The sequence below is a fragment of the Nostoc sp. CCY0012 genome (assembly GCF_963920855.1).
GTDB lineage: Bacteria > Cyanobacteriota > Cyanobacteriia > Cyanobacteriales > Nostocaceae > Cyanocohniella.
This window is the reverse complement of record NZ_CAWUDM010000022.1, coordinates 1-57,671: the sequence shown is the minus strand read 5'-3', so window position 1 is coordinate 57,671 and position 57,671 is coordinate 1. Positions and strand designations below refer to the sequence as shown.

Here is a 57,671-nt window from a genome sequence, read left to right as displayed (position 1 = left end):
ATGTGATTTCAGATTTTGGATTGGGAGTTTATTTATGGATGTCTAGATTTGACAACTAACAATAGTATGCCTAATTTGATGGATGATCTTTGGTGTTAATACCTATTTCCCGATCCAGAATTTTCAGATGTTTCCTTAATGCAAAAGCTTTAAAGTCTCAAATTATACAAGTTTTCAATTCAATAATACATAGATGCTAGTTATGATCTCAATCTGTAGCCATAACTTTAATGTCTAATGTAGATTAACTGACCGAGGTAGCTTAACGTGTTAACTGCCTCGGTAGTTTTTCAGAGAATATTTCCCTGAGATTTGTTTCACACGTAAACAATACTGACATTTACTTGTGCCAAAACAATGTATCATCAATGACTAAATTTGTGACATCAAATCTCAGTAAAGAATAAATTTCCCATCCCCAATTACCCTACTTGTTCTAAATACTGGTTGACATCTTCAATCATTCGGGTGAGTTCAGCTTCTGTCGTTAAGCGAATGTTAACATCGCGGATAGTCAGTAGGACTTTAGCGGCAAAGGGAGTAGGCCAAATATTGGGATTACAGAATACTTCTAAAAAAACGTCACCAGTGTAACGATACTCTAGAGGGGGTTGGGGGGTAGCTTTACCGCTGGGAGTCTGTTTAGTAGCAACTGCTTTAAGCCGCACTATTAATTGATCGGTTGCTGCCTTTAATTCCCGTGCTGCCTGGGGTGAAAAACTGAAGGAGACAGAACCTTCAACCAGATTCAGTGTCAGAGGAGTTGAAGACATGAGTTATTTGTGAAGACTGATTGATAATTACCTATGTTACCGGAATAGAGGACTCCTATTCGATTTGTAAAGTATCTAGGTTTCCTACATGACTGAAATTTTTTGACCTGGTGGTGTGAACTTACTAGAAAAACTTCATACCGAAATTTACTGTCATTAATGATAATAATATGCTGTGATTGATATGGCGATTGGTATGGCGATCGCCTACCTGATATTAGGGTTAGAGAAAATTTTAATTATAAATAATCTCACTAGAGCAGGAAAAAATTAGAGCCTACAGAGAGATATAATCCCGACTGCGTAAGACTTTGATACACTTATTCTGAGTTTTAAGTTTTACATTAGAAGTCATAGAAACTAATGTTAAATGCTCTATGACTTATGACAACCGTACTGAAGTCCGAAAAGTTTTAATAATCACCCTATTCCTTAACTTGTTGGTGATCGCATTGAAAGGATTTTTGGGGTATGTGACAGGTTCTTTAAGCTTGTTAGCTGATGCCTTGCATAGTGTGACCGATGGCGCTAACAACGTTTTAGGGTTAATTGCCAGTAAATATTCTTCCCCCCACCCAGATCGTGAACATCCTTATGGACACCAAAAATTTGAAGCTGTGGGAGCTTTGGGAATTGCTGCCTTTTTAGCGATCGCCTGCTGGCAAATTTTCCAAGGTGCCATTGAGCGGATTATTCAGGGTAGTGAACCTGTGAACATATCCCCAGTGGAGTTGTGGTTATTGCTGATTGTCTTGGGTGTAAATATTTTTGTAGCGTTTTATGAACGTCGAGTAGGAAAGCGTGTAGGTAGCGCCATTTTGTTGGCCGATGCTACACACACCATGAGCGATGTTTGGGTAACCATCACTGTAATTGGCGGTTTGATAGGGGTTTGGCTAGGTTATCAATGGCTGGATGTAGTGTTAGCTTTTCCTGTGGCTTTGTTAGTATTTTGGAGTGGTTGGTCGGTGTTAAAAAGCAATTTACCTTGGCTTGTAGATCAAATGGCCATCGCACCAGAAACGATTCATGCCATCGCTACTGCTGTTCCTGGTGTGATTAATTGTCATGACATCGCCTCCAGGGGTGTTGTGGGCCGCCAAGTTTTCATTGAAATGCATTTAATCGTTAATGCACCAGATGTAGAAACTGCCCATAGTATTACAGAAGAAGTAGAAAGCCAACTAAAACAACGTTTCAGCCCTGCCAGGATTTTAATTCATGTCGAGCCACCAACATATCAGTCCGAGAAAATTAGCTTTGAGTCTGGTGCAAATTAGCAGCACCATCACGATTTGCGGTCATGAGGATTGCTAGTGTCCATCAAGTGAGCGATAGTCTCAACTAATGTTCCTGGGTCAATGGGTTTAGCCACATGAATCTGAAAGCCAGCCTCTAAGGCACGGATGCGATCCTCACTATCGGCATAGGCAGTTAAAGCAACTGCTAAAACTTGTCCAACGTGGTCTGGCTTTAACGCGCGCACTTTGCGAATCAGACTATAGCCATCTTCCCCAGGCATCGCAATATCACAGATAAAAACATCTGGTTGCCATTCAGGTAGCAGGTCTAGAGCCTCGGTTGCTGATGTCACTGTATTCACTATAGCTCCATCGCCTTCTAAGACAGTGGTGATGTAAAAGCGGCTATCTTCATCATCATCTGCTATGAGAATGCGTAAGCCAGCCAGAAGTAAAGGATCTTGTGTAACTTCTTCCATTTTGGTTGGGAAAGTAATCATTGTTGCTAACGATCAGCTGGTTTTGTCATCCACACCTTGCCAATGGCAATTTTACTGCGATCGCGTGTTTTTTTTACCATCAATGATTTCTTGGAATCAGCCCAATAACAGATATTGGGGGAACTTGCTCACGCAAATATGCCCAAATCAATTTTTCTGTATTAGAAGCTACTTTTAATAAATTTTGTGAAATCGTTACTTAGCTTAACTTTTTGTTAAATTTTTTCATACTACTGTAAATAGATATTTACGCGAAAATACAGCAATTTCAAATCAATTGTGAACCATGCAAGTAGGCACTCACGAATCAATAGTATAGATGTGATTAATTATGTTTGTACTATAGTTATGCTGGAATGGGAGACTATGCGATCATAAGGGGAATTGGGAATTTCAAAAATTAAACCCGACAGCTAAATCAACACATTAGAGCCAATGTCAAGGCTACTGGTAATTTATAGGACTTAACTATGAGTAGTAATGATATTACCATCCCTTTCCAAGTTGATCTGAGCAACTGTAATAGAGAGCCAATTCATATTCCTGGTTCTATTCAGCCTCATGGAGTTCTGTTAGCACTACAAGAAGCAGATTTAACTATTTTACAAATTAGTAACAATACAGGAGAATTATTTGGGTTAAACCCCGAAGATTTACTCAATAAAAATTTAAGCTGTTTGCTGGAAGCCGACCAAATTAATTTATTAAAAGATTCTTTATCTCAAGATGATTTACCAATTGCCAACCCTATTGAGTTTACCATAAATCACAATCATAAATTAGTACATTGTGATGGTATTCTTCACCGTTCTGCCGAGACTTTGATTTTAGAATTAGAACCAACAAACTCAGAAAAAAGTAATACTTTTTTTAAGTTTTACCATTTAATAAAAATGGCCATGTCCAAGCTACAGTCTGCATCTAATTTAGCCGAAATTAGTCAGATACTTGTGAAAGAAGTGCAGAAAATTACTGGCTTTGACCGGGTAATGCTGTATCGCTTTGATGAAAATTGGCATGGGACAGTGATTGCCGAAGAAAAGCCAGAATATCTCACAGCTTATTTAGGGTTACATTACCCTGCGTCCGATATTCCCACACAAGCGAGAAAACTCTATAGCCAAAACTGGCTCAGACTGATACCAAATGCTCACTATCAGCCTGCGGCAATTGTCCCCACAAATAATCCTTTGACTGACCAACCCCTGGATTTAAGCAGGTCAGTCTTGCGGAGTGTGTCACCGTTGCATATTGAGTATATGCACAATATGGGCGTGACGGCATCCATGTCAATTTCCATTATGAAAGACAGAAAACTGTGGGGATTAATTGCTTGTCATCATCAAACACCTAAATATATTCCTTATGAAATTCGTAATGCCTGTGAATTTTTAGGTCACATGACATCTTTAGAAATGGCGGCAAAAGAAGATAGTGAAGATGTGGAAGCAAAAATACAAGTCAAATCTGATCATTCCAAATTAGTGGAGTATATGTCATTAGAAAATAACTTCATTGACGGTTTAATTAACAACCAACCAAATATACTAAATCTGGTGAATGCTCAAGGAGCAGCGATTTGTTTTAATGGCAACTATTTTACAATTGGTATTACTCCTGAACAACAGGATATTCAAGATTTAGTGGAATGGATTAATCAAAACCTACATGAAGAGATTTTCTGCACTGATTCACTATCACAAATTTACCCAGAGGCAGAAAAATTGCGAGATGTTGCTAGCGGTTTGATGGCACTTTCCATCTCCAAAAGTCAAAAAAACTATGTTTTGTGGTTTCGACCAGAAGTAGTACGAACTGTCGATTGGGGCGGAAATCCCCATAAACCTGTAGAAGTAAAATCTAATGGTAGTGTGCGTTTATCGCCCCGCAAATCCTTTGAATTATGGAAAGAAACAGTACTATTAAAATCACTGCCCTGGAAACCTTATGAACTGAATGCAGCCCTAGAATTAAGAAGCGCAATTATTGGCATAGTGTTGCGAAAAGCAGATGAACTAGCACAGCTAAATATCGAACTAGAACGCAGTAACCACGAATTAGATGCTTTTGCCTACATTGCTTCTCATGACTTGAAAGAACCACTGCGCGGGATTCATAATTACTCTAACTTCCTGATTGAAGATTACGGCGAGACTCTCAACGCAGAAGGTAAGACCAAATTACAAACATTGATTCGTCTTACTCAACGCATGGAAGATTTAATCGATTCGTTGCTGCATTTTTCCCGCTTAGGTAGGGTAGACCTTTCCATGCAGCAAACAGACCTGAATTATCTAGTCAATCGCAGTTTAGACTTATTGAGCGCCCGCATTGAACAGATGCAAGTAGAGATTCGGATTCCGCGATCGCTACCAACAGTGTATTGCGATCGCGTCCAGGTGGGCGAAGTCTTTAACAATTTGATTGCTAACTCCATTAAATACAATGATAAAGCCGAGAAAATCATTGAAATTGGCTATATTGATGAGTCATTAGCACCAATCACATTCTACGTGCGAGATAATGGCATTGGTATTAAAGAAAAGCATTTTGACTCAATTTTTCGAATCTTCAAACGACTGCATGGGCCCAGCAAATATGGTGGTGGTACTGGGGCAGGATTAACCATCACCAAAAAAATTGTGGAACGACATGGCGGTAAAATTTGGGTAGAGTCAACCTACGGCGAAGGTAGTACTTTCTATTTCACGTTACAGGGAGTGGACTGAGTTAATGATTGGTAATCCTACCCGAACTTTACTGGTAATTGAAGATAGTGACGAAGACTTTGAAGCGTTATGCCGAGTGATGAAAAAACAAGCGGTTGTCAATCCCATTTTTCGTTGCACCGATGGCGATGAAGCACTGGACTTCCTTTACCATAACGGGTCTTACAAAGATAGGCAAAAATCTCCTCGTCCCTCAATTATTTTACTCGATTTGAATTTACCAGGAACCGATGGCAGAGAAATTTTAGAACAAATCAAGCAAGATGAAGATTTACAACATATCCCCGTAGTTGTCTTTACTACTTCTTCTAACCCTAAGGATATCGAAATTTGTTACCGATATTGCGTTGCTAGTTATATGCTTAAACCAATTGATATTAATAGATTAGTCGAAACTATTCAAAGCTTCATTACTTATTGGTTAGATATAGTAATACTCCCTGATGGTGTTAGCAAGTAGTTATGGCGCAACCGCTGACTGTTTTAATCGTCGATGATTGTCCTGAAGACCGCCAGGTTTATCGTCGCTATCTGCTGCAAGACCAGGAACACAGCTACACAATTCTCGAAGAAGAATCGGGAGAAGGCGCTTTGACATTGTGTCAGCAATTTCCGCCCGATGCCATTTTATTAGATTTTTTGTTGCCAGACTTGGATGGTTTGGAATTTTTAGCAGAATTAAAACAGCAGTTAAAAAAAGCCATGCCAGCAGTGATTATGTTAACTGGCTATGGTAACGAAGCCTTGGCTGTACAGGCGATGAAAAGTGGTGTGCAAGATTATTTAGTTAAAGGACAAACTACTGGTAAACATTTGCGTTCAACGCTGCATTCAGCCATTAAAAATGCTCAGTTAAGTCAGGAATTGCAACGCAGTGAGGAACGTTTTCGTACCTCTGTGGAGAATATGCTAGACTGCTTCGGTATTTTCTCAGCGGTGCGTGATCATACAGGTCAAATCTTGCACTTTCGTGTGGATTATATGAATGCCGCCGCTTGTGAATTTTGTCAGACGAGTTATGAGGAACTACAGGGTAAATACCTGTGTAATGTTTTACCTAATTTACATGAAAGTGGCTTGTTTGCTCAGTGTTGCCAAGTAGTAGCAACAAGTCAGCCTTTAGTTAAAGAATCACTAATTTACACTGCCTTGAATAGTCAGCAGCAATCAGCTAGAGCCATTGATATTCGCATCACTAAAATGGCAGATGGTTTCGTTGCTTCCTGGCGAGATGTAACTGCAAAAAAACGAGCAGAAGCAGAATTATACAAAAGTGAAAATAAGTTCCGCCGCATTGTGGAATCCAATATAGTAGGTGTCTATTTTGGTAACTTTAGCGGTCAGATTTATGAAGCCAACGATGCTTTTTTAGATATGTTTGGCTACACCCGCACAGAACTAGAAGCAGGAAACATCCACTGGGATGGCATGACACCGCCAGAATACTATGACCTTGACCAGCAAAAAATGCAAGAACTGCAAATATCTGGCGTTTGTACCCCCTTTGAAAAGGAGTATTTTCGCAAAGATGGGACTCTTGTACCGATTTTATTAGGAATTGCATTAATTGATGGCAGACAAGAGGATGGTTATAGCGTCTGCTTTGTTCTCGACTTGACTCAACGCAAATGTGCGGAAACAGCTTTACGCCAAAGTGAAGAACGCTATCGTTATTTATCAGATTTGATACCGCAACTTGTTTGGACTTGTAATTCTCAAGGAGAATATGAACATGTCAATCAACAATGGTATGAATTAACTGGGCAAACAGTTGAGGAAACAAAAGGGTTTGGTTGGACAAAAGTTATCCATCCAGAAGAATTGCCGTCAGTCATGGAGCAATGGACACAAGCCTTGTCGGCAGGAAAAACTTATACACAAGAAATACGCTATAAAAAACATGATGGCAGTTATTGTTGGCATTTAGTTAGAAGTGTACCCATCAAAGATGAACAGGGAAAAATCATTAAATGGTTTGGCACCGGCACAGATATAAACGATCGCAAGCAACTAGAAGCCGAACGGGATCGACTATTGCAACTCGAACAAGTTGCCCGTGCTACCGCTGAAAAAGCCAACCAAACCAAAGATGAATTTGTGGCCATGGTATCTCATGATCTGCGATCGCCTCTGAATGCGATTCTGGGTTGGGCCCAAATGTTGCGGACTCGACAATTAGATCCAGATACCATAAACGTTGCCCTCGAAACCATCGAACGCAATGCCCAGTCTCAGGCAAAACTCTTAGAAGACTTGTTGAATATGTCCCGGATTCTGCGGGGCAAGTTACAGTTAGAACTCACCTCAGTCAACTTGGTGAGTCTTGTCAAAGCAGCGGTAGAAACTGCTTACCCCTGCGCCAAGGCTCAAAACATTCAATTAGAGTCTGTAATTGATGAATTTATTCCACCCATTATGGGTGACGTCAATCGCTTGCTACAAGTTTTAGGTAATTTACTTGCCAACGCTATTAAATTCACGCCCTCTGGGGGACGGGTGACAATTTGCTTATCAATCATTAATGTCCCCCAAAACCCCTTGACAACTAACACATATGCTCAAATCACCGTGAGTGACACAGGTATCGGCATCAGTCCTGAGTTTCTGCCTTATATTTTTGAACGGTATCATCAAGCAGATTGTACATACAGACAAGGTGGATTAGGACTAGGTTTAGCGATCGCCCGTCATTTAGTAGAACTGCATGGGGGGACAATTCAGGCCGTCAGCAAAGGCGAAAAACAAGGATCTACATTTACCATCAAATTGCCTCTGTACATTATTTAATATGACCCGAAAACCTCACGATCAATTCGCCAAGCAATTTTTAGAAGAATTATTATCACCCTTGGGTAAGGTAGAAGCCAACAAGGAAGTCATTGATGAAGCGCGACAAGTTGATGTGTTATTTTCGCCTGCACCCACATCTTAGATGGCGAATCAACGTCATGACTCAGCAAGAATTAACTGAAGATGATCAGGAGCTAATTATGAATTTAACTCAAGCTTATCAAGAAGCCAGAGCGCAGGCTGTGCAAGAAGGAGTACAGCAAGGAGTACAACAAGGAGTACAGCAAGGACAACGTTTAGTTGTGGAAAATTTGTTGAGATACAGGTTTGGTTCTATGGATGAAGAACTTTCACAAGTTATTGACAGTTTATTACAGTTATCACCAGAAGAGTTTACTCCTTTGTGTTTGCAATTATCTCGTGCAGAATTATTGACAAGATTCAGCCCATAATTTTGACTTCTTATTCCCTATTCCCTGGATACAGTTTTAAAATTCTCCACCGCACCCAAAGAATAATCTTGCAACTTAAAATCTGCAAAGGGTTTATTTTCTAACCTATCTCGTAGGGCTTCATCAAGAATTACATTATTTGATTGTGGTTTCGCACCAATAATAATTACACTGTTTTGGTATGCAGTTAAATTTTGATTTGGTTGACAATTATGCCGCTGAAATTGACCAAGATTTAATAAACGATATCCTTGAACACTGGGTGTATTGCTAAATAAAGTTTTTGCTAAACGTTGAATTTGCTGAGAACGTTCTAAAGCTTTCCGTTCTTGAACTTCTCGGTTGCCTCCACAAGCAGCAATCCCTATGGCAATAATTTCACTAGGCTCTTCCATAATTGTTTGTATACCTGCTTGTTCTAATGTCAACCTTAAAACATCAACACTAATAATTTGATCGTTATATATAACTTGAAAATTACTCCCTGGTAGCCATTTATATTCAACAGACAAAACAGCTATATTAAATAAGGCAGTTTTTCCTTGACTATCCATGCCTTCCTCATAAGGAAAGTAATCAACTGTACTTCTTCTCTGGGGAGATTGGGTTGATGTTGCCAAAAAAGCAAACTGTGGGGCAAGAGTGGCTAAAGCTGTTAAACTAAGTAATCCTAAGGAAACTAATAAAGCTGCCACCAGGGTTAGTAGAGGTACCTTATCTGAATGCTTGACTGGTGGTTTGGGTAAAGTTGCTGGAGATTGAGAACTAGTGACTACATTTGCTGTACTAGTTTTCATCTGTTGCTGTATCAATTGTTTTAACGAATCCACACATTGTGCTTGGGAAATGTAACTATTTTGCTGCTTTAACCACTCCTCTAATTTGGGTTGGTCAATTTTTTCCAAGACAATGCAGTGTAAAACTAAATTATTGCGCGTTTGATACTGAAAATAACCCGCAAATTGGGGAATATCTGGATGATGTAAATGTTCTAAAAGTGATGCTTCTTGGCAAAACAATTCTACTGCTTGAGAATCATTTGATAAATTCTCATTGAGTACCTTAATAATTTTTGGTGTGCCTTGTTCGTCTGCCTCATAAACCTTACTAAAACCATTTTTATCACTCAACCAACGCATCACCCGATAGCGTCCTAGCAATTCTAGTTGAGAGCCACATCTTTTACAAAAATGGTCTTGATTATCTGGGTGATAGGGTTGAGGACAAACTGGATTTATACAAAGGCTCATGATTGAATATAAAAGTCAAAATCAGACTTGTTCTACTTACATTCTGCTAAGAATGTAGCTACAGTCCGGTTAAATGCCTCAGGTTCCGTCAAAAATGGCCAATGGTTTCCGGGAACTTGGCAGAGGCGAAGATTTTTGAGATAAGTTTTGTAGGGTTTAATTTGCCAATCTTGTCGATTTAGTCCTTTTTGTGGTTGTACAAACATAGCAGGGATATCCAGAGGAACAATAAAACCCGGTACACACATCACATCGGCAAAAATTCCGTCACGGGCCGCAATAGTAAACTTACTACCCCAACTGCCATCAAGTTTTTGTTCAATTCCGGCTTGAAATACTTGTTGTTGTGAGCTAGTCCATCCTTGATATTGGTTTAACTGACGCGCTTGTGCTTCGGCTTCCTCGTAACTAGCAAAGGGGCCCATACCTTTGAGGAAAGATAAGAAACGGTACAACAAGGGGAAGGTTAACTTCAGTAAACTAGGCATCTTCCAAATAAAAATCGGGTCAACCAAAACCATACTGCGTAATCTTTTTGGATTTTCTCTAGCCCAAATAGCAGCTAATTTACCCGTCCATGAATGACTGACAACATGAGCCGAAGACCATCCTAGATGATCCATGAGTGCTTCTAGGTCGGCGATCGCACTGGCAAAGGTATAATCATTCTCTGGCTTGCTGCTTTCACCATGACCCCGCATATCTGGCGCCACTATGTGATAATCTGCCGCTAGGTCATTTCCCAAGCTAGACCAAACCAGGGCATGGTCAGCTAAACCATGTAACAGCAGTAAGGGTTTTGTACCTTGCTTCCACTCTAAATAAGAAAGTTGAATATCAGGTTTTGATAAGGTTTGACGTAAAGGCATCGTCATATATCCACCATTGGAGAGATAGTTGGCGCTTATATGGTACTGCGAAACACTTGTTGCTCTCCAGCTGCGCCTGAGAAGGGTTTGTTAATCCCAAATTCGGTACCGTATGTTCAAAATCCCAAATCTACAGCTATGCGATGGGCGCAAGCAAAACCAGAAAAGGCTACTGCATTTAATCCCTGACCAGGAAAAGTGCTATCTCCCACACAATAAAGTCCCGGAATTGCTGTGCGATTAAATGGCATCTCCAACAACCCCCGTAACTTGCGCCGGGGAATGGGCCCATAAGTACCATCTTTACGCCCTAAAAAGCGGCGATGGGTGCGGGGTGTCCCTACTTCTAAATAATCTAAGCCAGCGTCTAAGCCGGGGAAAAATTTTTCTAGTCGGTCAATGATTTGCCCAGCAGCTGTTTCTTTCTTCGCCTCGTACTCACTAGCAGACAGTCCTTGCCATTCATTCATCCACTCAGGTGTAAAAGCATGGATGATGTGATATCCTTCTGGAGCTAAATCAGGGTCAAGCAATGTGGGAATGGAAACAAACAGTGTGCCAGATGGTGCTGTCATTTGCTGCCAATCTGACAAAATTATATGATGGCACTCTGTCCCTTCAGGCAACACTGAACTTTTTACTCCCATATGCAGACTCAGAAAACTTGGCGATTTTTCATAGCTTTGTTGCCATTTTCTCTCATTAGAGGGTATTTTCTCTACAGGTAGTAATTTTTCAAAAGTATCCCAACGTGTAGCATTAGAAACTATTCGTTGACCACGATAAATTTTACCATTAGCTAGTTGCACTCCAACGGCACGCCCTTGTTCTGTGATAATTTTTGTGACTCTAGCTTGGTACTGAATCTTACCTCCAGCTTTTTCTAAACCCTCTACCAATTTTTGGGCAATTTGTCCTACTCCGCCTTTAGGATAGTTAACTCCGCCATAGTGCCTATCAGAAAAAACCATCCCCGCGTTAATCATTGGCGTCATGTCAGCTGTCACCACTGACCAGCAATAACACTCCATATCAATAAATTTTAATAATTCTGGATCTTTAATATGGCGTCGGGCGACATCGCCAACATTTTGGGGGAGATATTTGACCAAACCAAGACACGCTAAGGGATGCTGTAAGAAAGTTCGCAGCAAATACCGAGGTTCTTCTAGCGACAGTAAATCCATGCTATTAAGGCAATTGAAAACCTGCCAACACTCGTCATAAAAGCGACGAATACCTTTTTCTTCATGGCGAAAATAAGCAATAAGATTTTGCAAGAATTTATCATAAACCCGTTCAACTTTCAGGTCTAATTTATTGGGTAAGTGATAGTGAATCTGTACGGGATCAGTGATTGTTTCTTGGCTAACATTTACAGCATCAAGGGCGCGGGTGAGTAAATTAGTAGTACCATTTTGTCCAAATCCAAAAATCATGGATGCGCCCACATCAAATCGATAACCCTGGCGTTCAAAAGTACCAGAACTACCACCTGGAATTAAATAACTTTCTAGTACCAGCACCTTAGCTTTTTTGGCTGCTAACTGGGTTGCTGTCACTAAACCGCCAATACCAGAACCAATAACAATTACGTCAAAAGAAGAATCAACAGATGAAGTTGCTGTGCTGAAAGTTGAGGATATGCGGTCAGCCATTACATGAAATTATTTAAGGAAATCGTATTTTATATTACTTTTTTTAGAGGTATTATACGCACTTTATCTTAATATCTGCTGCCAAGGGCTGCTAAACCTTGAATATATTGGGATTCAGCCCTTTAAAACTTGTAGAAATAAGATTTTGCTCAGTTAAATTTTCACAAAAAAGAGGGACAAGCCTGCTACCGCTGGCCAATCCCGTCTGCCGATCCTTAAAGAGAGGAGAACACTGATTAACAATATAGCCTTGGTTGAGAATAGATGTCAACTATTAATGCAAAAAGTTTGCATTAAATTGGAGAATGCTGATTTTAGCGGTTAGCAGTACGCCGGAAAGAGTATGATGATGTTTCAGTTCTTAGAAAATGTAAGCGCCCATTTTTGGCTATGACGGTACAACTGCGTGTTTATGTTCCACCCCATCCTTTAATCAAGCACTGGCTGGCAGTTGCCCGTGATGCTGCTACGCCCTCGGTCTTATTTCGTAGTGCCATGACAGAGTTGGGCAGATGGCTGACTTACGAAGCGGCACGAGAGTGGTTGCCAACTTTAGAAACAATGGTGCAGAGTCCTTTAGATGCATGTCCAGCAACTTTGATTAATCCAGAAGTGCCTATGGCAGTTGTGCCTATTTTACGGGCAGGGCTAGGATTATTAGAAGGAGCGCAGACCTTGCTACCGTTGGCTTCGATTTACCACTTAGGCTTGGTGCGAAATGAAGAGACACTGGAGCCTAGCTGCTACTTGAACAAATTACCAGAAAAATTTGACCCCCAAACTAGGGTGTTAATTACCGACCCCATGTTAGCAACCGGCGGGTCAATTATGACGGCCATGACAGAATTAACACAACGGGGTGTTGACCCAGCGTTGACAAGAATTGTCTGTGTAGTAGCTGCTCCACCAGCGTTACAAAAACTGAGTGCGGCGTATCCAGGTTTAATAGTTTACACTGCGACCATTGATGAAATAGTCAATGAGCAGGGATACATTGTACCGGGATTAGGAGATGCAGGCGATCGCATCTTTGGGACTTAGGGAAATCCCAAAAATAACTCACTCTCCCTGGTTTTTTGCTTACACAACGATTGGTTATTTTTTGATTTTGAAGCTAGTATGCAGCTATGAACGAAAAATAGCTGAACTACATCTAGAAGTTGCAAGATTTGTTCAAGGCGGTAAAGTATGAGTCAGCGTGATGGTTTTGCCAGTGGTTTTTTCGCAGGAGCAATTTTTGGTAGCGTAGTTGGTGGCGTTCTCGGTGCTGTGATTGCTTCTCGTCGGGATGGGGAATTGATCGCCGAAGAAGAAACCGAACTAATTAATGGCCAAAAAGGAACCAAAAAAGTATCAGCGAAACGGCGGCAAATAATCGCCTCAGATGATGAAGATATGGAAATGGCCAGGCGATCGCTCGAAGATAAAATAGCTCAGTTGAATGCCACAATTGATGAAGTGCGCCAACAACTAGGAAATGTTAACGGTAGTTCCACTCAGTCGGTGAATGACCGCTCTCTTACCCAAGATTCATGAGGGTGGGTGGTGGACAAGGGGACAAGGAGACAAGGAGACAAGGGGACAAGGGGGCAAGGGACAAGGGGAGAAAGATCAAGAAGATGTTGTGCTGGATGTAGAAATTAAAAAATTTGTTTCTGGTTTCTGGGAAATCTCTAGACAAAGTGCTAATACTGTTTAATGCGGCAATCCGCACACTTCATGTCGTGGACTAAATTAAAATCAATAATAAGACCACTTTTGACACTTAGCAGGAAAGTAACTTATCCATGAATTTACTGTTTACCACTTTGGCTACCTTTGTCACCTTCTATAGCTATTTGCTAATTATTCGGGTTTTATTGACATGGTTCCCCACCATCAACTGGTATAACCAGCCCTTTGCTGCTTTAAGCCAGATAACCGACCCTTATCTTAATCTGTTTCGCTCAATTATTCCCCCATTGGGTGGTATAGATTTATCCCCCATTTTGGCATTTTTGGCACTTAATTTAGTTGGTGGCTTACTGAGAACCTTAACTAGCCTGACATTTGTACAGGGATTTTAGTTGTAGCAGAAAACTGGCAATGGGAACATGGGGGAGGTGAAGAAGATGAAAAACAAAGATGTTAGTACTAATCGAAAGTATTTCCCCCTGCCCCCTGCTCCCCTGCCTTCTTCCCCCCTTGCCTCTTTTACCTGCGGACTTGTCCACTAAAGCCGGCGGCTTTAAACTGCTTCAACTGTAAAGGTTCCGGTTGGTTTGCAGCTACGGATATTCTTAATTCAAAATCACTGACGCCTGGAGGAACTTCGGCTATAGAACCAAGACGGGTGCGGTTTTGCATTACTGGGTTATTGTTAGCATCATAGACCCGTCCGAAGATATCTGCGTCGTATACAGTTTTATAAGTGCCATTTTCTGCTTTGCCAGTAACAATAAAGCAGTTAGCTGCTGCACTACCACTACTGATCACAGCGCCTTCTGCCAGTTCTGGTGGACAATCTTGATAGGAAAGATCAAATAATTTAATTTGTGTCAGCGCTACAGCTGAGGGAGTATGCACCCACGATAGAAATGTGATTACACAGGCAATCAAGACGACTGATGTTAATTTTGCATACTGAGTTATGATTTTTGAATATTTCTGCATAGCTAAAATTGGTGAATTTGTTGATGTCTTCGATATTTAAATATGTTGACACACTCCCTACCCTTCTAGAGTAGGGATTCTAGGCTCAAACAGCAATTGCAGGCGTCATTGGTCATTAGCGACTCTCCCCCAGTCCATGCAATTTAACTTTTTTGTAATAATTAGGGAAATACACCCTTCAGTTGCCATTAACTTATGACTCCAGATGAGATTGAAACAGCCATGCAAGCAGCATTTAATAGTTGTGATGCAGCTAGTTGCCCTCTCTCTGATAGGCAGAAACAGATATTATTGCAAGTAATCGAGCAAATTCAGGGAAACTCGAAATCTAGGATGTCAGATGTAGCCAATCCCTTAGACGAACTTACTTCAGAAGAATTAGAAGTGTTTTTACAGTTCGTCAAGATGGAGGAACAACAAAACCGCACTTGGAAGGTGCAATTACTCAACGACTGGCTACATGACAACGATTCTGGCAATGTACAATTCATTCGCCAACGCTACGGTTTGCAATGGCTAAATCGTGTAGAATCATATCATTTTGATAAGTATTCTTACTTTGAAGATGCACTCAAACTGAGAGTAGGCGATCGCATCGAAGTTTCCAATGCACTATGGGAATGGGTACAAAACGATGGCCCTTGCATACGGGAATGGTTTTCTTGCATAGTGCTGCAAGTTGATGAAATTGACGATGGCGATGATTGTCCTACTAATTGCGTGGTGCGTTTCTACGACGGTTCTGAGTACGAAATTCAAGGTATTTATGAATGGAATCGTTACAATTGGCGCTGGCCCCAGAGGTAGGGATTAGGCAATGGGGAGATCAGGAAATTAATTCTATCTGTATTTACCTCAAAGTAAATAAATTATCAGGTAATATTTGTATCATTTATTTTTAAAATTCTTTATTGCGTACAGCCTAGCGGCATCCTTGGGCTGCTATTGCGTTAGCGTAGCTCCTCTGAAAGAGGCATTGCGAATTGCGTACAGCCCTAGCGGGCATAGCTTCGCTTACCGCGGAGCGTGCCGTAGGCTCTATTGCGAATTGCGAATTATTTCCTATTCCCCATTTCTGCCCTGAAGGGGCTGAGTCAATTATATGGATAATCCTGAATCAGTTTATACGAAAGCTTTAGAGCAAGAACGCAGCAAAGCCAATCATTTTCAGGAAATTCTGAATAGCGCGATCGCAACTGCTATTGTTAGTTTTCGTGTCTACCCTAACTACGATTGGAAATGTGATTACCTTTCTCCTGGTTGTGAAGCTATTTTTGGCTATACTGCCCAGGAAATTATCACTAATCAAGATTTGTGGATGTTGGGAGTGTATCTCCAGGATAGAGAAGAAATCATCATACCGATGTTTGCAGATGTCTTTGCTGAACGCACTGTAACAGTAGAATACCGATTTCATCACACAGATGGTTCCCTACGATGGATATCAGCTACCTATAGCTCCCGTTATGTTGAAGATGCACAATGCTGGATTGTTACAGGTACTAATTTCGATATTAGCGAACGCAAACAGATAGAAAAATCACTCCGGCAAAGTGAAGCGCGATTTCAGCACTTAGCAGCCAACTTACCGGGGAATATTTACACCCTTGTCCAGTCTCCAGATGGCTGTGTTCATTTTGAGTATATAAATTCTGCTGTTGAGAAAATTTATGAAGTCACAGCGGAGCAAGTACTAGAGAATGCCATGCTGTGTTTGGGACAAATGCATCCCGATGATGTTCAAGGCTATAACGATGCAGTTAACCAAAGCTACCAGAACTTAGAACCATTTACCCATGAATGGCGAATCATTACCCCTTCTGGAAAACTCAAATGGTTGCAAGGTAATTCTATGCCAGAACGCCGGAGTAATGGCGATGTAGCTTGGCATGGTGTAGTCCAAGATGTGAGCGATCGCAAACAAAACGAAGCTCGTTTGGAAGAATCACAGCAAGTCGCTCGTCTGGGCAATTGGGACTATGATTTGGCTACTGGTAAAATTAGCTGGTCTAAAGGGCTATTTGACCTTTTTCACCGCGATTTAGGACAACTGGAGCCGACCTATGCAGAAAATTTACAACTATATCACCCAGAAGATGCTGCAAAACTTCACCAAGCCGTAGAAAAGGCCATCGCCACTGGTGAGTCCTACAAATTAATTTTGCGTGTAGTTCAACCTGATACCTCTTATCGCTATTTTGAGGGAATTGGACATGCTGGATTCAATCGGGAGGGGCTGGTAGTTCGTCTTTATGGCACAGCCCAAGACGTAACCGAACAGTACATTGCACTACGCGATCGCCAACGAGCAGAAGCAGCCTTAGCTAAAAGTGAAGAACAACTCAGACTAACGTTGGAATTTACCCATATCGGTAATTGGGATTGGAATATTCCCACTGGTGAAGTGATGTGGAACAACAATCATTATCGCTTATTAGGGTTAGACCCACAAACAACAGCAGCAAAATATCAGCTATGGAACGATGCTATTCATCCAGAAGATCAAGAACGAGTAACCCAGGCTGTATTCAATGCATTAGCACAACATACTAATTACGAAGCTGAATATCGGGTAATTTATCCTGATGGCACAGTTCACTGGTTGAGTGGGAAAGGGCGGGGGATTTATAACGCAGCAGGTGATCCTATCCGAATGCTGGGTGTGATCATTGATATCAGTGAGCGCAAACAAGCAGAAATAGCACTACAAGACAGTGAAACACGGTTTCAGGCATTTATGGACAATAGCCCTGCATTGGCTTGGATTACAGATGCAAATGGGTGCATAGTTTACTTAAACCATGCTTGTACCGCTACATTTGAAATCCTACCCGAAGACAGGATTGGACAATCGATTTTTGATATTCATCCACCGGAGATTGCTCAAAACCATCTGGATAACACTCGCATAGTTGCTGAAACTAACCAAGTAATTGAACTAATTGAGTTTGCTCCTCGACCAGACGGTAGCCTGAGTGAGTTTTTGGTGTATAAATTTCCGATTCCCGGAGTATCTGAACACAAATTAGTGGGTGGAGTTGCCATCGACATTACAGAACGCAAAATTCTAGAACGACAACTGGCTCACAAGCAACAGTTATTAGATGCCTTCATTTCCAGCGCCCCCGTAGGGATAACCGTCCTCGATCAGCAGCTACGTTACTCGTTAATTAATGAAGCATTAGCCGAAATCAACGGCATTCCCGTAGCAGAGCATATTGGTAAGACACCGTGGGAAATTGTCCCTGATCTCGCACCGAAGCAGGAACAAGTTTTTCAACACATATTAACCACAGGTGAAGCAGTTTTAGATGCAGAAATAAGTGGCGAAACACCAAAACTCCCTGGTGTGATGAGGACGTGGTTGGCTTCTTACTTTCCAATTTTGTCTGCAACTACTCAACTAATTGGTGTGGGTATTGTGGTTCTGGAAATCAGCGATCGCAAACGTGCAGAACAGATGTTAGAACTGCAAGCTGTAATCACCCGCAACATGGCAGAAGGCATTTGTTTAATTAGAGCCTCTGATGGCATCATTGTCTATGCCAATCCTAAGTTTGAGCAGATGTTTGGTTATGAATCTGGTGAATTAGTAGATCAGCATGTGTCGATTGTCAACTATGAAGATGAACATACTACAGCCCAAGCAGCTCATCAGGCGATCGCCGCAGCTATCAACCAATGGGGTGAAGTCACCTATCAAATCCACAATGTAAAGAAAGATGGTACACCGTTTTGGTGTCGTGCAACCACATCAGTTTTTGGGCATCCTGAATATGGCAATGTCTTTGTTGCTATTCAACAAGATATCACTGAGCAAAAGCAAGCTGATGAAAAAATCAAAGCATCTTTGAAGGAAAAGGAGGTATTACTTCAAGAAATTCATCATCGTGTCAAGAACAATTTAGGAATTGTCAGTGGTTTACTGCAAATGCAATGCCGACGCACACAAGATGTTCAGGCAACGGCAATTTTAAGGGATAGCCAAAACCGCATTGCCTCCATAGCTTTAGTGCATGAAAAACTATACCGTTCTGAAGAACTTGCCGATATTGATTTTGCCCAATATATTCCCGATTTAACAACTCACTTATTTGATTCTTATAACGTCAGTTCCCAACAAATTCAACTAAATATTCAAGTTGATGATGCTAGCTTGGACATCGAAACAGCGATTCCTTGTGGCTTGATTATTAATGAACTAGTTTCTAATGCTTTAAAATATGCTTTTCCTGATCATCGTCCAGGCGAAATTCAGGTCAAATTTTATCAAGAAAGTGAGCGACAATTAACACTCATTATTAGAGATAATGGTATTGGACTACCTCCAGACTTTGATAGCAAAAAGCTGAACACACTGGGATTAACCTTGGTTCAAGGATTAGTTAAACAGTTGAGGGGAAATCTGGAAATTAATTGCCAACAGGGAACAGAGTTCAAAATTACTTTTATAAACAACAGGATATTAACATGATCAGTATGACAGCAAATAACCAGATAACAAAAATAGTTCGGGTTCTTGTTGTTGAAGATGAATATATCCTAGCTATCAACTTACAAGAAAGTTTAGAATCTCTGGGATACAGTGTTATAGATATTGCCGACAACGCAGAAGATGCTATTGCCAAAGCCCATGAACTGCGCCCAAACTTGATTTTAATGGATATTCGCCTGCGGGGGGACATGGATGGTATCCAAGCAGCAGAGCATATCTGGAATCGATTGCAAATTCCTGTGATTTACGTTACTGGACATTCCGATAAAAGCACCGTAGAGCGAGCAACTTTGACGTCTCCCTTTGGGTATATTCTCAAACCCATTAAAGAACAAGAACTTTATGTTGCCATTCAAACAGCACTCAATCGCTATGAACGCGAGCAATTTTTGAGTTCTGTTCTGCGGGGTATGGGGGATGGGGTGATTGTGGTTGATCCGCAATTGCATATCAAGTACATCAATCAAGTAGCTGAAGTACTCACAGGATGGCGATGGGATCAAGCAAAAGGACAGTTATTAACCACAGTTTTTCAACTCATTGATGAACAAACTCAAAAACCCACAGCAAATCCTATCGTTTCAGCTCTGCAAAAAGAAACTACTATTTATCTAGAAAGTCGTGTGCTACTGATTGCTAAAGATGGCAAAACTATTCCCATAGCTGATAGTGCTACACCTTTGAGAGACAATAACGGTGTGATTACAGGCGCTGTCTTAGTCTTTCGAGATGACACCCAACGTCGGCTGATGGAAGAACGCAATCTTGCCGATGAACGTGCCAGACAACTAGAAATTCAAGTGGTAGAACTGCAAAGATTAAACCAGTTGAAAGAGGATTTTCTCGCAACCACATCTCATGAAATGCGAACGCCATTATCAAACATGAAAATGGCTATCTGCATGTTAGAACATATTTTGGATCAACAAGGAATTTTGCAGTCAGAACCGCCTGCTGCATCTTGGTCAGTCAACCGTTACTTAAGTATTTTACGTGAGCAGTGTGAACAAGAGTTAGACTTAGTTGATAACCTGCTCTACATGCGGATTATTGATGCCGATTTTTATACTTTAGAATTAACTTCTATTAACATTCAAGATTGGCTACCTCATGTTATTGATGCTTTTCAAGAACGTGCTGAAGCTAGGCAACAAACTTTACAAGTTAGTGTTTCCCCAGATTTACCGCCTGTGATTTCAGATACGTCTCTTCTTACCAGAATTATTTCAGAGTTACTCAATAATGCTTGCGAGTATACTCCTGTTGAGGAAACGATTACCGTTAATGCCCAACTTGTAACCAGCACAGATGCTCAAATGCCCTTGTGGGAAATCATAGTCAGTAATTCTGGGGTAATCATCCCTAGAGAAGAACAATCACGGATTTTTGATGTATTTTACCGGATTCCGCAAAGCGATCGCTGGCAACATGAAGGTACAGGATTAGGTTTGGCCGTGGTGAAAAAGTTAGTGCAATATCTCCAAGGCAATATTTCAGTTACTAGCACTGAGGGGTGGACAAGGTTCACTGTGCAATTACTGTTACGACTGGAATAGGGGACAAGGGGACAAGGGGACAAGGGGACAAGAACAAAAATACTTCTTTCTCTTCTTCATCTCTCCAATCCTTACTGTCCACTCTCCATTCTCGACTACAATCTCAGGTGATTTCGCAAAGCTTGGCGCATCACATCTACAGGAATAGTTTCCAACTGTAACCAGATTTTTAATGCTGCTACTCCTTGTTGGACTAACATTTCTAAGCCATCAATGGCGATCGCCTGCTGTTTTTGGGCTTGTTGGAGAAATTGTGTAGGGTTAGGAGTATAGATTAAATCGTAGGCGATCGCACCTGGGCAAATTTTCTCTACTTCCTCGGCACTCAAAGGTGACTCATTCACATGGGGATACATACCCACAGGGGTTGTATTAACTAGTAAATTGGCATGAGGTATCAGTTTTGCTAGTTTGTCCCATGTATGTACTTGTAATTTCTCAGCTAAGGGTGAATTTCCCCAACTATGACGAAATTCCTCTAACTTTTCCAGATTACGCCCCACAACATGAATTTGGGCAAACCCTAATTGATGACATCCGGCGACAACCGCCCTCGCTGCACCACCATTGCCTAAAATCACCGCTACCTGCTGACTCCAGTTTTGCTGATATGTTGTTTGTAAAGGGGCAATAAATCCCTCGATATCGGTGTTTGTGCCTACCCATTGATCATGTTGACGGTAAACAGTATTTACTGCTCCAATAGCTTGGGCAATGGGCGTAATTTCCGCTAATAAAGGCATAATTGCCTGTTTATGAGGAATAGTCACACTAAAACCCACAACCCCCATAGCGGCAAAGCCTGCGATCGCCACCTCTAAATTCTGTGGTTCGATAGGAAAAGGCAGATAAATATAATCTAATCCCAATTGAGCGATCGCCGCATTGTGCATCACAGGTGACAGCGAATGTTCCACCGGATAACCAATTACGCCCAAAAGTTGAGTTTTACCTGTAATTAATAATTTAGTCATTAGTCAGCTGATAATTTTTTTGACTTCTGCCCAGCGGCGCTGGTCTACAATTATTAGAAGTTACTTAACATTTCTTTATATCATGCAGGTAACCACAGCCTCTTCGACAACGCCCATTCCTGGACAATATTGGCAGTGGCGCGGACATAACATTTACTATGTCCATGCAGGAGAAAAACAACCACAACGTCCACCATTACTATTGGTGCATGGGTTTGGTGCTTCCACAGACCACTGGCGCAAGAATATCACAGGACTGTGTGCAGATTTTGAAGTATTTGCCATTGACCTTTTGGGATTTGGCCGTTCAGCAAAACCTAAATTGCAGTATGGTGGCGATCTCTGGCGTGATCAACTCTCTGATTTTATCAGTGAAGTGATTGGTCAAAAAGCAGTATTGGCGGGCAATTCACTAGGTGGGTATGCTTGTTTGTGTGTTGCGGCCCAGTGTCCTGATGCTGCGGCTGGCTTAGTGTTGCTCAATAGCGCTGGCCCTTTTAGCCAAAACCAAACTAGTTCTGAACCGGAAGCATTACAGTCACAAATTCAGCCACCCAAGCAACCTTCTCCCTTACAGAAACTTTTAGGTGATTCTGTGAAGTGGATGTTTCAACAACAATTCGCCCAGTTTTTGTTATTTCAATACATACGCCAACATTGGGTAATTCGCCAAACTTTAGAGAAAGTTTATTTCGATAAAAGTGCAATTACAGACCAATTAATCGCAGAAATTCGCCGTCCTGCTGATGATCCTGGTGCTTTAGATGTATTTGTTTCCGTGTTTAGTACTCCCCAAGGAGAGAAAGTTGATGTTTTATTAAAGCAATTAACTTGTTCTCTATTGCTATTGTGGGGAGAAGCTGATCCTTGGATGAATGCGCGGGAACGTTCCCAAAAGTTTCGTCAATATTATCCTGAACTCACAGAGCATTTTCTGGTAGCTGGTCATTGTCCCCACGATGAAGTCCCAGAACAAGTAAACCCACTGTTACGAGATTGGGTTTTGTCGATTCCACATTAATGGCGAGTAGGGAGTGGGATTCTTGTTGAATACAACTGAGTATGAGAAAGTGTTTTCCCACTCACTGCCAGTTTTTTTTAGTTAATTATCCAGGATTATGTCTACCTTAAGAATTATTTTTTCTTCTTAAAATTAGAATTATGTATATTAAAAATCAAATATAAATAATTAGCTAGTATTACTATTTATCTTGGATATTTTTGTCATTTTGGCATAACCTGAAAAACAAAAACTGCTATAAATAAGCCACCGTAATTTATGGCAGTTCACCTAAAAATGAAGCCTCAACCATATCCTGGAAAATGGAAAAAAATTCAGGAAAGCTTAATACTTAATTGCTTAAGAGGAATACCTACAAGTTTAGGTAGCAAATTAAGAAATTCAATGTATCGCCATATTTTTTCCAGTAAGGGCAGAATAGTAAGTATTCAATATGGTGTAGAGTTTATTGAACCTAGTTGTATTAAACTTGGCACTGATGTGAGGATTTGTCGAGGTGTTAATATTGATGCTAGTGGACATTCAAATAATCTTATTTACATAGCAAATGACGTGATTTTTAGCTATGGTGTTGACATTCAAGCCTTAATAAATACGTCTATTCATATCGGTAAAGGTACTTTTATCGGGCCTTATGTTACTATTGCTGGGCCAGGCAATGTATCAATTGGTAATAACTGTTTAATTGCGGCACACTCTGGCATTTTTGCTAATAATCATATTTATGCAGATACCACCAAGCCAATTGGTTCCCAAGGTGTAACTTGCCGGGGAATTACCATTGAGGATGACTGTTGGCTTGGTTCCGGAGTCAAAGTATTAGATAGAGTTACTATTGGTCATGGCAGTGTCATTGGCGCTGGTTCCGTCGTCACCAAAAATATTCCCCCATTTTCCATAGCTGTGGGTGTACCTGCAAAAGTAATTAAAAGCCGTAATCAGAAAGAACTTGTTAACTCTACGGAATAAAAAATGTTGGCTCGTAGTCAGGACTTTAGTCCTGTCCTGGCTTTCGGAACTGTAGACGCGTCAGTTCCCATACAAACTGTTTCTTATGGCTGATTTGGCAGACATCATATAAGTCAGAATATAACAACTATAGGAGCAAAAATGTCAGACAATCATGAAGATAAACAACCTTTAGTCAGTGTTATTATTCCCTCATATAACCGACCACATTATCTTAAGCAAGCAATTGCTAGTGCAGTTAAACAAACTTATCAAAATCTTGAGATCATTGTTTGTGATAACTGTAGTGATGAAGATTTTCAACCAATAATTGATAGTTTCCAAGATACACGAATTCGCTTTTGGCGACATTCTCGTAACATCGGAATGTTAGGTAATATTAAACATGGTTTAAAAATGGCAAAGGGAAAGTATGTTGCCAGTTTACACGACGATGATATGTGGGAAGCAGAATTTTTAGAAAAGCTGGTACCAACCTTAGAAGCTAATCCTAACTTAGCTGTAGCTTTTTGCGATTTTCACATAATCAATACAGATAGCATCATAGATGAGGTTCTCACAAAAAATAATTCGCAGATATGGAATCGGGATACCTTAAAAGAAGGTATTTATCAACCTTTTTATGACATTGGCATAGTCAAGATGTCTATAGCCAGTGCCTGTGCTGCTGTTATTCGTAAGAATGTTGTCGATTGGGATGCAATTCCTGAAGAAGTTGGTGGTTGCTACGATTTATATATAAACTATCTTTGTTGTCGTTCTGGTTTAGGAGCGTATTATTGTCCAGAAAAACTCACTAGATATAGACAACATGAGCAAAGCGATACATTGACTAGCAATTCACAAATTAACATTCGCAAAGCCAAAAATCAAATATTCTGTTATGAACGATTTATGGAAGATGCTAGGCTAAATGCTTTCAAACCATATTTTCAGCGCCGATTATTAGAAGCTAATTATGTTTTAGGAATTAGTTTAATGCAAGCTAGGGAAACAAAAGCAGCACGTCCTCATTTTTGGTATGTCATTAAGAGAAAAAAGCTGAGTGCCAAACCTCTGCTGGCATTATTGTTAGCTATTTTTTAAGTAGGTAAGTCAATACTTTTCAGTTAAGGCTAAAAACTACAATTAGTAGTAGGTTGGGTTGACTTCAGGAAACCCAACATCCTCAAGACTTTGTTGGGTTGCGCTATCGCTTAACCCAACCTACTTTTTCTCTTAAGTGAACCGTATTGGTAGATAAGTGCCAATATTCAAAGGCTTTTAGTGAGGACTTAATTCCTCACTATTTCCTATGGTCGCCGTACTGCTAAAGCAGCAATTTGTTGATAGATAAACAAAGCTTGAGCCACACATTGATCCATGTTGTAATACTTATAGGTTGCTAAACGTCCCACAAAATACACTTTTGGTGTTGCATCTGCCAGCGCTTTGTATTTCTTATAAATTTCGTTATTCTCAGAACGCGGTACAGGGTAATAAGGGTCTCCTTCAGCTTGAGGAAATTCATAGACAATGCTAGTTTTTGTGTGTTCTTGTCCAGTCAAGTATTTGAACTCTGTGACACGGGTATACAGGTGTTCATTGGGATAGTTAATGACTGGCGCGGGTTGAAATACAGGGGTGTTGTGGGTTTCATGTTGAAAATTAATGGAACGATAAGGAAGTTTGCCATAGCGATAATCAAAAAATTCATCAATTGGCCCGGTGTAGACTATTTCCCGACAAGGAATCACCTGCTTGATTTCTCGATAATCAGTATTTAGCATCACCTTGATGTTGGGGTGGTCTAACATCTTCGCAAACATGCGCGTAAAACCATGCAATGGCATTGCCTGATAGATATCGGTAAAATATCGGTTATCGCGGTTGGTACGAGTAGGGACTCTGGCTATTACTGATTTATCGAGTTCTGAGGGGTCGAGTCCCCATTGTTTGCGGGTATAGCCTTGGAAGAATTTTGTATATAGTTCTTTACCAACTTTACTCACTACTACATCTTCTGATGTGCGGATATATTCTTTCGGTTCGGCTATGGACTGGAAGAAATCTGCTACCTCAAATGAATTGAGGTTCATACCATAAAGTTGGTTGATGGTGTCAAGATTGATGGGTATGGGAAGTAGTTGTCCATCGACGCTGGTGAGGACGCGGTGTTCGTAAGGTCGCCACTGAGTAAACTGTGAGAGGTATTCAAAGACTTCACGGGAGTTGGTATGAAAGATGTGGGGGCCATATTTATGAATGAGAATACCATGATCGTCATAATGATCGTAGGCATTACCGCCGATATGATGGCGCTTATCGACAACTAGCACTTTTTTACCAGATTGACTCGCCAGCCGTTCTGCAATCACGCTACCAGAAAATCCCGCGCCTACAATCAAGTAATCAAATACCATATCTGTATTTACGGTGTCTGAGACTTGATAACCCAGCATTGCAGGATGGGAATCAGGGGTATCTTCATCCTGGCGGGCGGTAACGGCAAAATCTATCAGTTTCATCATTGATATACAGGTGCGTTCCCAATCAACGCTACTAGGGAACGCATAGATGTTAGGGTGCTGGTGTGCTTGAATGGCGTGAGTACTTTGTTCACTGATAAATACTACGTCTGCAATAGCAAATAATTCTGTTTTGTAGTCCGCAAATGTCGGTAACTCATCTATACAGTCATATACGACGACCTGGGGTTGCAAGTCGCGTGTAAAGGCGATCGCCTGCGATGTACAATACCAGCAAATGTATTGACAGATATTATTTGCGCTCAATAAATTATTGATTAATGTCTGTAAGTTGGCATTTATCGCCTCCTTACTCAGATGTTTGGGCAGATATGGCACCACAATCATGACGCCACTTTTGTCTTGATTGACACCTAAGTGCGCCAATGATTCATCATTAAATACTACTTCTTCGATGAAGAATACCCGCTTTTCAGAAGTGCAGCGGCTGAGAATATGTTGTAGTCTGGGATGAATACAAGTCCAATTTAAATTAGATAGGCAAAGTATATCGGGTATCTCTGGGGTGAAGGTAGTAATATTACAATTATTGCTCATCTTTTGTACAATAAATTTTTGTTTTTAACGCAAAGGAATGTCTAAAAGAAAACGAAAGCTGCTACTATGAGGAGTATTTATTAATTTCTAAATAGCTTTCCCAAAAATTTCTATTGGTAAGTTCTGGTAAGGTGTCTCTATATTTGCGTTTGATTTGGGAAAATTTAAAGAATATTTGTATAGATAAAAAGATAATTTTAATGGCAATTTTAAAAAATTCTTCTCTAGAAAAATCAACAGCAAACCCTTCTGCATTATGTAAGTTATAGTACAAAGCTGTTTTCGACCTAAAGACGTTAATAGGTCTGTAGTTTTGCATGGAAATAATTTTGTATGTTTGCTGGGTCAATTTATTATTTTTATAAAAAAATATAGAAGGTAATAAATGACCATTTAATGTAATAAGTCTGAACCAACGATAAAATGTATTTTCTGTTTCACTCAAACTTTCTTGATATTTTCCGTAAATAAAAGGTAATTGATGATTTTTTACGGCTTTCTCACCCATACTTCTAATTTCTAAATTTTTTTCTTCTGGGTCGAGTGTTTTCAAATATTCAGGCCCTTTTAAAAAATCAGTCACCGCTTGAAAAACTACATTGGCACTTTTATATTTATAACAAAATGCCTCTCTCATACTAAATTTTACAAAATATTTGATTGCATCTAGCTTGCTAAAATTATCAGTAGCAATTACATTTAAAATTAATTCATTCTTTTTTAAATAATAATTCATCATGGCAGAGTATTTTTTTTCTAGTGCTTCATGCCATACGCACACACCATTTAGAGTAATGATTTTGTGATTTAATCTGCGGGGAAATTCCATATCATCCATTTTAATAAAAAATGGATAAGGTAATTTAGAATTATCTATCAGTTTTGTAGGAAAACAAAATAACCACCAACCGCTATAGTTAATGTATTCTTCTATTTCGTTAAATAATACATTATTGATACTCATCAAATCTAAATCTGGTTTAATTCGTACAACTTCCTGATCCCAAATTGCCCCGTTTTCGTGTTGCATGTATTGATTATCTAGGCGTAACATACTACCGCCAACGCAAAAATTTGCATCAATAGCAACATTTTGAAAGTTATATATTCTCTCAAATACTTCTGGGGCTATCACGACATCATCATCCATTAAAATAATATGAGAAAAATCAGATTTACGGTCTAAGACTTCCAGCATTCCTCTGGTATATCCACCGCTACCACCTGCATTTTTGTTATGGATTACATGTATTTGTGAGCCATATATATTTTTAAGAGTTCTACCATTATCTATAATGAAGATTTCAAATTTATTTCCTATGTTTGACTGTTTGAATAAATAATTATCTATTAATTCAATATTTTTATTAATATAATATTCTCTTTTATATGTACAAATAACAATGGCTATTTTTTGATCTAAGCTTTGTGTCTGAATAGTGTTTGCATAAAAATATCCATTTTGAAAAATGCAGTTATTTGCTAATGCTTCAATCTCTACATAAAGTAACCCTTTGTATAAATTAATATCTATATTATTAAAAACGTTACGGTCTGCTAACTCATGACTATTAATTACTTTTTGGTTCACTAATTTTTTCACTTGTGCAGCGTAATCTATATTGAACAAGCTAATTTTAAATTTACCCTGCAAAGTTAGATTTAAACCTATGTTTTTTACCCTAGTATAATCTAGCCACTTTTGCACTGAAAAAGCATTGAAATAAGTATCAAAGCTGATAACACCCGAATTTTTTAGTTCAATATGACTGTATTCATAGTTCAATACAGATTTAGTATTTAACCTTAAAAAAAGTTCTTCTGTCGTGCAAATATCTAAATTCGGCAAAATAATGTTTTGCAGTTTAACAGTAGTTTGAGTAAATGGTTTGTTAACTATGGGATTTAAAAGAATATCTGACATGGTATTTTACCCTGGTTGAAAATATTTTGCCTAAATTTCAGAGAGAAGTACTACAAGTATCAATAATCATCGTGGATTGTAAATACTCTTGAACAACTTGTTTAGCATCACCAATTAATTTGATTTTTCCTTTATCTAACCAAATTACCCACTCACAGGAGTGTTTGATAAACTCCAAATCATGAGACACGACTAACACCGTCGCATCCGCATTCCAAAAGTTAGCAATTCGCTGCTTGCACTTATTTCTAAAACTTTCGTCGCCCACTGATAATACTTCATCCAAGATTAAAATATCAGGTTGGACATCAGTTGCGATCGCAAAGCCTAATCTCGCAGCCATTCCAGATGATAAAACCTTTACTGGGACTAAAGAGTAATCTTGTAATTGGGCAAATTCTAAAATTGATGGTACTCTAGAAATCATTTCTTGGCGCGAGAAACCTAACATTACTCCATAAAAAATAATGTTATCAATTACCGAAATTTCACCATCAAATCCTGCACCCAATTCAATTAAAGGCGCAATTTTTCCAGCTACCCTGACAACTCCTGATGTTGGTTGTAAAATTCCACAAATAATTTTTAGAAGTGTAGATTTACCTGCTCCATTAGCGCCTATAATACCTATTTTTTCACCTGTTCTCACCACAAAATTAATTTTATCTAAAACTAATTTTTTTGTGGGTTGACGATACTTTCCTTCGATAAACGACAAGATTGTTTTCTTCAAATCATAAGAAAACTCCTCTTGGGTTCTTCTCCACAAAGAAACTCGATTGAGACGTATTACTTCCATTTACAATAAATCCATAAAAGAATGACGCCAGCAGTGAAAGCAACTTAGTCCTATCCCAAAAATAATTACTCCACTAGATAATGCATGGACAATTAAGTAAATATCAGGTGTTGTTCCTGATAAAGAAATCTGACGGATACTTTCAATAACTGGTAACAAAGGATTTAGTAAAAGAAACGACTGCACCGATTTTGGAACAATGGCGGCGGGGTAGAATATAGGACTACTCAACCACAGCATGAATACCACCAATTCATAGAAGTAAGGTAAATCCCTAAAAAAGACAAACAAAGAACTGACTAACAAACTCATCCCGCTACATACTAAAACTAACCCCAGTAAAGGTAATAGCAGTGCTAGCACATTTAACAAGCTTCTAGAGTTAACCAAGGTCATAATTGCCAGTAATGGCAACACCCCAATGACAAATTGAAATATATTGGCAGCAATTAGCGATATTGGAAAAATACTCACCGGTAAAGAAATTTTATTTAATAATCCCCCATTACCGACGACACTCCATAATGCTTGGGTTGTCGATGCGGAAAAGAAATTAATCACTACTAAACCCGTAAATACTGCCAACACATAATTAACAATAGAGTTGTCATAATATGCAGCAAAAGCAGTACCAAAAATTGCTGTGTATACTCCTGTCATTAAAAGTGGATTAATTAGCGACCAATAAACCCCTAAAAAAGATCCTCGGTAACGTACCTTTAAATTTCGGCTGACTAAAACTTGTAATAATTCCCAGTAATGCTGCAATTCTGATTTATTAAAACTCACTTTCAATGTGGGAAACATAGTGTTATTTGCAATTTAGCTATTTTGATAATTCAGCCTTTTCAAACATTAATTTATGATTTTGAAATCCGCTTTGCCAACCAACACACATACCATGAAAAGCTTGTTTGATGTAATTAAATAAAACAGTATTAGGTAAATTATGGGTAAATTTTAGCCGAATTATTCTTAACAGACAGCGATAGATAAGTAGTGATGTTAAGCGAATAATTAAAACAGGTAAAACTACTTTTCTCAATCCATGCTTGACAGCAAAATAAGTGGTATTTTTGGCTAAAGAATACCAGCAAGTCAGATGTGTTTGGTCAATGCGGTTATGACTAGGTTGAGGATAATGGTCTACAGCTACATCAGCATAATGAACTTCATATCCTGCTTGAATTAAGCGCAAACAAACATCTGTTTCATCGAGATAATAATCAAAAAATTCGTCATATCCATTTATTTTTTCCAGCAAGTCTTTACGAAAAGATGAATTAGTTCCCATTAACCCGTTAAACCAAAAGCCATTAGCTTGGTTATAATTTGCAGCATCATCACGACGGATGGCGATTGTTTCGCTGAAAACATTGGTAATTCCCCGATGGAATTGTAAAGGATATCCAGGACGAGTTAAGTCCCTCACGGTACCGCCAACCGCTGCACATTTTTCTCCATGTTGCGAATAAATATTTAACAATTGTTCTAGCCATTCGGATGGGGGAATAGCATCATCATCAAAAAAAGCAACAATAGAACCTGTCGCTAGCTTAATTCCCATATTGCGGGAGTAACTAATATTTTTCGGTTCAACTCTCAGAAAATTAATTTTAAAGCTATGTTTACTAGCTACTTTACTAACTATTTCTTTTGTCTCAGTTGTGGATGAAGCGTCAACAACAATTACCTCAAATTTTTGGTAGTTAATCAGTGCTAGGGCTTGCAATGCCTTTTCTAAAAAAATCGGGCGATCGCTTGTACAAATTATGATAGAAACTAGGGTATCTAATGGCGTAGACTTTGGTTTGGGCATTTGCGATAACTTCAGCTTGTGAATTTGCCAATATATCTGCCACATCTGCTTCGCAGTCTTGACAACTGCTTGCATGAGAACTAAAGGATTCATGGAAATCGGCACATAGCCATTACCCGTAAAGTAGTAAACTTGTTTTGCCAAATGGAGGGCGAAAAATTCTGGATGTTGATAAGTAACTAATGCGATATCAACTGGTTTTTTAAACCAAGCAGCCAACCAGAAGCAAAAGTGAATCCCAAACTTATCAGGTAAACACCAGGGAATGAGTTTTTGCTCAGACTCCATCTGCTTTAAAAGCTGACTTTGCCCATCATCTTGATATATAAAAGATTGCACTAAAACTTTAGCTGGTACCTGAATAATCTCTGCCAAAGATAATTCAGTGTAATTAAGATTTCTTGGCATCTTTCCTTGAATACCATTGATGAAATCTTGAAACCCTGCAATAGTCAATTCAGCTAGAAAATAACGTCCTGTAGCGGCGTAATAAACTAGCCGTGGTACATTGACAATTACCCGTTTTAATAAAAGATGTGGACGGTGTTTTTGCCAACAATAACAAAGATTACGCTCATCGTAATAATTAATCCAGGGACGGCATTTAAAATCAGATGAATCATGCCAAATAATTGAATAAGGATTAACAGCAACAATCCAACCAGCTTTTTGAGCGCGCAAGCACCATTCTACATCGTCAAAGTGGAGAAAATAATTTTCAAATACGCCAATTTGTTGTACTAATTGACGGCGTAATAATAGTGATGCAGCAGCACAAACATCTACACTAATGTAAGGTTTGCCTTGAAGAATATCTTGATAAGAAATATTACTTTGGTTTTGCCAATTAATTGTTAAATGTGCTTTAGCATCATTGACAAAGCTGCCAAGCTCTTGAATAGTATTAGGTGCTTTGAGCTTACAAATTTGAGAACCCACTACGCCCACTTCAGGATGCTTTTGTAAGGTAGTAATTAAGGCACTGAGGGCTAACGGATCAAGACGCACATCATCATCAAGTAGCCAGATGTAATCATATTTAAGTTGACTAACAACCTGTAAACCATAAGAAAAACCACCAGAACCACCTAAATTTTTACCAGTTTGTAAAACCCTAACATTAGCAAAGTAAAATTTTTCTAGATAAGCTTGTGTACCATCACTAGAATTGTTATCTACAACATAAATATCAATTTTTGTTTGGGACAATTTGAGTTTACAAATATCTTCTAAAAGTAAGCAAATAGAATTAATTTTATTACAAGTGACAATAATAATAGCTATTGTGCTATTACTTACATGAGCAATACTGGATAGTGACTTTGGTTGGGATAAAAATCCCATAAAGTAATTTTCCACTTTAACAATTCCCCAAAACGCCTATTTCGTTCAAAACGATTTATGGTCGCATCATGAACTCAAAATATGCATTTTTTTATGCACAATTAAAGATCACATAGCTCAAAAATTTAACTGTTTTGAATTTTGAACTCGTCTGTCTAAAGGGTGATCAGTTGGCATCAATTAAGGTGGCTAAAGTAAATTACACTACACCTGATAAATTCTGGGTAGATTATGGAAAAATATATATATTTATTGTCAGATTGCCTATAAAATTAATTACTGTTATTTTTAGGCAGGAGACAGCAATATCAAGTGATAAAATTGAGTAATTTAGTGATAAGTCGTCCATGAGGACGTGATGAAGCAACCATAACTCGTTTACTGGCGGTGATTAATCAGACGCACAATGGCTGCTACTAATTCTTCAGGATTAAAAGGTTTAGCTAAATGCATCTGAAACCCTGCTTTTAATGCTTTTTCTTGGTCATGGTGACTAGCAAAAGCAGTCAAGGCGATCGCGGGAATATCTCCCCCTTGTTCTGGTGTCAAATTTCTCACTTCATGAATGAGCATATAGCCATCCATTTCCGGCATACTAATATCACTCACCAACACATCTGGTTTGACACTTTTGAGGGTTTGTAATACGGCCAAAGCTGAAGATAGTGAAATCACCTCAGCCCCATCATCCTCTAAGACGAAAGTAATAAAATCGCGGGAATCAGGATCATCATCAACAACTAAAATTTGCCTTCCAGTCAAGGATAAAGATTGAGGATCTAAGAAGGAATCTTGATTAGGTTCATCAGCCATGTTTATAGTTTTATCTGTAATTAGAGGTAACTGGATAGTAAATGTTGACCCCTGTCCCTCACCAGGGCTTTCTGCTTTTACCGTACCACCATGTATTTCGACAATATTACGGACAATTGCCAGCCCCAAACCTAAGCCACCAAATGTTCTTGTAGAACTGCTATCTGCTTGGCGGAAATAATCAAACACATATGGTAAAAAATCGTTACTAATTCCCTTCCCTGTATCAGTAACTATGATTTCAGCAAAGTCATTAACTTGATTGACTTGTACTTCTACTCTCCCCTGCTTGGGTGTAAATTTGACAGCATTGGAAAGCAGATTCCAAATAACTTGCTGCAAGCGAGCCGAATCACCCATCACTTGCCCCACATTCGGTGCAAATATTGGCTTTACTTGAATTAACTTACTTTCTGCCGCTAAACGCGTTGTTTCTAGTGCAGACAAGACTACAGTTTCTAAGTTGATAGGAATAATTGTTAGAGCTAGCTTACCCTGTAAAATTTTGGATATATCCAGCAAGTCCTCAATTAGTTGCACCTGTAAAGTAGCATTACGCTCGATTGTGGCTAGTGCTTGAGATGTTTGTGCTGCATCAAACTTACGGCTTTGTAATAACTTAGACCAGCCAAGAATAGCATTCAAAGGAGTACGTAACTCATGGGAAAGTACAGCCAGAAATTGATCTTTAATCTGATTTGCTGTTTCTGCTTTAGTTCTTGCTGCTTGTTCTAATTCAATTAATTGCGCTCGTTTTTGGAAAATTTGTTTTTGTTCGTGGATATCGGTACAAGTACCAAACCACTTAACTACACGCCCTTGATAATCTTTGAGCGGTAAGCCTCGCCCTAACAGCCAGCGATAAGAACCATCGGCAGCATATTTGAGGCGATATTCAATTTCGTATACAGTACCACTACTAACAGCATGAGACCACACTTGGACTGTTTTTTCTATATCTTCTGGATGCAATGCTGCTAACCAGCCAGAACCTAAAGATTGATCTAATGTTAGCCCAGTGTAATCGCACCAATTTTGATTAAAATAATCACATTCCCCTTCAGCATTACTTGTCCAAACGAGTTGAGGAATTGCCTCAGCCAAGTAACGGTAGCGTTCTTCGCTTTGGCGTAAAACTTCTAGAATGCGCTGACGTTCGGCAATTTCTTGTTGTAATTGCTCGTTGGTTGTAGTCAGCTCATGGGTACGCAGAACCACTAATTCTTCTAGATGATTCTGGTATTTTCTCAACTCCTCTTCTATCCGTAGCCGCTCAGTTATTTGTGTTTGCAGTTCTTCATTGGCTGTTTCCAGTTGAGCAGGACTAGGAAGTGCTAGTGCTTTTGGTACTAAAGGTACTAGTTCTATTGCTGTTAACACAGATACGATTGCAGTTGCGGCTTTGATGAACCCCGATAGCCAATAAGTTGGATGCCAAAGTGTCCAAATGGCCATTAAGTGCGTAGTGCCACAAGCTACAATAAATCCACTAAACAGCAAGAAAATCCAATCAAACGGTAAATCTCGCCGCTTACGAACAAAGTAAAATAAGGTACTGGGAATCGAATAATACGCTATGGCAATCAGTGCATCAGATCCTAAATGTAGCCAGACTAAATTTCTTTGCCATAAATAGCAGTGTCCATGAGGGATAAATGCTCCTGCGCTAAATAGATTAGTCCATAATGCTGATATAAATTCTGACATAGGTACTCTAGTTTTTGACTCGCATAGGAACTAATCTCAAGCTCCACTTTATTAATCAGATTAGGCTACAAGATAATTACCAAATGGTGATCATGCTAGTAACAGAAAGTCGAAAAATAAAAATATGGTGAGCGTTAATGTAATTGGGTGGTTTTTGAGGAGCGATCGCTTTACTAGCTCAAGGTAATGTATTATGAGCATAAGCGACATCAACATGAGGTTGAACCAGGTAGCTTGTAATGTAATGCCGAGACTACACTCTGAAGCGTCTACTGATTCATCAAAAATATCAAGTTAAAAGCTAGCTTTGTCATCAGCTTTATTTCCTACTGCTAAATTTTTTTTATTATCTATAATATCGATGATAAATTAAATTGCACTTGATTAACCAAGCCAGATAAATAAGTATATATACTTAAACATATTAGGATATTGGCAACATTGCTAATTAAAAATAGGCCTCATTCATTGGCTAGGTTTAATTTCTGTTCGCTCGAAGACATTTTTGAGTAGACCTAACCCTTCTTCAATATGGGAAATTTGTTCTGGTGTCAGATTATCCAGAAGTTCGGCAATATGAGCGCGCGTTTGGTCTTGAGATTGCTTTAAATGATGTTTACCCTCTTCAGTTAGACTCAGAAGGACTCGCCGCCGTTCTTGGGGATCATCTATACGTTGTACTAAGTTGCGTTGTACTAGCCTTTCTGTTGTGGCTGATGCTGTGGCACAGGTGACACCTAAATGTTCTGCTAAATCAGATAGTGAAGCACCTGGATTGCGGTTAAGAAATGCTAGCGATCGCAACTGTGGTATTGATAAAGAAGCCGCACTATGAACCCGCATATCCGCGCGAATAAACCGCATCACTAATGGAACTGTCTCCATTACTTTGGCAGCACATTCTTCGGAAGTTGCGCCCTGGGTAGGTTTATCGGCTTTCATAATACTTGTTGTTCTCCTGATGACATTGCTACTTGTGGATCAAGTTTTCCACAAATAAGGGTCAAGCCTACTAATGTTAACAAGAGAATCGTACAGTCCCAAATATAACTATAGACACTAATGCCGTTGCCTAACATTGTTCCACGGAATGCGTCTACTTCGTAAATAAAAACTTTAACCCAGATTAATATCTAGAGACGCAAAATTTCGCGTCTCTAGATATTAATATTTCTTAAATGAAATTTTGCAGATGTTGTACCAATTGTGGGGCTTGCATCACACCCTCAATTTTATCTACAGGCTGACCTTGCTTAAATAGTACCAGCGTTGGGAGAGCTTCAACTTGGTACTGACTTGCTAACGCTGCATACTTTTCCGTGTCAATCTTGACAATACGCAAACGGTCTTTTAGCTGGGCATTCACCTGTTCTAAAATCGGCACCATCATCTGACAAGGGCCACACCAATCGGCGTAAAAATCCACTAAGACAGGTACATCAGAACCAGATAGCATTTCTTCAAAACTGTTGAATTGTTTTTTATTAGCCATGTGATACACACCAATTTTCTATGGATTGCTTTTAATAGTAATGCGTACATTCAAGAATTGTCGTAAAATAATTTTGTTTTTATTGTTGCTAAATTTTTGATCTCATCCCCAAATTATAGATAATTTTCTCAATTGAAAAACTTGAAATTCTGAAAATTCCAGGCACAAATCACAATAAGATCATTAGCGCGGTATCTCCAAGTTTGAGGAATATTAAATGAGTTTATTACAAGACAAAGTAGCAATTGTCACAGGTGCATCAAGAGGAATTGGGAGAGCGATCGCCCTGCAACTCGCATCCCAAGGAGCCACTGTAGTCGTCAATTATGCTAGTTCTAGCAGTGCTGCTGATAACGTAGTTGCAGAAATTAATGCCGCCGGTGGTCAGGCGATCGCCCTGCAAGCTAACGTTTCTCAAGCTGATCAAGTAGACGCATTATTTAACACCACTATCGAGAAGTTCAAACGCATTGATATTTTGGTCAATAACGCAGGTATTACCCGTGACACACTATTGTTACGGATGAAGCCTGAAGATTGGCAAGCTGTTATTGATACTAACCTCACTGGTGTCTTCTTATGCACACGGCTGGCCAGTAAAATCATGCTCAAACAACGTTCTGGGCGCATTATCAATATTGCCTCCGTCGCTGGACAAATGGGTAATCCAGGTCAGGCTAACTACAGCGCTGCCAAAGCAGGTGTCATCGGCTTTACGAAAACCGTTGCTAAAGAATTGGCTTCTCGCGGCATCACAGTTAACGCTGTGGCCCCTGGTTTTATTGTCACCGACATGACTAGCAATCTCAGCAACACCGAAGATATTTTAAAATTCATCCCCTTAGGTCGCTACGGTGAAGCAGAAGAAGTAGCCGGCATGGTGCGTTTCCTCGCTGCCGATCCTGCTGCCGCCTACATCACTGGACAAGTATTTAATGTTGATGGCGGTATGGTGATGGCATAATCAAGCGTATTTAGAGATCCCCGACTTTTTCAATAAGTCAGGGATCTGAGCCTCAACAAACCCTACCTGGACTAAATCTTGATCTCCCCTCTCCTTAACAACTATCCATTACCCCACATCTTTCTTAACAATCAAACAAGAGATTTTATAAATTTCAGGTAGTTGCCACCAAGGAATATGAGGGTATTCGTGATGTTCTTTATGGTAGCCAAAATGATAGCAAGTAATAAATGACCACCAAATTGGACGGTTGATAGTTTCGGCATGATGAGGACTGATATATCCATTTATTGGCTCCCGATGGGGGAGAAAAGTTCCAAAATAAAATAATTGTAATGAACTTAAAAGTGCAGGAATTACCCAAAAGTAATTTAAATTGGCCATTGGTATATGTAATATGCACCTTCCTATATTATAAATAATGGTGATGCCAATCATTTGTCGCCAACTCCAGTAACGCTTCATGAAATAAAAATACCAAGCAAAAAAATTTTTATGCTTACCATCATGAAAGTCTGGGTCTGTAGTAGTGGCTGGATTGTGATGATGTGACCAATGCTTTTTTAAGAGTTTTGGATAAGATAAGAAACCATAAAGAGTTACACTTAATGATCCAATAAAATGATTAATTTTGATATTTTGGGGGAAAACCACCCCATGCATAGCGTCATGCGCCGTAATAAATAATCCTGTAGATAAAAATGTTTGCCCAAAAATGATAGTTAATAACATCCAAAATTTAAATTTTGTAATGTCAATAGTTAATAAAAAAAACAAGCTCATAGCCCATAAAAATATAATGACTATAGCTATAAAAATCCCCCCCAAAGAAATATCTCTTTCCACTACTGGGGTAGTTTTTATTTGATGTTTATATGGTTGTTGTAACTGAATCACGCTTTTACTCCGCGTATTATTATAGTCAAGATAAAATACACCAACCACTAGGAAGAAAATTTTGTAGTGATTAGTGTTTTGTAATAGATAGTACTTATGTTCTTGATAAAAATATAGAAATATTAAGATACTTTAACTATTATTACACATGCTATTGCCTTTTCAGTTAACAAATCAATCAATGTAACTAAAAACACAGCTAAATATGGTATTTATAGCTAGTAAGCTCATTTAAGAATTGATACTTGCCATTGTTTCTCTTAATAGCATAGTTTTCAGTCCACTAAAGTGGATTTTCGGTATTAGCCAAGATACTTATTTTTTGGCACTATATGGGGGATGTAAGGTCGTAGATGACACTATACATAATATTTTCCTGGACATTTAATGCTATCTATCTCTAGTGCATAGGTAAGCAAGCCTAAAGGATGAAATCTTCGAGAGAAAATCAAATTTGACTTGCAAACACCCTCGAAGACAGTATTTATCGTGAATCACACTCGCGTTTAGTCACATGGTGACGGTAGCGAAACATCGCTTCTAATTGTGCTTTGACTAACCAACCACTGATAAATTCAACTGTGTCTCCACCTGGCATTGAAAAAGCAACAGCATCAGTGAGCCTGGTTTTACCATTTTCTGGGGCAAATTCATGTCGATGTATCCAAGAGTCAAAAGGGCCAGATATCTGTTCGTCAATAAACAGGCGATTTGGCTCACATTCGGTGTGTCGTGCTAACCAAGTTAAAGGTAAAGGCCCTAAAAATAGGCGAAATTCGGTAATAGCACTCACTTCCAGGCCTCCTTCACGGCGGACTACTTGAACTGGTTGCCAAGGTGGGTTCAGTAGTTGCAAAATATCAGGTCTTTCGTGAAATTTCCAAACTACTTCGGGTGGCGCATTAATCACTGAAGAATGTTGAAAGTGCAGCATGGAAAGTAAAACGTAAAAATTTAACCTTCAGACTCAGTATCAATCTCTATATCTAAAGTATCTTCATCAACCCGCACATATAAAATATTTGGATTACAGCACACTTGACAATCTTCTACATAAGATTGCTGACAACCAGCACTCAAATCGATAAAGGTTAAGTTCGGTTCCCCGCAATAGGCACAGTAATACTCAGCAGTGGTTTGCATTGAGGTAGTTCGTAGTTCGTAATTCGTAATTTTAATTGATTAATGGTTGTAGTTGTTTGGTTGATGGCAAGCTCTCAGCCAAGTGTTTCAGTAGTGTAGACTGTGGCAGAGGCCCTTGCAAGTGATTCCAAGGTAAGATTTGCTCGGTTGACCAATTGGCGTGGACGTAAAATTCTAAGTCGGGGATTTGTCCTTTGAGTTGTTTGAAAGCACGTTTGTAGCTACCCAAGGAATCACCAAATTCACGGGTTAATTCTAGTAGTTGGGAAAGTCGGCGATCGCCTCTGGATATCAAAGCCTGTATAATCGACCAATTATAGCTTTCTGGGCGAAATTCTATGCCTTGAGGTTTGAGTTTTTTTTGTAAAAATTGCAACCTCTTTTCGGCTTGGCGATTGACTCCAAACCATTGAAATGGTGTGTGGGCTTTGGGTACAAAGGTGCTACATCCCAGCGTTAACCGCAGTCCTGGTGCGGCTTTTTTGATACTCAGCATCATGTCTACGGTTTGTGCCAAATCTTCTGGTTCCTCACCGGGGATTCCAGCCATACCATAGAGTTTGAGACTTTTTAAGCCGCCAGCTTTGGCATTTATCGCTGCTTGGATGATTTCATCGTTATGCAGCTTTTTGTTGATGATTTGGCGGAGTTTTTCGGAACCACTTTCTACAGCAATGGTAAGTGATCGCGTGTCTCTTTTTGCCAAAGTCTCGGCAAGCTGCACAGTTACAGTATTGGTTCGCACAGAGGCAATACTCAGACGGACATCATCGTATTTTGGCTGACTAATATAATTTAGTAACGACTCAAACTCTGGATGCTGCGTCACAGAAGCTCCCAATAAACCCAATCGCTTGGTTACTTCTAAGCCTTTTTCAATGGCGGGAATCAAAGAACCTTCTAAACTGGCTGTTCTAAAAGGTAATGTGAGATAACTCGCCATACAGAAGCGGCACATTTCTGGACAACTCCGTACCACTTCCACCATGTAAATATTTTCCCAGGCGGCTTTTTCTGTGACTACAGTTGATGTTGATAGGGTATTTCCCCGATAGGTTTGTTTTTGCACAACTGCGGGTATTTCTGGAAAAATCGGTTTAATTGACTTCAATTCCCCATCTTTGGTGTGATATTCCACATCATACAAACTAGGAACATAAATTCCGGGGACTTGCGCCAGTGCTTTGAGTTGAGTTTGTCGAGAAGCGTTTCTGACTTCCTTGTACGCCTCAATAAAATTCGGCAGTAGATTTTCCCCATCACCTAGTAAAATGACATCAAAAAAGTCGGCAAAAGGTTCAGGGTTAGCAGTCAGCACCGGGCCGCCACCAAATACTAGGGGATGATTTTCAGTACGTAAGTTAGCCCGAATGGGAATTTCTAGAGATTCCAGTAAATTTAAAATATTTACATAATCGAGTTCCCAAGAAATAGAAAATCCCACAATTTCCGGATTTCTGGGAAGTTGTTCTTGAATATCGGTGAATAAGCGACTTACCTGCACATCATCACGCATGGCTAAAGTTGCCCACACCACCTGATAGCCAAGGCTAGTAATCCCCACAGTGTACTCATTGGGAAAGGCGAAAATTAGCGGGATAGCATCGGTATGGGGGGTTGTGGGGGTGAATAAGAGGCGTTCAGAGGCAAATAGAGATGATGTCACAGGTGTTTATTAGGAGCAAGTTTATCTATATTTAATTTTAAGCCATAGAATTATCAGGTTAAAAAACAAAGTCACACCATTAGCAAGAATAATCGGCAAAGCTTGGAGATATATTCCATAAATCAACCATAAAAAAAGACCACTCATAAATGTAATCAACATGATGTAAGATACATCTTTGGCTGATTTTGTTTGCCATGTTTTAAACATTTGGGGCAAAAAGGCACTAGTTGTTAAAGTGGCGGCAAATAATCCTAATAGCGTGATAAATTCCATATATGTTAGGTTGTAATATATAGGAATTATATCTGAGTTTTAAAATTACTTTTTAAACGAACCGCCAAGTCGCCAATATCGCCAAGGGAATGTTGACGTATAAACAGGTTTTTAAAGCTAGTGAATAATTACATAATTTTGTGTTTAATAAGTTTAATTGTAGAGACATTGTACATAAAATCTCTACAATTTAAAAATTGAAAATATCGGTTTTATTTCTGAGGATTCTGCTTGTTGAGATAATCTTTAGCCCAAGCATAGCGTTTTGCATCTTTTTTCAAAAGATACTGTGCTGCTTCATCTCGTTTGTCATCATTCTTGGCATTCTTGAGTATTCTTTTGATTTCAGCATCAATATCTTCAGTTTCAGCTCCACGCTGAATAGCTTTTTCAAACCAAACATTACCTTTATCATACTGATATCTGTCATAACAGATAGCACCCATTAAAGTATAAGGTTGATGAGTATCAGGTTGATAATCAATAGCTTGCATTGCACAGATTTCTGCATTATCTAATTTATCAATGTCTCTAAAGGCTGCACCTCTAGATACTGAAATAGCTGATTTGAGCTTATTATCATTAATTTTATTTAAGTCTAAATTTGTAATTTTTAAAGCCTGTTCAGGTTCTTTTGCTTTACGCCAACAACTACTAGCATTTGGGATACTCCATTTATTTCCAGTCCGTTTCATTTCACTCTCATAAAATTCTGCTTCCAATCTGTAATATGCACGAGCTATCATTCCATCATGAGATAACAAACCTTTTTCTATAAGCTGAACAACTAATACAGCATCTAAACGTTCTTGTTTTTCAAGTTTTAGCATAATTTCGTACAATGGCTCTATGGGTAATGCAGGAGCTATCAAGCAATATTTTCTCTTGAGAATTGCAAAGTGCTTTTCTTGAGCTAAAATAATGATATCTTCATATTTATTATTTCTTAGCCATCCAATTTCTGCGTCGCTCAGAACTCCGCCCGATTCTATCCTTGACTTCAAAATAGAAGCATATTTTTGATTGGCAAATTCAATTGTTTCAGTTAGATTAATTCCCCTTAAATATTTGATATCACTCTTATTTAGCTGAGGATGTGTATCAATTTTTTTAAGCAGGTTATATAAATCGCTACTCAATGATAAATCTGTGTATTTAGTTGCTTTGTACTTAACCTTCAAAGCAATGAATTCTCGTTTTTTTTCAAGTTCCTCTGCAATATTAATTGTGTCCGTAAGTCCTTGTTGTTCTAACCAGTGAATTTCTGAAGAAATGAGTTTTGTCTCTGTATCAAGTTTTTGTAATATTAAATATAGTTTACTGGATAGCGATGTATCTGGGTATTTACTTGCTCGATACTTAATTTTAAGTTGGGTAAATTTAGCCTGTTTTGCAGATTCTTGTTGTTCAAAAATTTCTATTGTTTTAAAGAGTTCATGATTAAGTAGCCACTCATATTCAGATTCACTTAAACTTGCTTCTGTGTCTATTTTAAGTAGTATTTTGTACAGCTTACTATCTGGAGATAAATCTTGGAATTTAGTGGCTTGATACTTTTGCTTCAAAACAGAAAATTTTCTTATATCCTGAACAATTGCAACGATTTGAGTAAGTTTATTATCTTGCAAGAATTGTAATTCTGAATCAGTCAAATTATTTCCTGAGTCAAGTTTCCAAAGTATAGGATATAAAAAACTCTCTACTGAAAATTCCCAAGTTTTGGAGACTTTATACTTGGCTTTAAGATGAGAAAACTCAGCTTCTAGTCTTTTTCTTTCTCCCAGCTTAAACTTTTGTAATTGAAAAATTTCAATGGTTTCAAAAAGTCTATTCTCTTTCAAGCAATTGAATTCTAATTCATTAAGTTCAATTTCTAAGTCAATTTTCCGCAAAATCAGATACAACAAATTAGAAGGTGATAAATCTTCACATTGAGTTGCTTGGTATTTACACTTTAGTTCTGCAAAGTGTTTGAACCGAATTTGATCATCTTTGCCCATACTGATAGACACCGTATCAATGCCAAAAATAATGTAATATATGCTACTATAGCAATGGCATGACGAAAGGTCTAGTCAGAATATAAATCTTGCTCTTTCTTTCAAGCTAAGAAGTTGGGATCAAGAATCTGCTCAATTGTAAACGGACATTCAGCAGGAAATGTCTCTATTGATTTTTGAGTTTCTTTAGCTGCGTCTCGACAAGCACGACGGTAGTATTTTTGTTTCCACATTGGGTTGTGAAGATAACGCTGTAAACTGGGTGTATCTTCTAAGCAATCTTGAATTTTGTCTCTACAGTTGTTAAGGGTATGATCCCAGCTTTTGGTTCGGCGTTCTGGCTGATACTGGCATTTGAGTAAGTGCATTAATAGTACTTGTAAATAACTACCAAGTTCTTTTTGTTCACTGCGCCCCAACGCCTCTAGTTCCTCTACCAAGTGTTCAATGTCTAACTCAGCCCAATGTCCGTTTTTCAACAACTCGGCTTGTTGTTGCGTCCATAACAGAAAGTCTTGTTCATAACCCGTTTCTTGAGTCATCCTAAAATTGCGAATTACAACACTCGACACTGGCCATGATGCCGCAATAAATGGTCACACAATATTAAAGCTACCATTGCCTCAACCATTGGGACTGCACGAGGTAATACACAAGGATCATGTCGTCCTTTGGCAGCTAATAAAGTTTCTTCACCTTCATTAGTAACTGTTTTTTGCTCTTTTCTAATTGTGGCTGTGGGCTTAAAGGCAACTCTTAAAATTATATTTTCGCCGTTGGAAATTCCTCCTTGAATACCGCCAGAACGGTTAGTTACGGTGCGAATTTCTCCGTTTTCATCAATATAAAATTCGTCGTTATGTTCAATTCCTGTTAATAGTGTGCCGGCAAAACCCGAACCAATTTCAAAGCCTTTGCTAGCTGGGAGAGACATGACGCCTTTGGCAATATCAGCTTCTAATTTATCAAAGACTGGTTCGCCTAAACCTTTGGGGACATTCCGCGCTACGCATTCTACTACACCACCGATGGAGTCACCTTGTCTGCCAGTTTGCTCAATTAATTCAATCATGCGATCGCTACATTCGGCATCGGGACAGCGGACAATATTACTTTCGACTTGTTCTAAGGTGACGGTGTTGGGATCTATTACGCCTTCTAAGTCTTTGATGCGCTTGACGTAACCGATAATTTCCACGTTGGCAACTTGACGCAGAATTTTTTTAGCGATCGCACCTGCGGCAACTCTACCTATTGTCTCACGTGCTGACGATCTACCGCCACCTTGCCAATTACGAATGCCATATTTAGCATCATAGGTTGCATCTGCGTGGGATGGGCGATACTTCAAGGCCATCTCGTCGTAGTCTTGGGGACGGGTGTCTTTATTCCGCACCATAATAGCTATGGGTGTTCCCAAGGTTTTACCTTCAAATACCCCAGACAGTATTTCGCAAGTATCAGCTTCTTTGCGTGGTGTGGTGATTTTGCTTTGTCCTGGCCTTCTTCTGTCTAACTCTACTTGAATTTCTGCTGCGGAGATTTCTAGTTGGGGAGGACAGCCATCAATTATCACCCCCACACCGCCGCCGTGGGACTCGCCAAATGTAGTGATGCGAAATAGATGTCCGAAAGTATTGCCCATGATATTGAAGAAAATGAGTGAGGCTTATGTATTGTACCGAAAGTTATCACTTAAGAAAATGACAAGTTTTTCGGTTATCTTGATTTTGAGAACTAACCGCCAAGACGCCAAGGACGCTAAGGAAGAAAGGAGTTTTAGGAATTTGTGAGGCTGGGTAAATCTGTAGTAATTACATCTTCTAGGTTTTTGACTAATTTATGGCAAATTTCATCTACTGGTAAATCGTTGGGTTCAATTCCGAAGGGGTTTTCTATTTGATTACCAATTTCTTCTACACCTAGCAAAATAAAGCTAATTATGGCGACGATGGGTGCTGTCCACCAATTCAAGTTGGCTACAAGTTGTAATGGTAGGATTAGACAGTATATTAATAAAACTCGTTTAAGATATATTGTATAAGCTGGTGGTATCGGTGTTGTTAAGATGCGATCGCACCCGATAAACCCTTCTACCATGTTATCTAATTTGGCGTTCATTTCGACTAGTTCAAATGTAGTGAGGCGATTTTGTATTTGCTGTTGTTTGAGATAATTGCCAATCCATAAGGCAATTTTTAACGGGGGATTTTTTGCATCTTTAAGTTCTAAATATTGTGATGGTGTCAGTAAGGTTTCTAGTTCTTTGTTGACTGGCATCCGGCGCAGGTGTAATTTGGTGGCAATGGAAAAAGCACTTAATAATTTAATAGCTGCTGCCTTACTTTCTTGAACAATCGGTTCATTTTCTGCAACTAACACCCGAATTTTCCTGCCCAAATTCAGACTATTAATAATTATATTTCCCCAAATTTGTCTTCCTTCCCAATATCTACTATAAGCAGTGTTGGTGCGAAATACCATTAATAAACCTAAGACCAAGTTATAAGCAACATTACTAATTACACTAGCAAAAATCTGCTGTGGTAAATCATAGCCGTAGTAATGAACGATAGATACAATCAATCCTAGTCCAGTACATAAACTTAGCCGGGGAAAAATAGCTGGAACTACGGAACCTCTGATTTGTAAAGCCACTTGCAACCAACTTGGTTTTTCAACAGTCATCCAAAATTCTCATACTAGTTTGCGCCCAAAAAAGGAAATGGAGGATATAAGGAACCCCCTTTAGGGAAATCAAAAATCAAAAGTCAAAAACATTTAATTATTTCCCCCCTGCACCCTGCACCCCTGCTTTTTCCCCACTCCCTACTCCCCTCAAATTAAATCTTGATGAGTAAATGATTTAGCATTTCCCCCAGTGTAAGTAGCAACAATATGACCATCACCAGTCATTTGATATTTGTAAGTTACCAATCCTTCTAAACCAACTGGGCCACGGGGAGGCATTTGTTGAGTACTAATTCCTACTTCTGCACCGAAACCATAACGGAAACCATCAGCAAAGCGGGTAGAACAATTATGAAATACTCCGGCAGCGTTGACAAGTCCAAAGAAGGTTTCTACAGCCACTAAATCTTCTGTGATAATGCCATCGGTATGCCGTGAACCATATTCGTTAATATGAGCGATCGCCTCTTCTATTGATTCTACAATTTTCATGGACAAAATCAAATCGCTGTATTCTGTTTCCCAGTCTGTTACTGTGGCAGCAGCGATATCAGGTAAAATTTTTAAGGTGCGTTGATCACCTTTTAATGCTACATCCACATCTTGCAGAGCTTCAGCAACTTTTGGTAAAAATTCTGCGGCTATGGATTGGTGAATTAATAAAGTTTCAATGGCGTTACAAGCTGCGGCATATTGAATTTTCGCATCAACGGTAACTTTAATGGCCTTAGCAATATCAGCAGCTTTATCTATATATAAGTGACAAATTCCGTCGGCGTGTCCTAATACGGGAATACGAGTATTATCTTGGACAAATTGCACAAACGAGTTGGAACCTCTAGGAATAATTAAGTCTACATATTTATCTAAATTTAAAAGTTCTCTAGTTTCTTCTCTAGTTGTTAGTAATTGCACCACATCAGGACTAACTTCAGTGTGCGTCAATCCTTGCTTAATCGCTTTCACTATGGCTTCACAAGAACGAATCGCTTCCTTACCGCCTTTGAGGATGACACCATTACCTGATTTGATAGCCAACGAGACAATTTGAATTGCTGCTTCTGGACGTGCTTCAAAAATAATCCCCAAAACACCCAAAGGACAAGTAATGCGCTTGAGAGTTAAACCTGTATCGAGTTCGCGGTGAATTTGCACCTGACCTACAGGATCAGCTAGTTTACCAACATCTCGCACTCCTGCGATCGCATCTCTTAACTTATGTTCATCCAACTGCAAGCGTTTATACAGTGGTTTGGCAATACCTTCAGCCGCAGCCCCTTGACAATCAGCGATATTTGCCTGCAAAATCTCATTTTGGGATGATTCTAAAGCTTGAGCGATCGCTTCAATCGCTTGATTTTTTGCATCAGTCGCCAGCAGTCCCAACTTACTAGCAGCTTGACGTGTTTTTTGGGCGATGGCAATCAGGGAAGAAGTATCTTGAAGAACAGTCATGTGACAAAATCGGCTTTTTCCCCATCCTACCAATCTTAGTTAATCATTAGTCATTCTCCCCATCTCCCAAGTCTTCCTTTAGTCGTCAGTGCAAAAGCTTTTTCTCAAGCCCTAAAATTAATTTATACTTGTAAAGTTTCCGTAATTGCGATGACAAGCGGTGGATCTATTGAGTATTGATGGATCAAATACTACTCCTTTACACAGGAGATACTATGTCATTGCAATCTGGATTAGAAGCCTTTCAACAAGGACGTTATCAAGAAGCGGTGGAAATCCTCGAACGATTCAGCCGCAATTGTGTTGATCACGATTCCTCTGATTATCTTTCAGCGCAGATGTGGCTAATGAAAGCTTATCAAGCCACAGAGCAAACCGAAAAAGCGAAGCTGTTGTGTCAAAAGTTAATGGCAAGTGAAAACCCCAAGGTTCGCCAATGGGCAGAAACAGCCAGTCAATCTTTATCTCAGCCAGTCAACCAGCCTAGCACCATGCAAAAAGCTGGACGTGCTGCTACTGCTGGTGTCAAAGTAACGATGGGGGGTGTTGGCGGTAGTTTGGCGTTAGCCTCTGGTGTCACCATGACCTTGCTGTTTGGTATGGTGTTGGTATTAGGTTTGAGCTTAGTATTAATTGTGGGTAGTGACAATCCACTCCAAGGGTTAGCGATCGCTATTGTTTTTACCTTAGTTTTTAATACTGCTGCCTTTTTCCTATCTCCCTTTTTGATGGACTTAACCCAGGGCTGGCTTTACAAAACTCGCTGGGTAGAGTTAGCAGAAATACAAAGGTTTAGCCCAGAGACAGCCAAAGTTATTCGTCAAGTCTGCCAAGAAAAAAATCTCAAAGCTCCGCGTCTGGGAATCATTAACGACCAAAACCCCACGGCTTTCACGTATGGTTCTTTACCAAACAGTGCGCGGTTAGTGGTCAGCCAGGGACTTTTCACTTATCTAGATGATGATGAAATTGCTACCGTCTACGCTCATGAATTAGGACACATAGTCCATTGGGACTTTGCCGTAATGACGGTAGCTTCTACACTAGTGCAAATTTGCTACCTGATTTACATTACAGCCAGAAGATTGGGACGTGGTGGCGGCGATAACAAAATCAAAGATGCTATGCAAACGGCTGGTTTTGTTGCCTACGTGTTTTATGTTCTCGGTACTTATTTATTACTGTATCTCTCCCGTACCAGAGAATACTTTGCAGACCACTTTGCCGCAGAAACCACAGGTAATCCCAATGGATTATCCCGCGCTTTGGTGAAGATTGCCTACGGTATTTTAGAAGAAGGAGCGCGATCGCCTGAACCTAGTCGGTTAATTGAAGGTACTCGCGCCTTAGGTATTTATGACCATAAAGCCGCATCTTCCACCGGAACAGCCTATCGAGTCGCATCTGATACCCAAAAAATTGGTCGCGTCTTTTTGTGGGATATGTTCAACCCTTGGGGCTGGTGGATGGAGTTAAATTCTACTCATCCCTTGACTGGTAAACGCGTCCGTGCGCTTAGTACCTATGCCGAACAGTTAGGTTTACCCACCGAGTTCGATATGGGAAAAGTCATAGGAGAAGGCAAAACACTGAATAAGAATAAGCTTTACGGCAATTTCTTGTTAGACATAGTGTTATACGGTGCGGAAACCATTGGTTTTGTAGGAGGCTTCATCATTGGTTTCATCTTATTATCAAGTTCTGCCAATGCAGGTTTATTGCTGGGTGCGCCACTGATTGGCTTAGGGCTAGGAATACTCGTCAAAGCCTTAGTGATGTTCCCCGACTACCAGCAAGCAACAGCTACCGACATTCTCACCTTAATGTCAGACCCTTACGCCAGTCCTTTACGTGGACAACCAGCAAAACTAGCAGGTCAATTAATTGGTCGTGGCGATGCTGGTTATAAATTTGGTTCCGATTTAAAAATTCAAGACCGTAGCGGTATGCTGTATCTGCACTACGCCTCACGTTTTGGCCCCATCGGTAACTTCTTATTTGGCATGAAGCGAGTGCAAAGCCTGATTGGTGAACAAGTCGGGGCTGTGGGTTGGTTCCGCCGGGGTGTAGCGCCTTGGATGGATTTAATTCAAATTCAGAGTGAAAATGGCACTATTGTCAATAGTTACCATCGCTTTTGGTCATTCATCCTGGGCGGGGGATCGATTATCCTGGGATTAGTCTTGATGATGTTTTTGAGCAGCACATAGCTAAGTTCTTAGACTGCTGTCAGAGCATTTCTCATCCAAGCTTTAATTTATCAGGAGGTGGTAAATAACTGCCTCCGTTTTTTATGATTCTTGGCTATTTTCTGGGGAGTAAGTCACACCTAAACATTGGGGAGGTCTAGATTTACCTGCTAATGCCACTTGAGCAAATTCTTTGATCGCAGACCTTATTGTTCCATCTTGATATTCATCATCTATTGCAGGTTCATAACCCCAGAACTATTTTCATTAACCAACTAGCAAGGCGTTTAACCGTGATTTATTAAGGTTAGATTCCATAAGTTCAAACTATCCAAATATGATTAAAGCGAATTTTCTGGTCTTTGTTTTCAGCCCAAAGGTACGAAAAAAATTGATTTACATTTTTACGGTTTAATTAATGATTCCTCAGACTGGCGATATTTAGCAATTAACTTGCGTTGTTTTAGAGGTGAATAAAGCAACATGGAAAGTGTAGTTAAACTGGTTCCTGTTAGTGCTAACAAAATAAATGGATTTAGAAAGCCCGCTATTATTCCAGTTCCTACACTAGCCCCAAATCCTAATATTAGTAGTATTAGTACAGTTGTAAATGAGTCTTTAGCCAAATTTATAGCCCGCTTCATAAGCCACAATACAGCCTCAGGCATAGCCCCAGCCATAGCCCCAGCCACAACAAAACCCACAACAAAACTCACAACCGAACCCACAGCCATAGTCAGAGCCTCATCCACAGCCTTAAGCACAACAAAACTCAAAGCCAAAGTCAGAGCATTAGTCAGAGCCATACCTACAGAGCATTTTGTCTTTAGTCCGAAATAACCGCACCAAGACCCGTATCCGTGTATAAGTGAGAGAATACTAAAAAACAGAATCTCCTCGTATCCAAAAGCTTGTAAAAACCAACTTGCACCATAAGTAATAAACCAAGTCATAGTCACAGCTACCTCCACAGCTATTAAAAACAGCCCAATTAAATCACCAGAGGGTATTTTTCGCTTTTCAATCGGTAAAGCAGCCGTGTGTACCTTCACCGTTAAAGTGTGAGTTGCTGGATAAGCATTGCTGTGTAGTATCAGTTGACGTTTATACTGCTTATCTGTCATTAATTTACTCGTATCCACGTGAACCAAACACACAGTACGATTCCCAGTAAACTTAGCAGGTGTCACCCCAATCCAAGCATGATTATTTGGTACATGGGGCGGATCTTGAAGATGAGGTGCAACTTCCCATCTACCTTGTAATAAAGTATCTGATATTGGGTTTTCAACTGTGATGCTTTGGGTTTGCTTTTCTCCCAATCGGTTCGCTTTAAATTTCAACACTGTTTCACTGAAATCAACTCCTGCTACACGGATGACATCAAGTGGCTTGAGTGTTGCTAAAGCTGCTTTTGCATTAGCAAAGCGGTTTTTCTGTAGCGGTTGTACCATCTTTTCTAACCAACCTAGAAACCGTAGACTCAACTGGGGTAAAAGATGGTGAAACTTAATTAAATATGGATCATCTTGATCTTGCAATTGATCTATTTTTGTCGATTGGATTCCTGTTAATAAGCAAATCAACGTTACACCCAAAGCATACAGGTCTGTAGCGTCTGTTGGTTTAAACATTTGCTCTGGTGGAATAAAACCAGGAGTACCTCTAAATACACTACTCGCCGCAACTTCCTGGCTCCCAATCCGAGCAAAACCAAAGTCAATTATATAAACCTTGAGTTGTTCATCTACCAAAATATTTTCTGGTTTGATATCCCGATGAATTACAGCAGGGTTAAGACTTTGCAGATATACAAGAATTTCTAAGGCGTTGCTGGCAATTTGTTTAATCTCTTCTGGTGCAAAGCTACGGGTTTGTGCTAAAGATGGAGCGTTAATATATTCTTGCACCAAACAAAAGCCATCAGAAGTAGCAAAGGAAGTCAAGTAACGGGGAATACCAGGATGCTCTAATCCTTTGAGTACATCAATTTCCCTTTGATGAGCCTGAAAACCAGACCAACTTGAACCAGCTTGAGCAAAACAAAACTGCTTTAATACCACTTCCCTGTGATCAATATTTGACGCTAACCAAGTAATCCTTCCTCCTTCACGATTACGTCCCAATTCTTGCAAAATTTGATAGCCGTGTTCGCTGAAATCTGGATATGGATAGCTATTCATAATTTAAGATCGACTGGTTATGATATGCCATATTTGCTGTGTTTTACGCAAATATACATAGATTAACAGGGGCAATTCTCTTAATCAATGTTGTTCACAATAGTTATTTGAGTGTTTCTAACGAAAAATGGGGCGTGGGAAAATAAAAGAGGCTAGCTTTGCTATTGTCCCCAATGTCTCTAACTTCAAATTTCTCGCTCCCCAGCAGAAGCCGTAAAGCAGGCAGGCAAGTTATAATTCTCTTGCGGAGCAACGTAACAAAAATTTATGAGTAACCCCCTTTTGCAAGCCTTTTTCGTCGGTAGAGCCGTAGCTGAAGTAATTAATGAGCGCGTAGAAATCGCTTTAACCGATGCTTTGAGTGATTTGGGCAAATTTGATGCCGAAGCTAGAGAACAAATGCGCCAATTCACAGAAGAAGTCCTAGAACGGGCAAATCGGGCAGCAGAAGCTGCCAATGCTGGTCAAAGTACTCCTGGTGCTGGGTATTCTAGTCCTGATTCGGTTGACATCCAAGCAACCATTGATGAGCTACGGGCAGAAATTGCCGTTTTAAGAAACGAATTGCAACGTTATCGCAGCAGTTCTCTTTAATTTTGGTCATTAGTCATGATCAAATAACACTTGCTCGTCAATTGTTCAAACATCAGACTGTCATTTAATCCAGGTGATTTGGTTAAAAACCAACGGTACACATTAAAGATATGGAAACAGGTTATTCAGATAAGGCATACCGTTGGAATCGGGAAAACTACTCTAGTCGGCGGCGCTTTGTGGACATTTGGTCTTTTGTTTTGACCTTAATGTTCAAGCTTTGGCGTTTCAACAAATCTTGGAGTTATCCTGGCGGTGTCACAGAGGCTAAACAAGCTGCAAGACGCAAAGCCCAAGCAGTCTGGATTCGTAATACCCTACTGGACTTAGGGCCAACTTTTATTAAAATCGGGCAGTTGTTTTCTACCCGTGCTGATATTTTCCCTGGTGAATATGTCGAAGAGTTGGCCAAGTTACAGGATAAAGTGCCAGCATTTAGTTATGAGCAAGTAGAAACAACAATCGAGAAAGAATTAGCCAAGAAAATTCCGGAATTATTCCAGAGTTTTGAACCTATTCCCTTAGCAGCTGCGAGTTTGGGGCAAGTACACAAAGCCGTACTGCATACCGGGGAATCAGTTGTGATCAAAGTCCAGCGTCCTGGACTGAAGAAACTATTTGAAATCGATTTACAAATTCTCAAAGGAATTGCCCGTTATTTCCAAAACCATCCCAAATGGGGACGGGGACGAGATTGGATGGGCATTTACGAAGAATGTTGTCGGATTCTGTGGGAAGAAATTGATTATCTCAATGAAGGTCGTAACGCTGATACTTTCCGCCGGAACTTTCGCGGCTACGAGTGGGTAAAAGTCCCCAGAGTTTATTGGCGTTACGCTTCACCTAGAGTACTGACTTTAGAATATGTGCCAGGCATTAAAATTAGCCAATATGAAGCTTTAGAAGCAGCCGGCTTAGATCGTAAGGTATTAGCCCGTCAAGGCGCTCAAGCTTACTTATTGCAGTTGTTGAATGATGGCTTTTTTCACGCCGATCCCCATCCAGGTAATATTGCGGTGAGTCCCAATGGTGATTTAATTTTCTACGACTTCGGCATGATGGGGCGCATTAAGTCGAATGTGCGTGAAGGACTGATGGAAACACTGTTTGGGATTGCCCAAAAAGATGGCGATCGCGTAGTCCAATCTCTGATAGATTTAGGAGCGATCGCACCCACAGATGACATGGGGCCAGTGCGGCGTTCAGTCCAGTTTATGCTGGATAATTTCATGGATAAGCCCTTTGAAAATCAATCTGTGGCCGCCATCAGTGACGATCTTTACGAAATAGCTTATAATCAGCCATTTAGATTTCCGGCAACCTTCACTTTTGTGATGCGCGCCTTTTCTACTCTTGAGGGAGTAGGTAAGGGCTTAGATCCAGAATTTAACTTTATGGAAGTTGCCCAACCATATGCAATGCAACTAATAACAAATATGAACGGTTCTGATAATAATAGCTTTATCAATGAATTAAGCCGCCAAGCAGTTCAAGTCAGTACAACCGCATTCGGATTACCCCGAAGATTAGAAGACACATTAGAAAAACTGGAACGCGGTGATATGCGTGTGCGTGTCCGTTCTATAGAAACAGAGCGTTTACTACGGCGACAAAGCAATATCCAGATAGGCACAAGCTACGCCTTGATAATCAGTGGATTTACCCTTTCAGCTACAATTTTATTCGTTAATCATTATGTATGGCCAGCCCTGCTGACTGGTTTAATTGCCGCAGCAATGTCAGTATTACTAATTCGTTTGCTTTCACGCCTCGACCGTTATGACAGGATGTCTTAATTATTTTCCTAAAAAATTATGAAACTTAACTTCACGGGTTCTAGCGATCCGGGACTTGTTCGCTCTAGTAACCAGGATGCTTACTATATTGATCCCGAAGGGCGATTTTTCATCGTTGCTGATGGCATGGGTGGTCATGCAGGAGGAGAAGAGGCGAGTCGGATTGCTACAAGGGAAATTCAAGAATTTTTGGTAGCTAACTGGAATGCTGCTGAACCTACAGCGAAATTGCTAGAAAACTCCTTGTGGCAAGCCAATAAAGCAATTTTACAGGATCAACAACAGCATCCTGAACGCGCTGACATGGGGACTACAATTGTCGTAGTGATTTTTCGTTCACCAGATTCGCCTTGGTGCGCTCATGTGGGCGACTCCAGGTTATACCGCTGGCGAGATGCAAAATTAGCACAAATCACAGAAGACCATACTTGGGTAGCAAGAGCTATCAAAACAGGCGAAATTACCCCAGAAGAAGCACGTTCTCACCCCTACCGCCATGTATTATCACGTTGTTTGGGTAGAGAAGATTTGCATCAAGTCGATGTCCAACCCCTAGATGCCAAAGTTGGCGATCGCCTGCTTTTATGCAGCGATGGTCTGACTGAAGAACTTGACAATCATGATATTGCTAATTGCCTGCACAACTACCCCTTACTGGAAAAAACCTCTTTCGCTCTCATTGAAGCTGCCAAAGAGCAAGGTGGCCACGATAACATCACAATCGTTATCGTCTCCCTTGAGGAAAATGCCCCAGAATAGTCAATAAATTTGTAATTTTCAAATTAGCGTTAAGCAAGTATTTTGGATTTGCTCGATCCAAAATTATCTAGTGCTGCTTAATTTGAGATTTTTTGTACTCAAGGCTATTTATTGCCCCTGATTGTCCCCTTTTTTGCCCTTGGCGACTCCATAAAGCCCCTGCAAGCTAACCCAAACCGGGAAGGAGAGATTTGTCCCGCGCGCTGCTTCTGCTCCCCTAACCCGGATTTGTTGATTTTTTTTGGACTTAAATATTTTTTTGGTACATATACTCAGTAATTTGTTCAGTCTGAGCATTTTTCCTATTTACAACTTGATACAACTACTTTTAACCGCCAATTTTACCCATTAGCGGTTAAGTTTACATAATTCGGTAAATTGACTTCTTGCACATAATGGTATATGGCGAATATAATTCACGCTTAATACCTTTTATTTTTTCACCCCTGGATTCCGTATCTCCTGACACGAGAAGTGAAATTGAGGGGGAAAAGTCCAAAAAGGTGCTATTACCTGAAAACGTTGTATAGCAAGAGCTTCCTTCTCCCACAAAGTTAGAGAAGTCTTAAGTTATACATCTGTTGATTGACGTGCAGGATATCAAAATAGAAAATTTACCCTTAAAGGATGTGGGCAATTCGTCAAACAATTGTTATCTTTCTTAATACAGAGGTACAAATGTATGTATGAAGATTATCAGCCCATTTATTACACCTTTAGGACTTCTGTAACCGTTGTAACTTTTACGAGTTGTTTTTTCTGGAGTTTATTATGAGTCAACCCATCGAACTATCTTTGGAACAGCAATTTAGCATCCGCTCTTTTGCAACTCAAGTCCAGCACATGAGTCCTGACCAAGCCAAAGACTTTTTGGTCAAGCTTTATGAGCAAATGATGGTGCGCGAAGCTACTTATCAGGAGTTACTTAAGCACCAGTGGGGCTTAGATTCCGGTTCCACTATGGCATAGAGTAGGTTATGTGTCGCAGTGGGCGACCTCCTTCTCTTGCTCAGTTCCAGGGAGGAAAAGAGCTGGGGATGCTGGGGCGTCAACTTCAATTAAAAAATCTAGTACAGATAATTCAGAACTCAAAGACTGATTCAGCAAACTTTCAGGCTGCATATATTTTTCCAATTTACTGTAGCTTTCGGTTTAAATTAGTCAACTAATCTCCAGCCAAACTTAATTTGCTTTTGGCTACATTAGGTGCTGCATCTATGTAAAATCATTTACTTGCTGTAATGCACACCAAGGAAAATTTGCTGAGATTCACGGAAATACAGTTTTGTTTCTGTCATTGATGCTCATTATATTTTCTATAAATAAAGCTTACAACCAGATATATATATTTCTTAACAAAGTTTTACATTTGCTAAAAAGCACTGTTTTATGATATGAGGCTATAAAAATCTAACATCCAGACTGGCGTTAGGTGGAAACATGGAAAGCAGAATTAGTCGCCATTGCTGCTAACTTAGCTATGATTTGGGGTTTAATTTTTTCGTACTCGCTTTTGAGTAAACGTTTACTGAGTTGGGGATCGGCAGACGACACAAAAGTTTTACTCATAGCTATCCATTGTTGCAATCGTTGAGGTTGAGCTGGGTCAATACTAGATGTGAGAATATGAGAACAGCGATCTGGGGATTCCTTGGCAAATAACAACAAACGATAGGAAGTCTTCTGTGCAACTAAACAGGCCATTTCTTGCCCCAGACTAGTTTTCATATCTAGGTAGTAAGGTAAACACTTAGGCTCATGTTTGCGGTTATAGATGACAGTAATCCATAACAACATGGGGTGAGGAGTCGCAATAAATAGAAATTGATTATAAATATTACAAACTAAACGGCTGATAATTTCTCGCTGCGGGAGCATGATCCATAAGGCTGGTAATATTTCCCCATTAAACTGAATGGGTTGAGGGAAGACAATATTGGCAATTGGTTTATTTTGGGGCCAACAAACAGAGCGAGCAATTTCATCATTAGATAGATATATCTGCACATCGCCTTTGGTTTGTGGTGGCGACTCAGAGCTAATGGCAATGGCATTAGTAGGGATATGAATTTCATGAGTATTCGTACCCTTTTTGTAACGCACTTCTAAAGATTCTCTTAACGGGTGACAAGAAGGCTAAACAGCTTGTTTAATAAGGGATAGAGC

49 protein-coding genes are annotated in these 57,671 nt (G+C 39.7%); 22 read left to right on the top strand and 27 right to left on the bottom strand.

Annotation, left to right across the window (positions count from 1 at the left end; translation table 11 throughout):
• Positions 1-422 precede the first annotated feature (422 nt).
• Positions 423-773: a hypothetical protein gene (locus ACM0OS_RS08790; protein ID WP_414542795.1), complete on the bottom strand. Its 351-nt coding sequence runs from the start codon at positions 771-773 to the stop codon at positions 423-425.
• A 377-nt stretch (positions 774-1,150) separates the two neighbouring features.
• On the opposite strand from ACM0OS_RS08790, the gene ACM0OS_RS08785 reads away from it, so the two are divergent.
• Positions 1,151-2,053, top strand: a complete 903-nt coding sequence (locus tag ACM0OS_RS08785; RefSeq protein ID WP_414542794.1) for a cation diffusion facilitator family transporter — start codon at positions 1,151-1,153, stop codon at positions 2,051-2,053.
• Between the two features lie 8 nt (positions 2,054-2,061).
• Here ACM0OS_RS08785 and ACM0OS_RS08780 read toward each other — a convergent pair whose 3' ends face one another.
• Entirely contained in the window at positions 2,062-2,514 is a 453-nt protein-coding gene (locus tag ACM0OS_RS08780; protein WP_414542793.1) for a response regulator, read from the bottom strand.
• A 470-nt stretch (positions 2,515-2,984) separates the two neighbouring features.
• Here ACM0OS_RS08780 and ACM0OS_RS08775 point away from each other — a divergent pair, with 470 nt between their 5' ends.
• Genes ACM0OS_RS08775 through ACM0OS_RS08755 form a run of 5 tightly spaced genes read left to right on the top strand, consistent with a single transcriptional unit; the run spans position 2,985 to position 8,485 of the window.
• A complete protein-coding gene (locus tag ACM0OS_RS08775) occupies positions 2,985-5,243 on the top strand; it encodes an ATP-binding protein (protein WP_414542792.1) in 2,259 nt (752 codons plus the stop codon).
• 4 nt (positions 5,244-5,247) lie between these two features.
• Positions 5,248-5,703: a response regulator gene (locus ACM0OS_RS08770; protein ID WP_414542791.1), complete on the top strand. Its 456-nt coding sequence runs from the start codon at positions 5,248-5,250 to the stop codon at positions 5,701-5,703.
• A 2-nt stretch (positions 5,704-5,705) separates the two neighbouring features.
• Positions 5,706-8,030 carry a PAS domain S-box protein gene (locus ACM0OS_RS08765; RefSeq protein WP_414542790.1) on the top strand — a complete coding sequence of 775 codons (2,325 nt, stop codon included), beginning with the start codon at positions 5,706-5,708 and terminating at the stop codon, positions 8,028-8,030.
• Position 8,031: 1 nt separating this feature from the next.
• Positions 8,032-8,175, top strand: coding sequence for a hypothetical protein (locus tag ACM0OS_RS08760; RefSeq protein WP_414542789.1), 144 nt, complete (start codon positions 8,032-8,034; stop codon positions 8,173-8,175).
• 16 nt (positions 8,176-8,191) lie between these two features.
• Positions 8,192-8,485: a hypothetical protein gene (locus ACM0OS_RS08755; protein ID WP_414542788.1), complete on the top strand. Its 294-nt coding sequence runs from the start codon at positions 8,192-8,194 to the stop codon at positions 8,483-8,485.
• 17 nt (positions 8,486-8,502) lie between these two features.
• On the opposite strand, the gene ACM0OS_RS08750 is transcribed toward ACM0OS_RS08755, so the two are convergent.
• From ACM0OS_RS08750 to crtH, 3 genes are all read right to left on the bottom strand, one after another.
• Positions 8,503-9,735: a 4-Cys prefix domain-containing protein gene (locus ACM0OS_RS08750; protein ID WP_414542787.1), complete on the bottom strand. Its 1,233-nt coding sequence runs from the start codon at positions 9,733-9,735 to the stop codon at positions 8,503-8,505.
• A gap of 32 nt (positions 9,736-9,767) precedes the next feature.
• Entirely contained in the window at positions 9,768-10,604 is an 837-nt protein-coding gene (locus tag ACM0OS_RS08745; RefSeq protein ID WP_414542812.1) for an alpha/beta fold hydrolase, read from the bottom strand.
• A 116-nt stretch (positions 10,605-10,720) separates the two neighbouring features.
• Positions 10,721-12,262: a carotenoid isomerase gene (gene crtH, locus ACM0OS_RS08740; protein WP_414542786.1), complete on the bottom strand. Its 1,542-nt coding sequence runs from the start codon at positions 12,260-12,262 to the stop codon at positions 10,721-10,723.
• Positions 12,263-12,652: 390 nt separating this feature from the next.
• On the opposite strand from crtH, the gene upp reads away from it, so the two are divergent.
• The 4 genes from upp (at position 12,653) to ACM0OS_RS08720 (ending at position 14,328) form a co-directional block, all read left to right on the top strand.
• On the top strand, positions 12,653-13,303 hold the full coding sequence (upp, locus tag ACM0OS_RS08735) for a uracil phosphoribosyltransferase (protein ID WP_414542785.1): 651 nt from the start codon (positions 12,653-12,655) through the stop codon (positions 13,301-13,303).
• A 147-nt stretch (positions 13,304-13,450) separates the two neighbouring features.
• Positions 13,451-13,798: a hypothetical protein gene (locus ACM0OS_RS08730; RefSeq protein WP_414542784.1), complete on the top strand. Its 348-nt coding sequence runs from the start codon at positions 13,451-13,453 to the stop codon at positions 13,796-13,798.
• Positions 13,770-13,961 carry a hypothetical protein gene (locus ACM0OS_RS08725; protein ID WP_414542783.1) on the top strand — a complete coding sequence of 64 codons (192 nt, stop codon included), beginning with the start codon at positions 13,770-13,772 and terminating at the stop codon, positions 13,959-13,961. The genes ACM0OS_RS08730 and ACM0OS_RS08725 overlap by 29 nt, the downstream gene beginning before the upstream one ends.
• 88 nt (positions 13,962-14,049) lie before the next feature.
• Complete coding sequence (locus ACM0OS_RS08720; RefSeq protein ID WP_414542782.1) at positions 14,050-14,328, top strand: YggT family protein; 279 nt, start codon at positions 14,050-14,052, stop codon at positions 14,326-14,328.
• A gap of 127 nt (positions 14,329-14,455) precedes the next feature.
• On the opposite strand, the gene ACM0OS_RS08715 is transcribed toward ACM0OS_RS08720, so the two are convergent.
• A complete protein-coding gene (locus ACM0OS_RS08715; RefSeq protein WP_414542781.1) occupies positions 14,456-14,914 on the bottom strand; it encodes a biotin carboxylase in 459 nt (152 codons plus the stop codon).
• A gap of 195 nt (positions 14,915-15,109) precedes the next feature.
• Between ACM0OS_RS08715 and ACM0OS_RS08710 the strand changes: the two genes are divergently transcribed.
• From ACM0OS_RS08710 to ACM0OS_RS08700, 3 genes are all read left to right on the top strand, one after another.
• A complete protein-coding gene (locus tag ACM0OS_RS08710; RefSeq protein ID WP_414542780.1) occupies positions 15,110-15,721 on the top strand; it encodes a hypothetical protein in 612 nt (203 codons plus the stop codon).
• 295 nt (positions 15,722-16,016) lie between these two features.
• Entirely contained in the window at positions 16,017-19,388 is a 3,372-nt protein-coding gene (locus ACM0OS_RS08705) for a PAS domain S-box protein (RefSeq protein ID WP_414542779.1), read from the top strand.
• Between the two features lie 5 nt (positions 19,389-19,393).
• Positions 19,394-20,965, top strand: coding sequence for a response regulator (locus tag ACM0OS_RS08700; protein ID WP_414542778.1), 1,572 nt, complete (start codon positions 19,394-19,396; stop codon positions 20,963-20,965).
• Positions 20,966-21,060: 95 nt separating this feature from the next.
• On the opposite strand, the gene ACM0OS_RS08695 is transcribed toward ACM0OS_RS08700, so the two are convergent.
• Positions 21,061-21,939 (bottom strand): shikimate dehydrogenase, encoded by an 879-nt coding sequence (locus tag ACM0OS_RS08695; protein ID WP_414542777.1) that lies wholly within the window; start codon positions 21,937-21,939, stop codon positions 21,061-21,063.
• Positions 21,940-22,021: 82 nt separating this feature from the next.
• Between ACM0OS_RS08695 and ACM0OS_RS08690 the strand changes: the two genes are divergently transcribed.
• The 3 genes from ACM0OS_RS08690 to ACM0OS_RS08680 all read left to right on the top strand — a co-directional run bounded on the left by ACM0OS_RS08690 (position 22,022) and on the right by ACM0OS_RS08680 (position 25,015).
• Complete coding sequence (locus tag ACM0OS_RS08690) at positions 22,022-22,960, top strand: alpha/beta fold hydrolase (RefSeq protein WP_414542811.1); 939 nt, start codon at positions 22,022-22,024, stop codon at positions 22,958-22,960.
• 276 nt (positions 22,961-23,236) lie between these two features.
• Positions 23,237-23,929 carry an acyltransferase gene (locus ACM0OS_RS08685; protein ID WP_414542776.1) on the top strand — a complete coding sequence of 231 codons (693 nt, stop codon included), beginning with the start codon at positions 23,237-23,239 and terminating at the stop codon, positions 23,927-23,929.
• Between the two features lie 141 nt (positions 23,930-24,070).
• Positions 24,071-25,015, top strand: a complete 945-nt coding sequence (locus ACM0OS_RS08680) for a glycosyltransferase family 2 protein (RefSeq protein ID WP_414542775.1) — start codon at positions 24,071-24,073, stop codon at positions 25,013-25,015.
• 206 nt (positions 25,016-25,221) lie between these two features.
• On the opposite strand, the gene glf is transcribed toward ACM0OS_RS08680, so the two are convergent.
• The 8 genes from glf to trxA form a co-directional block, all read right to left on the bottom strand.
• The gene (glf, locus tag ACM0OS_RS08675; protein ID WP_414542774.1) at positions 25,222-26,994 is read right to left on the bottom strand and encodes a UDP-galactopyranose mutase; all 1,773 of its coding nucleotides are present in this window, start codon (positions 26,992-26,994) and stop codon (positions 25,222-25,224) included.
• A gap of 64 nt (positions 26,995-27,058) precedes the next feature.
• A complete protein-coding gene (locus tag ACM0OS_RS08670; protein ID WP_414542773.1) occupies positions 27,059-28,918 on the bottom strand; it encodes a glycosyltransferase in 1,860 nt (619 codons plus the stop codon).
• Between the two features lie 37 nt (positions 28,919-28,955).
• On the bottom strand, positions 28,956-29,717 hold the full coding sequence (locus ACM0OS_RS08665; RefSeq protein ID WP_414542772.1) for an ABC transporter ATP-binding protein: 762 nt from the start codon (positions 29,715-29,717) through the stop codon (positions 28,956-28,958).
• Positions 29,718-30,524 carry an ABC transporter permease gene (locus ACM0OS_RS08660; RefSeq protein WP_414542771.1) on the bottom strand — a complete coding sequence of 269 codons (807 nt, stop codon included), beginning with the start codon at positions 30,522-30,524 and terminating at the stop codon, positions 29,718-29,720.
• A 19-nt stretch (positions 30,525-30,543) separates the two neighbouring features.
• Positions 30,544-32,880, bottom strand: coding sequence for a glycosyltransferase family 2 protein (locus ACM0OS_RS08655; RefSeq protein ID WP_414542770.1), 2,337 nt, complete (start codon positions 32,878-32,880; stop codon positions 30,544-30,546).
• Positions 32,881-33,258: 378 nt separating this feature from the next.
• Positions 33,259-35,400, bottom strand: a complete 2,142-nt coding sequence (locus tag ACM0OS_RS08650; protein ID WP_414542769.1) for an ATP-binding protein — start codon at positions 35,398-35,400, stop codon at positions 33,259-33,261.
• A 465-nt stretch (positions 35,401-35,865) separates the two neighbouring features.
• Positions 35,866-36,342, bottom strand: coding sequence for a MarR family winged helix-turn-helix transcriptional regulator (locus ACM0OS_RS08645; protein WP_414542768.1), 477 nt, complete (start codon positions 36,340-36,342; stop codon positions 35,866-35,868).
• A 232-nt stretch (positions 36,343-36,574) separates the two neighbouring features.
• Positions 36,575-36,892, bottom strand: a complete 318-nt coding sequence (trxA, locus tag ACM0OS_RS08640) for a thioredoxin (RefSeq protein ID WP_414542767.1) — start codon at positions 36,890-36,892, stop codon at positions 36,575-36,577.
• A 217-nt stretch (positions 36,893-37,109) separates the two neighbouring features.
• Here trxA and fabG point away from each other — a divergent pair, with 217 nt between their 5' ends.
• Positions 37,110-37,856, top strand: a complete 747-nt coding sequence (gene fabG / locus ACM0OS_RS08635; protein ID WP_414542766.1) for a 3-oxoacyl-[acyl-carrier-protein] reductase — start codon at positions 37,110-37,112, stop codon at positions 37,854-37,856.
• 108 nt (positions 37,857-37,964) lie between these two features.
• Here the strand turns inward: fabG and crtW are convergent, their stop codons facing one another.
• From crtW to ACM0OS_RS08585, 10 genes are all read right to left on the bottom strand, one after another.
• Positions 37,965-38,753: a beta-carotene ketolase CrtW gene (crtW, locus tag ACM0OS_RS08630; protein ID WP_414542765.1), complete on the bottom strand. Its 789-nt coding sequence runs from the start codon at positions 38,751-38,753 to the stop codon at positions 37,965-37,967.
• 484 nt (positions 38,754-39,237) lie between these two features.
• Positions 39,238-39,687 (bottom strand): SRPBCC family protein, encoded by a 450-nt coding sequence (locus ACM0OS_RS08625; protein WP_414542764.1) that lies wholly within the window; start codon positions 39,685-39,687, stop codon positions 39,238-39,240.
• Positions 39,688-39,707: 20 nt separating this feature from the next.
• Positions 39,708-39,896, bottom strand: a complete 189-nt coding sequence (locus tag ACM0OS_RS08620) for a CPXCG motif-containing cysteine-rich protein (protein WP_414542763.1) — start codon at positions 39,894-39,896, stop codon at positions 39,708-39,710.
• A 31-nt stretch (positions 39,897-39,927) separates the two neighbouring features.
• Complete coding sequence (locus ACM0OS_RS08615; protein WP_414542762.1) at positions 39,928-41,562, bottom strand: B12-binding domain-containing radical SAM protein; 1,635 nt, start codon at positions 41,560-41,562, stop codon at positions 39,928-39,930.
• 21 nt (positions 41,563-41,583) lie between these two features.
• Positions 41,584-41,838, bottom strand: a complete 255-nt coding sequence (locus tag ACM0OS_RS08610; RefSeq protein ID WP_414542761.1) for a SemiSWEET transporter — start codon at positions 41,836-41,838, stop codon at positions 41,584-41,586.
• A 212-nt stretch (positions 41,839-42,050) separates the two neighbouring features.
• Positions 42,051-43,838 carry a hypothetical protein gene (locus tag ACM0OS_RS08605; RefSeq protein ID WP_414542760.1) on the bottom strand — a complete coding sequence of 596 codons (1,788 nt, stop codon included), beginning with the start codon at positions 43,836-43,838 and terminating at the stop codon, positions 42,051-42,053.
• A 101-nt stretch (positions 43,839-43,939) separates the two neighbouring features.
• Entirely contained in the window at positions 43,940-44,380 is a 441-nt protein-coding gene (locus tag ACM0OS_RS08600) for a DUF29 domain-containing protein (RefSeq protein WP_414542759.1), read from the bottom strand.
• A gap of 14 nt (positions 44,381-44,394) precedes the next feature.
• Positions 44,395-45,483: a chorismate synthase gene (gene aroC / locus ACM0OS_RS08595; protein WP_414542758.1), complete on the bottom strand. Its 1,089-nt coding sequence runs from the start codon at positions 45,481-45,483 to the stop codon at positions 44,395-44,397.
• A gap of 134 nt (positions 45,484-45,617) precedes the next feature.
• Positions 45,618-46,526: a bestrophin family protein gene (locus tag ACM0OS_RS08590; protein WP_414542757.1), complete on the bottom strand. Its 909-nt coding sequence runs from the start codon at positions 46,524-46,526 to the stop codon at positions 45,618-45,620.
• A 150-nt stretch (positions 46,527-46,676) separates the two neighbouring features.
• The gene (locus tag ACM0OS_RS08585; protein WP_414542756.1) at positions 46,677-47,984 is read right to left on the bottom strand and encodes a glutamate-5-semialdehyde dehydrogenase; all 1,308 of its coding nucleotides are present in this window, start codon (positions 47,982-47,984) and stop codon (positions 46,677-46,679) included.
• Between the two features lie 215 nt (positions 47,985-48,199).
• On the opposite strand from ACM0OS_RS08585, the gene ACM0OS_RS08580 reads away from it, so the two are divergent.
• The gene (locus ACM0OS_RS08580; RefSeq protein ID WP_414542755.1) at positions 48,200-50,194 is read left to right on the top strand and encodes a M48 family metalloprotease; all 1,995 of its coding nucleotides are present in this window, start codon (positions 48,200-48,202) and stop codon (positions 50,192-50,194) included.
• Between the two features lie 383 nt (positions 50,195-50,577).
• Here the strand turns inward: ACM0OS_RS08580 and ACM0OS_RS08575 are convergent, their stop codons facing one another.
• Positions 50,578-52,356, bottom strand: coding sequence for a serine/threonine protein kinase (locus ACM0OS_RS08575; protein ID WP_414542753.1), 1,779 nt, complete (start codon positions 52,354-52,356; stop codon positions 50,578-50,580).
• 267 nt (positions 52,357-52,623) lie between these two features.
• Here ACM0OS_RS08575 and ACM0OS_RS08570 point away from each other — a divergent pair, with 267 nt between their 5' ends.
• From ACM0OS_RS08570 to ACM0OS_RS08555, 4 genes are all read left to right on the top strand, one after another.
• Positions 52,624-52,950: a DUF6825 family protein gene (locus ACM0OS_RS08570; RefSeq protein ID WP_414542752.1), complete on the top strand. Its 327-nt coding sequence runs from the start codon at positions 52,624-52,626 to the stop codon at positions 52,948-52,950.
• 110 nt (positions 52,951-53,060) lie between these two features.
• Positions 53,061-54,746 (top strand): ABC1 kinase family protein, encoded by a 1,686-nt coding sequence (locus ACM0OS_RS08565; protein WP_414542751.1) that lies wholly within the window; start codon positions 53,061-53,063, stop codon positions 54,744-54,746.
• Positions 54,747-54,764: 18 nt separating this feature from the next.
• Positions 54,765-55,505: a Stp1/IreP family PP2C-type Ser/Thr phosphatase gene (locus ACM0OS_RS08560; protein ID WP_414542750.1), complete on the top strand. Its 741-nt coding sequence runs from the start codon at positions 54,765-54,767 to the stop codon at positions 55,503-55,505.
• A gap of 771 nt (positions 55,506-56,276) precedes the next feature.
• On the top strand, positions 56,277-56,474 hold the full coding sequence (locus ACM0OS_RS08555) for an NblA/ycf18 family protein (protein WP_414542749.1): 198 nt from the start codon (positions 56,277-56,279) through the stop codon (positions 56,472-56,474).
• 459 nt (positions 56,475-56,933) lie between these two features.
• Here ACM0OS_RS08555 and ACM0OS_RS08550 read toward each other — a convergent pair whose 3' ends face one another.
• Positions 56,934-57,608: a hypothetical protein gene (locus ACM0OS_RS08550; protein WP_414542748.1), complete on the bottom strand. Its 675-nt coding sequence runs from the start codon at positions 57,606-57,608 to the stop codon at positions 56,934-56,936.
• Between the last annotated feature and the right edge of the window lie 63 nt (positions 57,609-57,671).

What these genes read in the sequence shown, in the direction of transcription:
- ACM0OS_RS08755 (WP_414542788.1), top strand. Translation starts at nt 8,192, where the DNA reads ATGACTCAGCAAGAATTAACTGAAGATGATCAGGAGCTAATTATGAAT.
- ACM0OS_RS08600 (WP_414542759.1), bottom strand. Translation starts at nt 44,380, where the DNA reads ATGACTCAAGAAACGGGTTATGAACAAGACTTTCTGTTATGGACGCAA.
- ACM0OS_RS08730 (WP_414542784.1), top strand. Translation starts at nt 13,451, where the DNA reads ATGAGTCAGCGTGATGGTTTTGCCAGTGGTTTTTTCGCAGGAGCAATT.
- ACM0OS_RS08560 (WP_414542750.1), top strand. Translation starts at nt 54,765, where the DNA reads ATGAAACTTAACTTCACGGGTTCTAGCGATCCGGGACTTGTTCGCTCT.
- ACM0OS_RS08775 (WP_414542792.1), top strand. Translation starts at nt 2,985, where the DNA reads ATGAGTAGTAATGATATTACCATCCCTTTCCAAGTTGATCTGAGCAAC.
- ACM0OS_RS08625 (WP_414542764.1), bottom strand. Translation starts at nt 39,687, where the DNA reads ATGCTGCACTTTCAACATTCTTCAGTGATTAATGCGCCACCCGAAGTA.
- ACM0OS_RS08580 (WP_414542755.1), top strand. Translation starts at nt 48,200, where the DNA reads ATGTCATTGCAATCTGGATTAGAAGCCTTTCAACAAGGACGTTATCAA.
- ACM0OS_RS08655 (WP_414542770.1), bottom strand. Translation starts at nt 32,880, where the DNA reads ATGGGATTTTTATCCCAACCAAAGTCACTATCCAGTATTGCTCATGTA.
- upp (WP_414542785.1), top strand. Translation starts at nt 12,653, where the DNA reads ATGACGGTACAACTGCGTGTTTATGTTCCACCCCATCCTTTAATCAAG.
- ACM0OS_RS08590 (WP_414542757.1), bottom strand. Translation starts at nt 46,526, where the DNA reads ATGACTGTTGAAAAACCAAGTTGGTTGCAAGTGGCTTTACAAATCAGA.
- ACM0OS_RS08670 (WP_414542773.1), bottom strand. Translation starts at nt 28,918, where the DNA reads ATGTCAGATATTCTTTTAAATCCCATAGTTAACAAACCATTTACTCAA.
- ACM0OS_RS08660 (WP_414542771.1), bottom strand. Translation starts at nt 30,524, where the DNA reads ATGTTTCCCACATTGAAAGTGAGTTTTAATAAATCAGAATTGCAGCAT.
- ACM0OS_RS08555 (WP_414542749.1), top strand. Translation starts at nt 56,277, where the DNA reads ATGAGTCAACCCATCGAACTATCTTTGGAACAGCAATTTAGCATCCGC.
- ACM0OS_RS08680 (WP_414542775.1), top strand. Translation starts at nt 24,071, where the DNA reads ATGTCAGACAATCATGAAGATAAACAACCTTTAGTCAGTGTTATTATT.
- ACM0OS_RS08610 (WP_414542761.1), bottom strand. Translation starts at nt 41,838, where the DNA reads ATGGAATTTATCACGCTATTAGGATTATTTGCCGCCACTTTAACAACT.
- ACM0OS_RS08780 (WP_414542793.1), bottom strand. Translation starts at nt 2,514, where the DNA reads ATGATTACTTTCCCAACCAAAATGGAAGAAGTTACACAAGATCCTTTA.
- ACM0OS_RS08650 (WP_414542769.1), bottom strand. Translation starts at nt 35,400, where the DNA reads ATGTCAGAATTTATATCAGCATTATGGACTAATCTATTTAGCGCAGGA.
- ACM0OS_RS08720 (WP_414542782.1), top strand. Translation starts at nt 14,050, where the DNA reads ATGAATTTACTGTTTACCACTTTGGCTACCTTTGTCACCTTCTATAGC.
- ACM0OS_RS08620 (WP_414542763.1), bottom strand. Translation starts at nt 39,896, where the DNA reads ATGCAAACCACTGCTGAGTATTACTGTGCCTATTGCGGGGAACCGAAC.
- ACM0OS_RS08585 (WP_414542756.1), bottom strand. Translation starts at nt 47,984, where the DNA reads ATGACTGTTCTTCAAGATACTTCTTCCCTGATTGCCATCGCCCAAAAA.
- aroC (WP_414542758.1), bottom strand. Translation starts at nt 45,483, where the DNA reads ATGGGCAATACTTTCGGACATCTATTTCGCATCACTACATTTGGCGAG.
- ACM0OS_RS08765 (WP_414542790.1), top strand. Translation starts at nt 5,706, where the DNA reads ATGGCGCAACCGCTGACTGTTTTAATCGTCGATGATTGTCCTGAAGAC.
- ACM0OS_RS08710 (WP_414542780.1), top strand. Translation starts at nt 15,110, where the DNA reads ATGACTCCAGATGAGATTGAAACAGCCATGCAAGCAGCATTTAATAGT.
- ACM0OS_RS08715 (WP_414542781.1), bottom strand. Translation starts at nt 14,914, where the DNA reads ATGCAGAAATATTCAAAAATCATAACTCAGTATGCAAAATTAACATCA.
- ACM0OS_RS08790 (WP_414542795.1), bottom strand. Translation starts at nt 773, where the DNA reads ATGTCTTCAACTCCTCTGACACTGAATCTGGTTGAAGGTTCTGTCTCC.
- glf (WP_414542774.1), bottom strand. Translation starts at nt 26,994, where the DNA reads ATGAGCAATAATTGTAATATTACTACCTTCACCCCAGAGATACCCGAT.
- ACM0OS_RS08695 (WP_414542777.1), bottom strand. Translation starts at nt 21,939, where the DNA reads ATGACTAAATTATTAATTACAGGTAAAACTCAACTTTTGGGCGTAATT.
- ACM0OS_RS08760 (WP_414542789.1), top strand. Translation starts at nt 8,032, where the DNA reads ATGACCCGAAAACCTCACGATCAATTCGCCAAGCAATTTTTAGAAGAA.
- trxA (WP_414542767.1), bottom strand. Translation starts at nt 36,892, where the DNA reads ATGGCTAATAAAAAACAATTCAACAGTTTTGAAGAAATGCTATCTGGT.
- ACM0OS_RS08575 (WP_414542753.1), bottom strand. Translation starts at nt 52,356, where the DNA reads ATGAATAGCTATCCATATCCAGATTTCAGCGAACACGGCTATCAAATT.
- ACM0OS_RS08745 (WP_414542812.1), bottom strand. Translation starts at nt 10,604, where the DNA reads ATGCCTTTACGTCAAACCTTATCAAAACCTGATATTCAACTTTCTTAT.
- fabG (WP_414542766.1), top strand. Translation starts at nt 37,110, where the DNA reads ATGAGTTTATTACAAGACAAAGTAGCAATTGTCACAGGTGCATCAAGA.
- ACM0OS_RS08690 (WP_414542811.1), top strand. Translation starts at nt 22,022, where the DNA reads ATGCAGGTAACCACAGCCTCTTCGACAACGCCCATTCCTGGACAATAT.
- ACM0OS_RS08725 (WP_414542783.1), top strand. Translation starts at nt 13,770, where the DNA reads ATGACCGCTCTCTTACCCAAGATTCATGAGGGTGGGTGGTGGACAAGG.
- ACM0OS_RS08665 (WP_414542772.1), bottom strand. Translation starts at nt 29,717, where the DNA reads ATGGAAGTAATACGTCTCAATCGAGTTTCTTTGTGGAGAAGAACCCAA.
- ACM0OS_RS08645 (WP_414542768.1), bottom strand. Translation starts at nt 36,342, where the DNA reads ATGAAAGCCGATAAACCTACCCAGGGCGCAACTTCCGAAGAATGTGCT.
- crtH (WP_414542786.1), bottom strand. Translation starts at nt 12,262, where the DNA reads ATGGCTGACCGCATATCCTCAACTTTCAGCACAGCAACTTCATCTGTT.
- ACM0OS_RS08565 (WP_414542751.1), top strand. Translation starts at nt 53,061, where the DNA reads ATGGAAACAGGTTATTCAGATAAGGCATACCGTTGGAATCGGGAAAAC.
- ACM0OS_RS08700 (WP_414542778.1), top strand. Translation starts at nt 19,394, where the DNA reads ATGACAGCAAATAACCAGATAACAAAAATAGTTCGGGTTCTTGTTGTT.
- ACM0OS_RS08605 (WP_414542760.1), bottom strand. Translation starts at nt 43,838, where the DNA reads ATGGGCAAAGATGATCAAATTCGGTTCAAACACTTTGCAGAACTAAAG.
- ACM0OS_RS08705 (WP_414542779.1), top strand. Translation starts at nt 16,017, where the DNA reads ATGGATAATCCTGAATCAGTTTATACGAAAGCTTTAGAGCAAGAACGC.
- ACM0OS_RS08685 (WP_414542776.1), top strand. Translation starts at nt 23,237, where the DNA reads ATGAAGCCTCAACCATATCCTGGAAAATGGAAAAAAATTCAGGAAAGC.
- ACM0OS_RS08785 (WP_414542794.1), top strand. Translation starts at nt 1,151, where the DNA reads ATGACTTATGACAACCGTACTGAAGTCCGAAAAGTTTTAATAATCACC.
- ACM0OS_RS08570 (WP_414542752.1), top strand. Translation starts at nt 52,624, where the DNA reads ATGAGTAACCCCCTTTTGCAAGCCTTTTTCGTCGGTAGAGCCGTAGCT.
- ACM0OS_RS08750 (WP_414542787.1), bottom strand. Translation starts at nt 9,735, where the DNA reads ATGAGCCTTTGTATAAATCCAGTTTGTCCTCAACCCTATCACCCAGAT.
- ACM0OS_RS08770 (WP_414542791.1), top strand. Translation starts at nt 5,248, where the DNA reads ATGATTGGTAATCCTACCCGAACTTTACTGGTAATTGAAGATAGTGAC.